The sequence below is a fragment of the Paenarthrobacter sp. CC6 genome, from assembly GCF_040560085.1.
GTDB classification, from domain to species: Bacteria; Actinomycetota; Actinomycetes; order Actinomycetales; family Micrococcaceae; genus Arthrobacter; species Arthrobacter nicotinovorans.
Window position 1 is genome coordinate 1 of record NZ_JARDAN010000002.1, and the last position, 57,077, is coordinate 57,077.

General features: G+C 63.9%; 50 protein-coding genes and 3 pseudogenes. 20 read left to right on the forward strand and 33 right to left on the reverse strand.

Annotation, left to right across the window (positions count from 1 at the left end; genetic code table 11):
* Positions 1-311: hypothetical protein (locus tag PV760_RS01410; RefSeq protein WP_354626971.1), on the forward strand; the 311-nt coding region annotated here is incomplete at its 5' end.
* 162 nt (positions 312-473) lie between these two features.
* Here PV760_RS01410 and gabT read toward each other — a convergent pair.
* Both gabT and PV760_RS01420 read right to left on the reverse strand, forming a co-directional pair.
* On the reverse strand, positions 474-1,829 hold the full coding sequence (gene gabT, locus PV760_RS01415; RefSeq protein WP_018776808.1) for a 4-aminobutyrate--2-oxoglutarate transaminase: 1,356 nt from the start codon (positions 1,827-1,829) through the stop codon (positions 474-476).
* 85 nt (positions 1,830-1,914) lie between these two features.
* Positions 1,915-3,345 (reverse strand): gamma-aminobutyraldehyde dehydrogenase, encoded by a 1,431-nt coding sequence (locus tag PV760_RS01420; RefSeq protein ID WP_018776809.1) that lies wholly within the window; start codon positions 3,343-3,345, stop codon positions 1,915-1,917.
* 143 nt (positions 3,346-3,488) lie between these two features.
* On the opposite strand from PV760_RS01420, the gene PV760_RS01425 reads away from it, so the two are divergent.
* The 3 genes from PV760_RS01425 to PV760_RS01435 all read left to right on the forward strand — a co-directional run bounded on the left by PV760_RS01425 (position 3,489) and on the right by PV760_RS01435 (position 6,953).
* Positions 3,489-4,931: a PucR family transcriptional regulator gene (locus PV760_RS01425; protein WP_354626972.1), complete on the forward strand. Its 1,443-nt coding sequence runs from the start codon at positions 3,489-3,491 to the stop codon at positions 4,929-4,931.
* A 64-nt stretch (positions 4,932-4,995) separates the two neighbouring features.
* Complete coding sequence (locus PV760_RS01430) at positions 4,996-6,276, forward strand: MFS transporter (RefSeq protein WP_193589879.1); 1,281 nt, start codon at positions 4,996-4,998, stop codon at positions 6,274-6,276.
* Positions 6,273-6,953 carry a FadR/GntR family transcriptional regulator gene (locus tag PV760_RS01435; protein ID WP_079580847.1) on the forward strand — a complete coding sequence of 227 codons (681 nt, stop codon included), beginning with the start codon at positions 6,273-6,275 and terminating at the stop codon, positions 6,951-6,953. The genes PV760_RS01430 and PV760_RS01435 overlap by 4 nt, the downstream gene beginning before the upstream one ends.
* Before the next feature lie 8 nt (positions 6,954-6,961).
* Here PV760_RS01435 and PV760_RS01440 read toward each other — a convergent pair whose 3' ends face one another.
* From PV760_RS01440 to PV760_RS01460, 5 genes and pseudogenes are all read right to left on the reverse strand, one after another.
* Positions 6,962-8,341: an MBL fold metallo-hydrolase gene (locus PV760_RS01440; protein WP_354626973.1), complete on the reverse strand. Its 1,380-nt coding sequence runs from the start codon at positions 8,339-8,341 to the stop codon at positions 6,962-6,964.
* Between the two features lie 81 nt (positions 8,342-8,422).
* Complete coding sequence (locus tag PV760_RS01445) at positions 8,423-9,889, reverse strand: FAD-dependent oxidoreductase (protein WP_018776814.1); 1,467 nt, start codon at positions 9,887-9,889, stop codon at positions 8,423-8,425.
* Positions 9,890-9,909: 20 nt separating this feature from the next.
* A complete protein-coding gene (cobA, locus tag PV760_RS01450; protein ID WP_039242585.1) occupies positions 9,910-11,172 on the reverse strand; it encodes a uroporphyrinogen-III C-methyltransferase in 1,263 nt (420 codons plus the stop codon).
* Positions 11,173-11,284: 112 nt separating this feature from the next.
* Entirely contained in the window at positions 11,285-12,196 is a 912-nt protein-coding gene (locus PV760_RS01455) for a glutaminase (RefSeq protein WP_354626974.1), read from the reverse strand.
* A 119-nt stretch (positions 12,197-12,315) separates the two neighbouring features.
* A pseudogene (locus tag PV760_RS01460) lies at positions 12,316-13,104 on the reverse strand (LLM class flavin-dependent oxidoreductase); the annotation flags it as partial.
* A gap of 68 nt (positions 13,105-13,172) precedes the next feature.
* On the opposite strand from PV760_RS01460, the gene PV760_RS01465 reads away from it, so the two are divergent.
* Entirely contained in the window at positions 13,173-14,276 is a 1,104-nt protein-coding gene (locus PV760_RS01465; protein WP_354626975.1) for a GmrSD restriction endonuclease domain-containing protein, read from the forward strand.
* 153 nt (positions 14,277-14,429) lie between these two features.
* On the forward strand, positions 14,430-15,104 hold the full coding sequence (locus PV760_RS01470) for a hypothetical protein (RefSeq protein ID WP_354626976.1): 675 nt from the start codon (positions 14,430-14,432) through the stop codon (positions 15,102-15,104).
* Positions 15,105-15,139: 35 nt separating this feature from the next.
* Here the strand turns inward: PV760_RS01470 and PV760_RS01475 are convergent.
* Together PV760_RS01475 and PV760_RS01480 are read right to left on the reverse strand one after the other, a co-directional pair.
* Positions 15,140-15,409: pseudogene (locus PV760_RS01475) on the reverse strand (LLM class flavin-dependent oxidoreductase); the annotation flags it as partial.
* A 35-nt stretch (positions 15,410-15,444) separates the two neighbouring features.
* The gene (locus PV760_RS01480) at positions 15,445-16,002 is read right to left on the reverse strand and encodes a dihydrofolate reductase family protein (protein ID WP_354626977.1); all 558 of its coding nucleotides are present in this window, start codon (positions 16,000-16,002) and stop codon (positions 15,445-15,447) included.
* 187 nt (positions 16,003-16,189) lie between these two features.
* On the opposite strand from PV760_RS01480, the gene PV760_RS01485 reads away from it, so the two are divergent.
* Complete coding sequence (locus tag PV760_RS01485) at positions 16,190-16,624, forward strand: hypothetical protein (RefSeq protein WP_354626978.1); 435 nt, start codon at positions 16,190-16,192, stop codon at positions 16,622-16,624.
* 126 nt (positions 16,625-16,750) lie between these two features.
* Positions 16,751-17,383 carry a DUF305 domain-containing protein gene (locus PV760_RS01490; protein ID WP_110503785.1) on the forward strand — a complete coding sequence of 211 codons (633 nt, stop codon included), beginning with the start codon at positions 16,751-16,753 and terminating at the stop codon, positions 17,381-17,383.
* A gap of 70 nt (positions 17,384-17,453) precedes the next feature.
* On the opposite strand, the gene PV760_RS01495 is transcribed toward PV760_RS01490, so the two are convergent.
* The 9 genes from PV760_RS01495 to PV760_RS01535 all read right to left on the reverse strand — a co-directional run bounded on the left by PV760_RS01495 (position 17,454) and on the right by PV760_RS01535 (position 27,399).
* Complete coding sequence (locus PV760_RS01495; protein ID WP_018776824.1) at positions 17,454-18,398, reverse strand: ABC transporter permease; 945 nt, start codon at positions 18,396-18,398, stop codon at positions 17,454-17,456.
* Entirely contained in the window at positions 18,388-19,119 is a 732-nt protein-coding gene (locus tag PV760_RS01500) for an ABC transporter ATP-binding protein (RefSeq protein ID WP_018776825.1), read from the reverse strand. The genes PV760_RS01495 and PV760_RS01500 overlap by 11 nt, the downstream gene beginning before the upstream one ends.
* Before the next feature lie 99 nt (positions 19,120-19,218).
* The gene (locus PV760_RS01505) at positions 19,219-20,370 is read right to left on the reverse strand and encodes an ABC transporter substrate-binding protein (protein WP_018776826.1); all 1,152 of its coding nucleotides are present in this window, start codon (positions 20,368-20,370) and stop codon (positions 19,219-19,221) included.
* A gap of 152 nt (positions 20,371-20,522) precedes the next feature.
* The gene (mmuM, locus tag PV760_RS01510; protein WP_354626979.1) at positions 20,523-21,476 is read right to left on the reverse strand and encodes a homocysteine S-methyltransferase; all 954 of its coding nucleotides are present in this window, start codon (positions 21,474-21,476) and stop codon (positions 20,523-20,525) included.
* A gap of 99 nt (positions 21,477-21,575) precedes the next feature.
* Entirely contained in the window at positions 21,576-22,994 is a 1,419-nt protein-coding gene (locus PV760_RS01515) for a sulfate adenylyltransferase subunit 1 (protein ID WP_018776828.1), read from the reverse strand.
* A complete protein-coding gene (gene cysD / locus PV760_RS01520; RefSeq protein ID WP_018776829.1) occupies positions 22,995-24,002 on the reverse strand; it encodes a sulfate adenylyltransferase subunit CysD in 1,008 nt (335 codons plus the stop codon).
* Positions 23,999-24,733, reverse strand: a complete 735-nt coding sequence (locus PV760_RS01525; protein WP_052247260.1) for a phosphoadenylyl-sulfate reductase — start codon at positions 24,731-24,733, stop codon at positions 23,999-24,001. The genes cysD and PV760_RS01525 overlap by 4 nt, the downstream gene beginning before the upstream one ends.
* Positions 24,730-26,472 carry a nitrite/sulfite reductase gene (locus PV760_RS01530; RefSeq protein ID WP_039242596.1) on the reverse strand — a complete coding sequence of 581 codons (1,743 nt, stop codon included), beginning with the start codon at positions 26,470-26,472 and terminating at the stop codon, positions 24,730-24,732. Before PV760_RS01530 ends, PV760_RS01525 begins: the two co-directional genes overlap by 4 nt.
* 153 nt (positions 26,473-26,625) lie before the next feature.
* A complete protein-coding gene (locus PV760_RS01535; protein ID WP_018776832.1) occupies positions 26,626-27,399 on the reverse strand; it encodes a sirohydrochlorin chelatase in 774 nt (257 codons plus the stop codon).
* Between PV760_RS01535 and PV760_RS01540 the strand changes: the two genes are divergently transcribed.
* From PV760_RS01540 to PV760_RS01550, 3 genes are all read left to right on the forward strand, one after another.
* A complete protein-coding gene (locus PV760_RS01540) occupies positions 27,400-28,071 on the forward strand; it encodes a trimeric intracellular cation channel family protein (RefSeq protein WP_018776833.1) in 672 nt (223 codons plus the stop codon).
* A gap of 13 nt (positions 28,072-28,084) precedes the next feature.
* On the forward strand, positions 28,085-28,510 hold the full coding sequence (locus PV760_RS01545; RefSeq protein WP_018776834.1) for a hypothetical protein: 426 nt from the start codon (positions 28,085-28,087) through the stop codon (positions 28,508-28,510).
* A 391-nt stretch (positions 28,511-28,901) separates the two neighbouring features.
* Positions 28,902-29,771 carry a type IV toxin-antitoxin system AbiEi family antitoxin domain-containing protein gene (locus PV760_RS01550; protein WP_354626980.1) on the forward strand — a complete coding sequence of 290 codons (870 nt, stop codon included), beginning with the start codon at positions 28,902-28,904 and terminating at the stop codon, positions 29,769-29,771.
* A 124-nt stretch (positions 29,772-29,895) separates the two neighbouring features.
* Here PV760_RS01550 and PV760_RS01555 read toward each other — a convergent pair whose 3' ends face one another.
* From PV760_RS01555 to PV760_RS01565, 3 genes are read right to left on the reverse strand one after another with little or no spacing between them, the layout of a single operon-like run.
* Entirely contained in the window at positions 29,896-30,999 is a 1,104-nt protein-coding gene (locus PV760_RS01555) for a polyprenyl synthetase family protein (protein ID WP_018776836.1), read from the reverse strand.
* 9 nt (positions 31,000-31,008) lie between these two features.
* The gene (locus PV760_RS01560; protein ID WP_079580861.1) at positions 31,009-32,352 is read right to left on the reverse strand and encodes a geranylgeranyl reductase family protein; all 1,344 of its coding nucleotides are present in this window, start codon (positions 32,350-32,352) and stop codon (positions 31,009-31,011) included.
* Between the two features lie 29 nt (positions 32,353-32,381).
* Positions 32,382-33,143 carry a demethylmenaquinone methyltransferase gene (locus PV760_RS01565; RefSeq protein WP_026267031.1) on the reverse strand — a complete coding sequence of 254 codons (762 nt, stop codon included), beginning with the start codon at positions 33,141-33,143 and terminating at the stop codon, positions 32,382-32,384.
* Positions 33,144-33,234: 91 nt separating this feature from the next.
* Here PV760_RS01565 and PV760_RS01570 point away from each other — a divergent pair, with 91 nt between their 5' ends.
* From PV760_RS01570 to PV760_RS01585, 4 genes are all read left to right on the forward strand, one after another.
* Positions 33,235-34,584, forward strand: a complete 1,350-nt coding sequence (locus tag PV760_RS01570) for an isochorismate synthase (RefSeq protein WP_064721524.1) — start codon at positions 33,235-33,237, stop codon at positions 34,582-34,584.
* A gap of 158 nt (positions 34,585-34,742) precedes the next feature.
* Positions 34,743-35,540: an ABC transporter substrate-binding protein gene (locus tag PV760_RS01575; RefSeq protein ID WP_018776840.1), complete on the forward strand. Its 798-nt coding sequence runs from the start codon at positions 34,743-34,745 to the stop codon at positions 35,538-35,540.
* Between the two features lie 94 nt (positions 35,541-35,634).
* Complete coding sequence (locus tag PV760_RS01580) at positions 35,635-36,426, forward strand: amino acid ABC transporter permease (RefSeq protein ID WP_018776841.1); 792 nt, start codon at positions 35,635-35,637, stop codon at positions 36,424-36,426.
* An 11-nt stretch (positions 36,427-36,437) separates the two neighbouring features.
* Complete coding sequence (locus PV760_RS01585; RefSeq protein WP_018776842.1) at positions 36,438-37,232, forward strand: amino acid ABC transporter ATP-binding protein; 795 nt, start codon at positions 36,438-36,440, stop codon at positions 37,230-37,232.
* 109 nt (positions 37,233-37,341) lie between these two features.
* On the opposite strand, the gene PV760_RS01590 is transcribed toward PV760_RS01585, so the two are convergent.
* The 5 genes from PV760_RS01590 to PV760_RS01610 all read right to left on the reverse strand — a co-directional run bounded on the left by PV760_RS01590 (position 37,342) and on the right by PV760_RS01610 (position 44,635).
* Positions 37,342-38,295 (reverse strand): hypothetical protein, encoded by a 954-nt coding sequence (locus tag PV760_RS01590; protein ID WP_354626981.1) that lies wholly within the window; start codon positions 38,293-38,295, stop codon positions 37,342-37,344.
* Positions 38,296-38,447: 152 nt separating this feature from the next.
* Positions 38,448-40,148: a 2-succinyl-5-enolpyruvyl-6-hydroxy-3-cyclohexene-1-carboxylic-acid synthase gene (gene menD, locus PV760_RS01595; RefSeq protein WP_354626982.1), complete on the reverse strand. Its 1,701-nt coding sequence runs from the start codon at positions 40,146-40,148 to the stop codon at positions 38,448-38,450.
* 647 nt (positions 40,149-40,795) lie between these two features.
* Positions 40,796-42,886: a PhoX family protein gene (locus PV760_RS01600; protein WP_354626983.1), complete on the reverse strand. Its 2,091-nt coding sequence runs from the start codon at positions 42,884-42,886 to the stop codon at positions 40,796-40,798.
* Between the two features lie 75 nt (positions 42,887-42,961).
* On the reverse strand, positions 42,962-43,981 hold the full coding sequence (locus tag PV760_RS01605; protein WP_354626984.1) for an o-succinylbenzoate synthase: 1,020 nt from the start codon (positions 43,979-43,981) through the stop codon (positions 42,962-42,964).
* A gap of 60 nt (positions 43,982-44,041) precedes the next feature.
* Positions 44,042-44,635 carry a hypothetical protein gene (locus PV760_RS01610; protein WP_055971462.1) on the reverse strand — a complete coding sequence of 198 codons (594 nt, stop codon included), beginning with the start codon at positions 44,633-44,635 and terminating at the stop codon, positions 44,042-44,044.
* Between the two features lie 103 nt (positions 44,636-44,738).
* On the opposite strand from PV760_RS01610, the gene PV760_RS01615 reads away from it, so the two are divergent.
* The 3 genes from PV760_RS01615 (at position 44,739) to PV760_RS01625 (ending at position 46,798) form a co-directional block, all read left to right on the forward strand.
* On the forward strand, positions 44,739-45,368 hold the full coding sequence (locus PV760_RS01615) for a DUF2510 domain-containing protein (RefSeq protein ID WP_079580867.1): 630 nt from the start codon (positions 44,739-44,741) through the stop codon (positions 45,366-45,368).
* Positions 45,365-45,502 carry a DUF2510 domain-containing protein gene (locus PV760_RS01620; protein ID WP_354626985.1) on the forward strand — a complete coding sequence of 46 codons (138 nt, stop codon included), beginning with the start codon at positions 45,365-45,367 and terminating at the stop codon, positions 45,500-45,502. Before PV760_RS01615 ends, PV760_RS01620 begins: the two co-directional genes overlap by 4 nt.
* A gap of 246 nt (positions 45,503-45,748) precedes the next feature.
* Positions 45,749-46,798, forward strand: a complete 1,050-nt coding sequence (locus PV760_RS01625) for a LacI family DNA-binding transcriptional regulator (protein WP_354626986.1) — start codon at positions 45,749-45,751, stop codon at positions 46,796-46,798.
* 105 nt (positions 46,799-46,903) lie between these two features.
* Here the strand turns inward: PV760_RS01625 and PV760_RS01630 are convergent, their stop codons facing one another.
* From PV760_RS01630 to PV760_RS01645, 4 genes are read right to left on the reverse strand one after another with little or no spacing between them, the layout of a single operon-like run.
* Positions 46,904-48,322, reverse strand: a complete 1,419-nt coding sequence (locus PV760_RS01630; protein WP_193589889.1) for a glycoside hydrolase family 32 protein — start codon at positions 48,320-48,322, stop codon at positions 46,904-46,906.
* A 28-nt stretch (positions 48,323-48,350) separates the two neighbouring features.
* Complete coding sequence (locus PV760_RS01635) at positions 48,351-49,223, reverse strand: carbohydrate ABC transporter permease (RefSeq protein ID WP_018776851.1); 873 nt, start codon at positions 49,221-49,223, stop codon at positions 48,351-48,353.
* 8 nt (positions 49,224-49,231) lie between these two features.
* A complete protein-coding gene (locus PV760_RS01640) occupies positions 49,232-50,197 on the reverse strand; it encodes a carbohydrate ABC transporter permease (protein WP_082010223.1) in 966 nt (321 codons plus the stop codon).
* Positions 50,194-51,612 carry an ABC transporter substrate-binding protein gene (locus PV760_RS01645; protein WP_018776853.1) on the reverse strand — a complete coding sequence of 473 codons (1,419 nt, stop codon included), beginning with the start codon at positions 51,610-51,612 and terminating at the stop codon, positions 50,194-50,196. Before PV760_RS01645 ends, PV760_RS01640 begins: the two co-directional genes overlap by 4 nt.
* Positions 51,613-51,766: 154 nt before the next feature.
* On the opposite strand from PV760_RS01645, the gene PV760_RS01650 reads away from it, so the two are divergent.
* The gene (locus PV760_RS01650) at positions 51,767-52,678 is read left to right on the forward strand and encodes a phosphatase PAP2 family protein (RefSeq protein ID WP_354626987.1); all 912 of its coding nucleotides are present in this window, start codon (positions 51,767-51,769) and stop codon (positions 52,676-52,678) included.
* Between the two features lie 67 nt (positions 52,679-52,745).
* On the opposite strand, the gene PV760_RS01655 is transcribed toward PV760_RS01650, so the two are convergent.
* Positions 52,746-52,991, reverse strand: coding sequence for a hypothetical protein (locus PV760_RS01655; protein ID WP_018776855.1), 246 nt, complete (start codon positions 52,989-52,991; stop codon positions 52,746-52,748).
* A 208-nt stretch (positions 52,992-53,199) separates the two neighbouring features.
* On the opposite strand from PV760_RS01655, the gene PV760_RS01660 reads away from it, so the two are divergent.
* Positions 53,200-54,537: an acyltransferase family protein gene (locus PV760_RS01660; protein WP_354626988.1), complete on the forward strand. Its 1,338-nt coding sequence runs from the start codon at positions 53,200-53,202 to the stop codon at positions 54,535-54,537.
* 91 nt (positions 54,538-54,628) lie between these two features.
* Here PV760_RS01660 and PV760_RS01665 read toward each other — a convergent pair whose 3' ends face one another.
* Positions 54,629-55,846 (reverse strand): MFS transporter, encoded by a 1,218-nt coding sequence (locus PV760_RS01665; protein ID WP_354626989.1) that lies wholly within the window; start codon positions 55,844-55,846, stop codon positions 54,629-54,631.
* Between the two features lie 140 nt (positions 55,847-55,986).
* Positions 55,987-57,077: pseudogene (locus PV760_RS01670) on the reverse strand (cell wall anchor protein); the annotation flags it as partial.

Sequence of the window (57,077 nt, forward strand, 5' to 3'; positions counted from 1 at the left end):
GACGGACATGGCCACCAGAAGAACCTGAGGCTTGGCGCCTAGGGCGTTCCGGCGTCGAGATCGCGGGAGCCATGCAGGATCGCTGGATAGCAACGGCGATCTCGGCGCACTCCGGCGATCCCGGCACGCTCCGGCGATCTCGGCGCGCTCCGGCGACGGCGTGCTCCGGCGACGGCGTGCGCCTGGTCAGTGTCGGGCCCGTGGTCATCGAGGTCCAGCTGGACGGACATGGTCACCAGAAGAACCTGACGCTGGGCACCTCGTGCATTCCGGCGTCGAGATCGCGGGAGCCATGCAGGATCGCTGGATAGCAACGGCGATCTCGGCGAGGAACGGCGATCTCGGCGCAGTCCGGCGATCTCGGCCCACTCCAGCGATCCCGGCCCACTCCAGCGAACCCGGCGAACCCGGCGCACACACGGAGAAGGAGGGCCGGGAAACCCCGGCCCTCCTTCTGCGTACAGCGGTGAAAGTTACGCGTTGGCCTTGATGGCTGCGGCGAGGACCTCGAGGCCGTCGAGGAGCAGTTCGTCGCTGATAACCAGCGGCGGGAGCAAACGGATCACGTTGCCGTAGGTGCCACAGGTGAGGATGATGACACCTTCCTTGAGGCAAGCAGCGGCAACGGCCTTGGTGAGCTCGGCGTTGGGTTCCTTGGATCCGGGCTGGACGAGCTCGATGGCCAGCATGGCGCCACGGCCACGGATATCGCCGACCACGGAAACTTCTTCAGCCAGTTCGCGCAGCTTGCCCAGAGCGAGCTCTTCGATGTGGCGGGCGCGGCCGTTGAGGTCGTGCTGTTCCATGGTGTCGATCGCGGCGAGTGCTGCTGCGCAGGCAACCGGGTTGCCACCGTAGGTGCCGCCGAGGCCGCCCGGGTGAACGGCGTCGAGCAGGTCGGCGCGGCCGGTGATCGCGGACAGCGGGAGGCCGCCGGCGATGCCCTTGGCCATGGTGATGATGTCCGGGACAACACCTTCGTGGTCAACGGCGAACCATTCGCCCGTGCGGCAGAAGCCGGACTGGACTTCGTCGGCGATGAAGACGATGCCCTTTTCCTTGGCCCATGCGGACAGTGCCGGCAGGAAGCCTTCGGCCGGAACGATGAAGCCGCCCTCGCCCTGGATGGGCTCAATGATGATCGCGGCAACCTGGTCGCCACCGATCTGCTTCTCGATCATGGTGATGGCTCGCTTGGCTGCCTCGGCACCCGTGATCTCCGGGTTCTCTTCACGGAACGGGTAGCTCATGGGCATGCGGTAGACCTCGGGCGCGAACGGGCCGAAGTTGGTCTTGTACGGCATGGCCTTGGCGGTCAGTGCCATGGTCAGGTTGGTGCGGCCGTGGTAGGCGTGGTCGAAAGCAACCACGGCGTCGCGGCCGGTGGCCAGGCGTGCAACCTTGACGGCGTTCTCCACGGCTTCAGCGCCGGAGTTGAACAGCACGGTGCGCTTGGCGTGGTCGCCCGGGGTGAGGCGGTTGAGCTGCTCGGCAACTGCAACGTAGCCCTCGTAGGGGGTAACCATGAAGCAGGTGTGCGTGAAGTGCGCTGCAGCTTCCTGGACAGCGGCGACGACGGCGGGATCGGACGCGCCGACGCTGGTCACGGCGATGCCGGAGCCGAGGTCGATGAAGGAGTTGCCGTCGACGTCGCGGATGATGCCGCCGTCGGCGTCTTCAACGTAGACGGGGACGCCCGAGGCGACGCCGGCAGCAACGACGGCGGAGCGACGCTCGGCCAGTGCCTGCGACTTGGGTCCGGGGAAGGCGCCGTTGATGTTGCGCTTCTGCTCGATGCGGTACGACAGTTCGTTCGCGGTGGTGGTCATGGGGTGGTTGCCTTTCTGGGAAATTCGTACGGGTTACGCGGACGCGTTACGCAACTGCGTTATGCAACTGCGTTATGCAATTGCGTTATGCATCCAATGCACTCATCACGTGCTTGATCCGCGTGTAGTCCTCGACGCCGTACATGGAGAGGTCCTTGCCGTAGCCGGACTGCTTGAAACCGCCGTGGGGCATCTCTGCCGTCAGGAGGATGTGGGTGTTGATCCAGACCGCACCGAAGTCCAGGTCGCGGCTCATGCGCATGGCCGTCCCGTGGTCGGTGGTCCAGACGCTGGACGCCAGGGCGTATTCGACGTCGTTGGCCAGCTCGAGTGCTTCTTCTTCCGTGCTGAACTTCTGCACGGTGATGACCGGACCGAAGGTTTCCTTCTGCACGATGTCGTCGCTCTGCTTGGCGCCGGTGATGATGGTGGGCTCGAAGAAGAAGCCCTTCTCGCCTGCGCGGTGGCCACCGGTTTCGATCTTGCAGTTCGCCGGGAGGTGCTCCACCACGGAGGTCACGGCGTTGAAGTGGTTCACGTTGTTGAGCGGACCGAAGTAGTTGTCTTCGTCGTTCTGCGAACCGGTGTGCAGGGTCTTGGTGTGCTCCACCATGGCCGCCACGACGTCATCGTGGACGGAGTCCTCAATGAGCACGCGGGTGATGGCGGTGCAGTCCTGGCCGGCGTTGAAGAAGGCGAACTCGGCGATGGCCGCTGCGCTCTTCTTGATGTCGGCATCCTTGAAGACGATGGCCGGAGCTTTGCCGCCAAGTTCCAGGTGGGCACGCTTGAGGCCCTTGGCTGCGCCGCTGGCAACTGCGATGCCTGCGCGGACGGAGCCCGTGATGGACACCAGTCCGGGAACCTTGTGGTCAACCATCATGGCGCCGGTTTCGCCGGTGCCCAGGACAACGTTGAGGACGCCCGCCGGGAAGATCTCGCCGGCAAGGCGTGCCAGTACCAGGGTGGACTCCGGGGTGGTGTCCGAGGGCTTCAGGACCACGGTGTTGCCCGCGGCCAAGGCGGGGCCGATCTTCCAGATGGCCATGAGGAACGGGTAGTTCCACGGCGCAACCTGGGCTACGACGCCGATCGGTTCGCGGCGCACGTAGGAGGTGTGGCCCTCGAAGTACTCGCCTGCGGACTTGCCTTCCATGATGCGGGCGGCACCGGCGAAGAAGCGGAGCTGGTCGGCGCCGGCCGCAACTTCCTCGGAGGCGATCAGGGAGCGGACCTGGCCGGTGTTGCGGTGCTGGGCTTCTACCAGTTCGTCGCTGTTGGCTTCCACGGCATCGGCGAGCTTGAGCAGCATGAGCTGGCGCTGGCCGGGGGTTGCCTTCTTCCAGGTCTTGAAGGCCTCGTTGGCGGCGGTCATGGCTGCGTCCACGTCGGCTTGCACCGAAATGGGCGACTTGGCAACGATTTCCCCGGTGGCAGGGTTAACGATGTCCAGGAGACCCGTACCTGCCGGCGTGACGAATTCGCCATTGATGAAGTTCTGCAAGGTTTGAACCACGGCGTGCAACCCTCTTTCGGTGTCTGGGCATGGATTTAGCTGATCAGAGCCTATGCCAGGGAGGGGGTGCAAGGAATAGTCAGCTGCACACACAAGCACACCCCGCTTAGTGCGCTTGCCCAGCGCCGGGTTACGCTTTAAACATGGCTCTGTCCCTCGCTTCGCTCGTCGCTGTCCCCTCCCTGAAACTCCGTCAGTCCGGCCTCGCCGAGACCACGTGGAACCAGGACATCAGCTGGGTCGCGGTGACCGAATTGGAAGACCCGCAACGCTTCCTCAGTGGCGGCGAGCTGGTCCTCACCACGGGCCTTCGCCTCAAAAGCGCGGCTGATCAGCGGCGCTTCGTCCGCCAGGTCCAACGCGCGGGTGCTGTGGGGATCGGTTTCGGTATAGGCCTCACCCATGAATCGGTTCCCGGAGCCCTGATCGCAGAGGCCAACCGCTGGGGATTGCCCTTGGTGGAGGTGCCCTACGAAATCCCGTTCATCGCCATCGGCAAACTCGTGGCAGAGTCCCACTCCGCCGACCATTATTCCAATCTCGAACGCCTCTTGGCCGGGCACCAGATCCTGGCCCGCTCGCTCCTGACCGGCGGCGGCCTCAATGAACTCCTCAAGCAACTTGGCAGCATGCTGCGAACTGACGTCGTGCTCACCCAGTTCAGCGCGCAGCTCTACAACAGCGTGGTGGGGAAACCGGCCCCGACGGCGGACGGTTGGGCTTCGTATCCGATTCCCACCGGCCGCAGGGACGCCTGCACGCTCTGGTTGCGGCAGCCTTTCATCGATTCGGGAATCGTCAGCTACGCGCAGAACCTGATCAGCGTGGAGCTCAACAACATGGTCAAGCAGCGGCAGTCCCAGCGTGCCATGGCCGGGCAGGTGCTGGACGACGTCATCCACGGCACCCTGGAAACCATCGAGGCAGCCCGCCGTTTGGCAGGTGTGGGCATCAACAGCACAAGGAAAAACGTCGTGCTGGTTGCCGAGTCCACGGCACACCACAAACAGCTGGTCAGTATTTCCCTGCCCCAGGCGCTGGAAGGCGGCGTCAGCGCCGTCGTCGGCAAGGATTTGGTGACGGTAGTCAGCGACGACGGCAGTTCCGCCACCGCCCTGGCCAAGAGCCTTAGCGATCACCTGCAAGAGGCCGGCATCCACGCCGTGATCGGCATCGGCGGGGCCTACACCAAGCCGAACGGCCTGCGGTGGAGCTACTTCGAAGCGCGCGACGCCGCGGCGCACGGCTTGCCGGTGAACGAGCCCGAACGCCTGAGCCTGACCTCCCTGCTGCTGGCCAGCGAGGACGTTCCGTTGGCGGACATGGCCAGCGAGTCCCTCACCCCGCTGCGCAAGTTTGATGCCGCCCATGGCGCAGAGTTGGTGGCCACCCTGGAGAGCTACCTGAACCACAACGGCTCCGTGGCCGCGGTTGCCGAGGCGCTTACCCTCCACAGGAACACCGTGCGATACCGTCTGGCCCAGATCACGGAACTGACCGGCTACGACCCCTCGCAAACCCAGGACCGGGTTCAGCTGTGGCTCGCCTTGGCGGTTCAGCGGCTCGGCTCCCGCAACCCCAGGTAGCCGCTCCCGGAGAGCTTCGCCACAAAACTGTAGACATTAGACGTCAAACGTCTAACCTTTAAATATGGCGACGACCCCTCTGACACCCACGACAGGAAACATCCCGACGATTGCTGCTACCCAGGCTTCTTCCGCTTCGGCCAGCCAGGCAGCCCCCAGGACGCGCGTCGTCGCCGTCGTCGGCATAATTGCCGTAGTGCTCATCGGCCTGAACCTGCGTGCCGGGATTACCAGTGCCGCGGCCCTGTTCCACGAGCTGCAGCAGGTCCTGGGCTACGGGGCCCTGGTGGCATCGGTCCTGCCATCCATCCCTCTGCTGTGCTTCGCAGTGGCGGGCATGGGAACCTCGTGGTTGACCCGCCGCGTAGGTGTCGAAAAAGCCATTGCCATCGCCTTGGCCCTCCTGGCTGCGGGCTTGCTGGTCCGTGGCGTGCCGGTGACTGGCGCCCTGCTGGGCGGCACGGTCCTGGCCATGTCAGGACTGGCAGTGTGCAACGTGGCCATGCCGTCGTTCATCCGCGAGCACTATGCGGACCGCACGTCCATGATGACCGGCCTCTACACGTTCACCATGTCCGGCGGCGCAACCTTCGCCGCAGCGGTCAGCGTTCCCTTGGCACAGCAGCTCGGCTCGCCGTCCATGGGGCTGGCGGCATGGGGCCTGCTGGGTGTCGCGGCGCTCCTCGGTTTCCTGCCCGTAGTCCTGCACACGCACCGGAACACCACCAAGACCGACCGCCCGCGCGTCTCCATGTGGCCACTGCTCCGCACGCGCCTCGGCATCCTGATCACCGCCATCTTCACCTTCCAGGCCTTCCTCGCATATGCCGTGATGAGCTGGTTCGCCTATATCCTCACCTCCCAAGGGCTGAGTGCCTCCGAAAGCGGCCTCCAGTTCGGCGTCATGCAGTTGGTTTCGGTGGCGGCCGGAATGATCCTCCTCGCTTTCGGCTCACGGCCCGGCATGCTCCGCCCCGCGCTCTACCTCGCAAGCAGCTCCACGCTGGTGGCCATCGCCGCCATGCTGTGGCTGCCGACGTCGATGGCCGTGGTGCCGGCTGTGCTGTTCGGCTTCGGCTTGGGCATCTTCCCGCTGGTTTTGGTGATCATCAGCCGAAGCGGAGGTTCGACGGCGGAAACCACCGCACTCTCGACCATCGCCCAATCGCTGGGATACTTGATTGCGGCAATCGGCCCCTTCGGGATGGGGCTGCTCCACAGCGCCACCGGCGGCTGGGTGTTGCCCATGAGCCTGCTGTCCATCGTGGCTGTGGCGCTCATGGTCACTTGCCACCTGCTCACCAGCAAGCGCACTGCCACCAAGACCGCACCGAGGACCGTATGACCCTGACGCCTTCCCACCGCCCGGCCCTGGCCGAGGAAATTACCGCGAAGCTGCGGGACATGATCAAGTCCGGCGAGTGGCCATTGCAGGAACGCATCCCGGCTGAGCCCGAGCTCATGTCCACGTTGGGGGTTTCCCGAGGCACCCTCCGCGAGGCGATCAAAGCACTGGCGCACTCAGGCATGTTGGAAGTCCGCCGCGGTGACGGCACGTATGTGCGTGCAAACAGCGAGATGTCCGGGGCAGCCCAGCGCATGTACCTCGAGCACACGCAGGAACACATCGTGGAAGTCCGGCTTGGCCTGGACACCCAGGCTGCCCGCCTGGCCACCAAGCACGCCACCACGGAGGATCTGGCAGAGATGCGCCGGCTCCTTGCCGCCCGCCACGATGCATGGCTTGCGGAAGATTACCCTGCATGGGCCAGCGCCGATTGGGAATTCCACGAACGCGTCGCCCTGGCATCAGGCAATCCGCTGTTGCACCAGCTCTATGTTTCCTTTGGCGGCGTCTTCCACAACGATCTCTTGCGGCAGCAACGCAAGGGCGGCTTCAACGGCATTCCCCGTGAGGGCCACGACGAACTGGTGGACGCCCTGGAAGCGCGGGATCCCGACGCCGCTGTCCGCAGCGTCTACCGGAATCTCGACTATTGCTCGGACCAAAACCCGCGCTAGCCCATCAATTACGGCGTGGTCTCGATCCCTGCCCCGGCCGCGTCCCTGAACCTTGCGTTGATCAGCACCACGTCACGGCCGGCCCGGTCCAGCAGGCTGGCAGCAACACTGGCGCGGTATCCCGTGGCACAGTGCACCCAGATCCTGGCGTCCGGCAGCTCGGTGATCCTGCCGAGGAGCTCGTAGACAGGAACGTTCAGGGCACCTTGGATGTGGGACGCCACGAATTCCTCCGGTCGGCGCACATCCAACACCATGTCCTCCGGTTCCCTGCTCTTGAGGAGTGCAGCCCAGTCACCGTGCGGGTAGCTCGCCTGTGGAGACTCCGGCGCCAAGGCACCTATGTCCACGGCTCCGCTGTCAGGCCCGACGGCGGCATCCGGCCTTTCGATGCCGATCCTCGCCAGGTCCCGGATCGCTTTCTCCACCTCGTCCCGCGGTCCCAACAACGTGAGCGGTTGGTTCCACGGGATCACCCAGCCGAGGTAGCTGGTGAAGTTGTCCCCCTTCCCGTACTCGAAGCTCACGCTGCCGTGCAGATGGCTGTCCGCGAAAGCCACGCGGTTGCGCAGATCCACTACCCACTCCCCCGCTCTGAGACGCCTGTCCAGTTCCGTGGCATCCACGGAGTCCGGCACCCCCAGCTCCGCCGGACCAACACCGGCCGCGTTGAGGGGACTCATGTGGGCGTAGTACGCAGGGTAGGCCGTAATGTTCGCCAGTAACTCTGAGACGAAGTGGTCTTCATGGGGATCCGTCAAGGCGTGGTTGGACCGGACTTGCTCGCCGATCGTCGATGAATCCTGGTAGCTCGCGGGTCCGCTGGAACAAAACGAGCCGAATCCGTGGGTTGGGTAGAGTGCCGCGTCCGGGGGTGCCGCGTCCACCAGCCGACGGACCGAAGAATACTGTTTGTGGGCCAGCTTGGCGGTGTCGTGGGGTGACACCAGGTCCGTCCGCCCAACGGAACCGTAGAGCAAGCTGCCGCCTGAAAACACAGCCTCCGGACCGCCGTCGGGCGCGTCATCGCGGACCACGTATGTGAGGTGCGTGTGGGTGTGCCCGGGAGTGGCAACCACTTTCACCAACAGCCGGCCGACGCGGAGAACCTGGCCGTCGGAGACGGGGACGCGCGCAAATGACACCTCGTCCGCAGCGTTCACCCAGTACTCGGCTCCGTGCGCTTCAGCCAGGACGAGGCCGCCAGTGACGTAGTCGTTGTGAAGGTGGGTCTCGGCCACATGGGTGATCCGGACGCCGGCGTCGGCGGCTGCCGCTTCCACCCGGTCGATGTCCCGTTGCGGGTCGATCACCAGGGCGACGGCACCGTCGTGGACAAGGTAGCTCCGGTCCCCCAGCTGGGGCGTTTCAATGACGACGACGTCCATACCCCCACCTTAAAACAACGCGGGGTCACTTAGGGCCCATCCGGAAGCTCCGAATGGGCCCTAAGTGACCCCGCGTTGGTCTTAGACCTGTGCCGAGACTCCATCGCGGGAGATGTCGACCATGTCCTCACGCGGCACAACCTTGATGCGCTCACGCTTGACTTCGACGCCGTGGGAGCCGCCGGCTTCGGTGGCTGCTGCGCCGAGGGCGAGCTCGTGGGCATCCAGTGCCAGCCAGCCTTCCCAGCTGGTGAACTTCACGCCGCGGGCATCCAGCAGATCCACGACGGCGTCTGCCGCGGGAACCTCAGCCAGCGGCAGGTTTTCGCGGTCCTCCAGCAGGTATGTGACGGTTTCCAGGGCATCGCCCTTGGTGTGGCCGATGAGGCCGACGGGACCACGCTTGATCCAGCCGGTCGCGTAGAGGCCCGGAACGTGCTGGCCGTCGGCGTCCAGGACGCGGCCGCCGTCGTTGGTCACGACGCCCTTCTTGTGGTCGAACTCGACGTCCGGCAGCGCCGAACCGAAGTAGCCGATGGCGCGGTACACGGCCTGGACCGGGTAGTCGATGAACTCGCCGGTGCCGCGGGCGTTCCCCGTGCCGTCCAGCTCGGTGCGCTCGAACTTGATGCCGGCAACCTTGCCCGGAGTCTCCGCGGAGTCAACGATCTCCACCGGGCTGTGCAGGAAGTGCAGGTGCAGGCGGCGGGAAGCCTTCAGCTCGGACAGGTCCTCGGGCTGCTCGGCGATCCAGTTGGTGAGAGTGCCGACCATGGTCTTGGTCTGGTTGTTCGTCTGGATCTGGCGGTCGGACTCTTCGTCGAACTCGAAGTCCTCGGCGTAGAGGATGATGTCGACGTCCTTGGAGTGCGAAAGCTCGCGGAGTTCCAGCGGGGTGAACTTGACCTGGGCCGGGCCACGGCGGCCGAAGACGTGGACGTCCGTGACCGGGGAATTCTTCAGGCCGGCGTAGACGTTGTCCGGGATCTCGGTGACCAGGAGGTCATCAGCGTGCTTGGACAGGACACGTGCCACGTCCAGGGCCACGTTGCCGTTGCCCAGGACGGCGATTTCCTTGGCGTCCAGGGGCCATTCGCGGGAAACGTCCGGGTGGCCGTCGTACCAGGACACGAAGTCCGCGCCGCCGAAGGAACCCTCAAGCTCGATGCCCGGGATGTTCAGGTCGGCATCCTTGATGGCACCGGTGGCGAAGATGATGGCGTCGTAGTGCTTGCGGAGGTCCTCGATGGAGATGTCCGTGCCGTAATCGACGTTGCCGAAGAAGCGGATGTCGCCGCGGTCCAGCACTTTGTGCAGGGCGTTGACGATGCCCTTGATGCGGGGGTGGTCCGGAGCAACGCCGTAACGGATCAGGCCGTAGGGGGCCGGGTAGCGGTCGAAGAGGTCGATGCTGACGTTGAGTTCGCCGCTCTTGACGGCCTCGCTCTTGGTCAGGATGTCAGCTGCGTACACGCCGGCGGGGCCGGAGCCGATGACGGCGACGCGGAGCGGACGGTCCGCAGAACCTACGGGGGTGCTAATTGACACGGCTGTGTTCCTTCTTCTTCTCAGTTACTGCGGACGCGGGGACGGTTGGGGGTGATGGTGCTGTAGTCGGCGGTCTTGAAATGCTGGGGCGCAAAGGGGCTGACCCGGACGACGTCGCCGATCACGATGACCGCTGGATTGGCCACACCCACGGCTTCCGCCTGGTCCGCAATGCTTCCCAAAGTGCCGATGGTGACGCGCTGGTCCGGCAAATACCCGTTCTCTACGATACCCACTGGAGTGTCCAAAGGCAGACCCGAGCCTGCCAGGGCAGCCGCGGAATCGCGCAATTGCGCCACTCCCATGAGCAACACCACAGTGTGATCGGGCCGTGCGGGAACTTCGGACAGCTCCTCGTGGCCGGTGACCACGCTGAAGCCCTTCGCCAGGCCGCGGTGGGTCACCGGGATGCCGGCGGCTGCCGGAACCGAAATCGCGGACGTCACGCCGGACACCACTTCAACCTCGACGCCGTTCTGCCGGCAAAATTCTGCTTCCTCGCCACCGCGCCCCAGGACGTAGGGGTCGCCGCCTTTCAGGCGGACCACACGATTGCCCTTCAGGGCTTCGTCCACGAGGATGCGGTTGATCTCGAGCTGCGGCACGGGATGGTGGCCTGGCGTCTTGCCGACCTCGATCACGCGGACGTCCGGCGCGAGCTCTTTGAGCAGCTCGCGGGGACCAAGACGGTCGGCAACAACGACGTCGGCCTGGCCCAGCAGGCGCCTGCCGCGGACGGTGATGAGTCCCGAGTCGCCCGGACCGCCACCGACCAGAGCCACAGAGCCGCCTGCTCCCGGCTTGCGGTGCCTGCGAAGCGGGAGGTCACCTGTTTCAAGCGCTGTGGCCACGGCGTTGCGCAGTGCCATGGCGCGGCGTGGGTCTCCTCCGGCGTTGATGGCAATCTTGACGTCGTCCACCACGGCCACGGCAGGCGTCCACGCGGCTGAAGCTTCGTGGTCGGAGGCGTTGACGCACCAGATGCGCTGCGCCTCGGCGTCGGCTGCCACCTGGGTGTCCACGGCGGAAGTGCCGGTCGCCGTCTGGACGAACCAGACGCCGTCGAGGTCTGACGTGCGGTATTCGCGCGCTTCCCAGGAGAGGAGTCCCGAAGCGTCGAGGCCTTGAAGTGTTTCAGTGGCAATGGGAGCGACCACGGTGACTTTCGCACCGGCGTCGAGCAGCCCCTTGGCGCGGCGTTCCGCGACGGGGCCGCCGCCCACGACCAGCACCGGGCGGCCGAGCAGCCTCAGCGCGGTGGGGTAAATGTCCTGTATTGCCATGAAAAAACTGTAGGGCGGCGCCGTAATATGCTTCAAAGGCTCGGAAACAACCGGTAACGCTGGGTAATCCAACGTCACAAAAAGTCTGCAAAGGGCCCCGGGATCCGGCGGGCTAGAAGACGGACCACCCGGTGCGCGTGGTGAACTCGTCCAACGCGGCCACACCTGCCACGGAATTGCCGGAACGCCCCAGCCCAGGGCTCCACACGCTGATGGCGCACTTGTTCGGAACCACGGCCACGATTCCGCCACCAACCCCGCTCTTCCCCGGCAGGCCCACCCGGTACGCGAACTCCCCGGCGGCGTCGTACGTTCCGCAGGTGAGCATCACGGCGTTGATTCTCTTGGTCTGCGCCGGTGACAGCACCAGGGTTCCGTCCGCTCCCAAACCGTTGGAAGCGAGGAACCGGGTTGCCAGGGCAAGGTCTTCGCAGGTCATGGCCAGGGCGCACTGCTTGGCGTAGGAGTCCAGGACATCATCCACCGGGTTCTCCAAGTTGCCGCAGCTGGCCAGGAAGTGGGCCAATGAGGCATTGCGGTGCCCTTTGCCCAGTTCGGACGACGCCACGACCTGATCCGTATCGAGGCCCGTATTTCCGGTTTCCTGGCGCATCAATTCCCGGACAGCGTGCGCAGCGTCGCCTGTCAGGCTCAGGAGCCGGTCCGTCACGACGATCGCACCGGCATTGATGAACGGATTCCGGGGAATGCCTTCCTCGCTTTCCAACTGGACCAGCGAGTTGAAGGGGTTGCCCGAGGGTTCGCGGAAGACGCGCTTCCAGATACGGTCGCCGTCGGAAGCCAGAACCAAGGCGAGGGCGAAGACTTTGGAGATGCTTTGAATGGAGAACTCCACATGGGCATCCCCGGCCGAGAACACCTCGCCGTCCCGGGTGACCACCGAGATCCCGAACTGGTCCGGGTCTACGGATCCCAGCTGTGGAATGTAATCGGCCACCTTCCCTTGGCCAACGTGCGGTTGGACTGCGCCGACGATGTCTTCGAGGAGATTCTGAATGTCCATTGGAAACCTCTAATGTCTGGGTGCGTCCCGTCGTCGTTGACGTGACGCACAAGTGCTCCTGGGGTGCACGGCAACCGCGCACAGCGAGCAACACTACCGGCCTTTAGGGGCCGTCCGGATCACACTACGTGGTTGGCCTGCCATCCGAACGCCGGCGCTATGTGTTTGGCCACATTCCCCAGCAGCTTGGCGTTGTATTCCACTCCCAGCTGGTTGGGTACCGTCAGCAGGACGGTGTCCGCAGCCTGGACAGCTGCGTCATTGGCCAGTTCGTCCGCAAGCGCGTCCGGCTCCCCGATGTAGCTCTTGCCGAACCTGGACAAGGCTCCGTCGAGGATCCCGACCTGGTCCTGGCTGTCCGCCTGGGCGCGGAGGCCGAAGTAGCGGTTGTCCTCAGCATCGACGATCGGGATAACACTGCGGCTCACCGAGACCCTGGGCTCAAAATCATGACCTGCAGCGGCCCAGGCTTCGCGGAACATCCGGATCTGTTCTGCCTGCAATTCATCGAAGGGCACGCCGGTGTCTTCAGTAAGGAGTGTCGAGCTCATCAGGTTCATGCCCTGCTCGGCAGCCCACACGGCTGTTTTTCGGGTGCCGGCTCCCCACCAGATCCGCTGCGGAAGGCCCGGCGACTGGGGCTGGATGGGAAGCAAACCTGTCGCACCTCCGGAGTAGTGCGGATCGGCTTCGGCCACGCCGTGACCGGCGATTGCTTTGCGGAACAATGCTGTGTGACGCCGGGCCATGTCGCCGCCGTCTTCACCATCGGCGGGGACATAGCCGAAGTTCGCGGCACCGTTCCGGGCAGGCTCGGGTGAACCACGGCTCACGCCGAGTTGCAGCCTGCCGTCGCTGATGAGGTCCGTGGCGGCAGCTTCTTCGGCCATGTAGAGCGGGTTCTCGTAGCTTCCTATTGAGCTAGCTGGCCTCCAAGGAGTGTGGCTCCACCCTCGGGGCCCAGTATGATGCCTTTATGGCCCAGCCTCTACAGATTCAAAAGACCTCATACTCAGTGCTGGACTTTCTAGAATGGCAACGGCAAGGAACTTTGGACTTGCAACCGTTTTACCAGCGGCGCCCGGTCTGGAATCCGCGGATAAAAAGCCTGCTAATAGACTCCATCATTCGCGGCTTTCCCATTCCCTTGATATTCCTCCACAGCAGACTAAACGTCTCCACGTCTCGGAGCATTAGACAGGTTGTGGATGGACAACAGCGATTGCGTACCATTCTTTCCTTCATCGATCCTGACTGTATTGACAATCCGGACGAGAGGGACAACTTCAGAATCCTTCGATCCCATAACAAGGAGTATGCAGGACGGACCTTCGCGGAACTACCTGACGAAGTTCAGACAGACATCCTGCAAACGGCAATCTCGGTTAACGTTTTGCCTCCGGACGTTGCGGATGTCACTATTCTGGAGATCTTCCAGCGAATGAACACTACTGGGCTCAAACTCACCGAGCAGGAAATCCGAAACGGATCATATTTCGGCGAGTTCAAGGATCTTGCATACGCGCTTTCTTACGAACAGAACCAGCGTTGGATGGATTGGAACTTGTTCACGCCCCAAGAGGTGGCCCAGATGCAAGAGGTTGAGTTCGCAAGCGACCTCATGGGGGCACTCCTCCGTGGGGTGAGCGGTCGGTCACACGCTCAGATAACCGCGTTGTATCGCGACTACGACGAAGCTTTCCCGCAACAAGATCGCGTTGCTGCTGACTTCCGGGAAAGTTTCGAGCGCTTAGCACCTCTCTATGATGGACGTGTCGACCCGATGCTTCCTAAGCGCTTCCGCTCGACCTCCTGGTTTTACCCACTGTTCGCCATAGTGTCTGGTCTCTCTGACGCCGGTTCGGACCCCAAGAACGATCTAAGCAACGGGTTGCCAACGAGCGCTCAATTCGATTTCAAATTCCCGATCGCCCGACTTGCAGAAGCCCTCGTTGAGGTGGACCGGCGCATCGCTACCAAGGGGGAACTGCCCGACGAACTAGCCGAGAGTCTGCGTAGGCAGACCACGCACAAGGCCAGCAGGCTACAACGAATCCGACTCGTTCGCTCGGTGCTATAGCCAATGAGCGACGGCCCTCAACTTGCGGCTGATCTGGCATCAGAACTTTCTGGTTTGCGCAAATCCGTCGAGGACGCGGAACAGGCGTACAAGTCATCTAATCTTCAGCGAGGCACTCGTGACGACGTTGCGGAGCTTGCCTTGGTGCGAGCGATGGGTTTGTTCGAGGAATTCCTAGGAGACCTCTTTTTCCTCGGCATGCTCGGGAAACTTGGGGCGGAAGTCGTTCCCATCGTTTCAGCTCAAAATGAAGACGAAGCCACGCTTCTCATCGCTGGCTCTGATTCCGGAGACGCGAAATACATCTCATGGATGCCCCTGAAGGAAAAGACTTTGAAACGTGGGGACCGGCTCTTTACAAATGGGCAGCCGTTCTCGCGGTTGTCCAATCGATCAAGTGAGAAGTCCGCGATCAGCGACTTAACCGTCGTCCGGAATCGCATCGCGCATGACAGTCCCGTCGCAAGATCTAAATTTGTCGACCTCTCAAAGAGCAAGGGGTATCCACACACTCGCGCTGCTGATTACTTGATGAGCAAGCGAGGGAACGACAGCGAAATACTTCTTGGCCTTGTCCGACTCCAGTCAATAGGCGAAGGCCTTGCAGAGCCAACCGAAATTGGGGCGCGCGCCTACTTGGCTGCAGAGGACGCATACGAACCGTCCGTTTTGGCTCCCCCCGGCAACTACCAGTGTGGTAGGGGCGGGCATCCCCAATCTACAACGGTCTATACGACTCTCGGTAACTGTCCAGAATGCCCGCGACCGGTGAGGTGTACCGAGTGCGGCCGCGCCGATAAATTGAAAACTCTCTGGGTCCGCCTCTGAAGTCTTAGTCACAGGCTTGCAAGTTAGATATTGCGCAGCGGGTTTTCGTAGCGCATGTCGATCACGCCGGTGCCCATCTCGATACGGCTGGTCCGAGCTGCGATGGCTGCAAGAAGGGGGAACGGCGAGGCCTGCTGGCGCGCAAAGTGGTGCACTCGGAAGAACGCGCCGTCGATACCCGTTTCCTCCGCGGCGACGGCCAGTTCAATCGCTTGCTTCAGGGCCTCGCCGGCAGTGGGAACCAAGGAGCCGGGGACGCGGGCCCAATGGCCAAAGGACAGGAAACCGATCCGTTTGTTGTGCATGTCCGGAACAACGCTGGCCGGCGCCTGCTCATTCCTCAATCAGCACGGCGGTAATGCATGGCGACCGTGCCGTTGCTCAAAGGCTCCGCCGAGACCAGCTCCAGGCGCCGGGTGGCGGGCAGTCCCTCGTGATACAAGGTGGGGCCATGGCCGGCGATGAAGGGATGGAGCAGGAATTTGTACTCGTCGATCAGGTTCAGCCGGTCCAACTCGGTGGCGAGCTTTCCGCTGCCGATCAGCACCCCCGCAGGAGTCCTGTCCTTGAGCTCCTGGACCGCCGCTCGGAGGTCGCCCGTGACGTGGTGGCTGTTGGTCCACGGGAAATCACTTCGGGTAGCCGACACGACATACTTCGGCTTGGTTTCCAATGTCAGGGCCCACTCGCGCAGCGCCGGCGGGGCATCGATTTCCCCGCTGGCTACCAGCGGCCAGTAGCTTTCCATCATCTCGTACGTGGTGCGGCCCCAGAGCATCGCGCCGCTCCGGTCCAGGAGCCGGGTGAAAAGGGCGTGCGTTTCGTCATCGGCGATGCCCTCCCGATGGTCGACGCAACCGTCCAAGGTGACGTTGATGCTGAACGTTAGAAGGCCCATTCGCCGATTCTAGGGCTACCGGCGGATCGACGCAGCAGGGTCGAGGTGTTCCTTTTCGGGATTGCCTGATTCGCCGGGTCAGGCAGTGTTCCGGTTGAGGCGCTGCACACTGTGAATGACTCGACGCATATACCCTCCAGGGGTATACTGGCCGTGTCCGGAGCAAGGGGAAGGAGCACAGGTAAACGTGTCCAATCGCCTGTCCTACCGGACTTTTGCGGCTTTTCCACGGCGGGCCTCACTCCTGCTGCTGGTGGCCGCGGTCATCGCCGGCATCTTCGGGATGCACGTGGTCAACGGATCCCATAGCACGCACGCATCCACCGCAGCCGCAACGCTGCCGACGGCCGCTGCGGCCCACCACACTCATGGCTCTGCGCAGCACCTTTCGCAGACTCCGCTTGCCGAAGCAGACAAATGCACGTCGGGAAGCTGCGCCTGCTCCCAGGCCGCCGGCGCCACTTGCACCCCTTCCCTGAAGACGGGTTCCCTCGCTGCATCGGCTCCCGGCGACGCCGTCGCCGCCGATTCCCCTGACCGGGGACATGACGAGCCCCAGCCATCCTGGTCCTATCAACCTGCAGGCCCCACCCCGGGGCAACTCAGCATCAGCAGGACGTAAGCACTGGACAGGGTCGCCGACTGGCAACCCTGCCGTACCCCCGACGCCCTAAAGCCTCGGGGCACTCATCTGCTTACCCTTGGCGGCATTAATGAGCCGCCTGAATTGGCAAAGGACCATTCACTGATGAATAAAACACGCTTTACTGTCACGGGGACTGCCCTTGCGGCCCTGATCGCGCTGGCCGGCTGCGCATCGACCCCTGGCTCCGATTCGATGCCCGGCATGGATCACGGGATGTCGGGACCCTCGGCCAGCCCTTCACCAGGCAACGGCTCCGCGGGCAGCTCTGATACAGCCCACAACGCGGCGGATGTCATGTTCGCCCAGATGATGATTCCGCACCACGCACAGGCCGTGGAAATGTCGGACGCGATCCTGGCCAAGAAGGATATTCCTGCGTCGGTGACGCAGTTGGCCGTTCAGATCAAGGCGGCCCAGGCACCCGAAATCCAGAAGATGACGGCCTGGCTGGAGGGCTGGAACATGCCCGTCATGGCGTCCTCCGGGCACGCAGGACACGGTATGGACGGCATGCTGAGCGAGGCCGAACTCCAGAAGCTCAAGGACGCCCAAGGTACGGAAGCGGCCAAGCTCTACCTGACCCAGATGATCACTCATCATGAAGGTGCGGTGGCCATGGCCAAGACCGAGATCGCTCAGGGCAAATATCCGGAGGCAATCCAGCTGGGACGCGACATCGTGACGTCGCAGGAGCGGGAGATCCAGGACATGAAGGGGCTGCTGGCCGGTCTCTAACGCGCGGTAACGTCAACGCCCGACGGCGGGAGGCCGCCGTCGGGCGTTCCGAACAACAACGCTCTCGGAGTTAGCGCGAGCTGCCTGCCAGCAGACCCCTGCGCTGCAGGAGGCGCTTCTCGATCGGCCCGAACACCAGGAGCTCGATCAGGATGCCCACGAACAGGATCAACAGGATCGCGGCCATGACGATAGCCATATCGGACAACGCGCGGCCCTGGTCAAGGAGCGAGCCCAGGCCGAAGCCGATGGTGCCACCCACAGCAATGATTTCGGCGGCCATCAGTGAGCGCCAGGAGAAGGCCCACCCTTGCTTCAAGCCACCGATGTACCCGGGAAGGGCCGCGGGAAGGACGATCTGCAGCGCCATCTGGAGCCGGTTCGCACCAAGGACGGTTCCAACGCTGCGGTACTGCGGCGGGATCTGGTCGACGCCGGAGATGAGCCCGTTGATGATGGACGGGATGGCGCCCATGAGGACCACAAAGTACACGGTTGCGTCCGTCAAACCGAACCAGATGATGGCGGCGGGAACCCAGGCCACTGACGGCAACACCTGAAGACCGGAAATCAGCGGACCGAAGGCACGCCGCAAAGGCGCAACCTGGGCAAGCAGCAAGCCCACGGGCGTGGCGACGACGACCGAGATCAGGAAGCCAACCAAGCCGCGCTGCAACGAAGTCCACACGGATTCCTGGACCTTGCCCTCACTCCACAGGACCACAAGCTGGTTGAGCACATCAAGAGGACCGGGAACCTGGTCACGGCGCTTGAGGCCCAGCGACACGTAGAACTGCCAGGCGAGGATGAGGACCACCAGCGCCACGACGGGAAGGAGGACACGCTTCCAGTCGATGCCTCGCTTGCCCCCGACGTCTGACTGGAGGTTGTCCAAACCTGCTTCGAGGTCGCGGAGATCCGAGGCATTGCCCTTCAGCGACGGCGACGTGATGTGTTCTTTGGATTCAGTCACGGGAAGGGTCCGCTCTTCGGTGGTGATGGGGTTACTTGGCATGGCGGCGGATCTCCTCGCGAAGGCGTCGGGTAATGACACCGGTCAACTCCCCGGCACGGCCGGCGTCGGTCCGGTGTTCCTCGGTGACTTCCCATTCGGCCACTACACGACCCGGACGCGACGAAAGCAACAGCACGCGCTGGCCCAGGCGAACGGCTTCACGGACGTTGTGGGTCACGAACACGATGGTCCGGCCGGTTTCCTTCCAGATGCGCTCAAGCTCATCGTGGAGGAGGTCCCGGGTGATGGCGTCCAAGGCGGCAAAAGGCTCGTCCATCAGCAGCAGCTGCCGGTCCTGTGCCAGTGAACGCGCCAAGGCCACGCGTTGCCGCATGCCGCCGGAGAGCTCGTGGGGACGCTTGTCCCCGGCGCCGCCCAAGTGCACGAGTTCCAGCAGTTCGTTGGCACGTTCCCGACGTCCCGCCTTGGTGCTGGACTTGTCGGCCAACTGCAGCGCAAGCTCAATGTTTCCCCGCGCGGTCAACCACGGGAACAAGGACGCGTCCTGGAACATGAAGGCGGCACCATCGCTGGGTACTTCAAGAGCGCCCGACGTCGGCTTCTCCAGTCCCGCCATGATGTTCAGCAGGGTGGACTTGCCGCAGCCGGACGCGCCGAGGAGGGCAACAAACTCGCCCTGCGCGATGGTGGCGTTGACGTCGTCCAGCACCGGGGCGCCGTCGCCGAAGCGTTTGCCCAGGTTCTCGAGTACGACTGGCATGGTCCCGTCCTTCGTGTTGATTGGTAGAGCTGATGTGCCTAAGGGCCGGTCCGCTCCCCCATGAGAATCGCAAGGGGAAGCGGACCAGCCCGTTACTGCTTAGTCCTGGCCAAGACCCGCGGCGGAGGTCTTCTTGCCTTCAACCTCGTTCAAGGTGCGGAGGTCGAAGATGCCGTTGATGTCGGCGGTCTTGGTGGTACCCGCGTCCACGCCGTCCTGGAGCAGCTTCTTGTACGTCCCGGCGAGCGGGTCAGTGGTGAACTTGATGTTCTGCAAAGCACGCTCAATGACATTCGCCGGAAGTGGCTTGCCTGCCGTGTCCTTGAGGACTGCGTTGATGGTGGTGGCCTTCTCTTCAGCCGAGGCCGAGTTGAGCCAGTTCACGGATTCCACGTGGCCCTTGAGGAGTGCCTTGACGGTTTCCGGGTGTTCGGCGGCGAACTTCTTGTTCACGATCAGGATGGTGGTGGTGAAGTCACCGTTCTCCCAGAGGTCCTTCTCGTCAACCAGGACCTTCGCTCCGGCTTCGAGGACCAAACGGGAGGCCCACGGCTCAGGCAACCACGCGCCGTCGAGCTTTCCGTCCTGGAAGAGCTTCAGCGACTGGGCGTTTTCGGTCGGGTTGATGTTGACGTCGCCGCTGCCGTCCGTGTTGGTCTTGAATCCCTGGTGACCCAACCAGGCGCGCAGTGCAACGTCCTGGGTACCGCCGAGCTGGGGCGTGCTGAGGACCTTGCCCTTGAGGTCGGCTGCGGAGTTGATCTCCGGCTTGACCACGAGCTGGGCACCGCCGGATGCTGCGCCGGCGATGATGCTGATGGACTCGCCGTTGCTCTTGACGAAGGAGTTGATGGCCGGGTTCGGGCCGATGTAGGTGGCGTCGATGGCTCCGGCGTTCAGGGCTTCGATGGCGGCGGGACCGGCGTTGAAGATCTGGGTGGTGAGCTTGGTGTCGCCGAGGTTCTTGGCGAAGATGCCCTTGCTGGTACCGACCAGGGCCGGACCGTGCGTGACGTTGCTGAAGTAGCCGAGCTTGAGCTCCGCCGCCGGTGTGGTGGCGGGGGCCGGCGCAGCCTGGTTGCTGTTGGAAACTGCGGAGGCCACTGCCGCGCCTGCACCGATCAGCAGCACGAGGCCGACGGCCAGGGCGATCTCGATGGTGCGGCGGCGCTTGGGCTTGGGTGCGGTCTCACCGGCGACGATGCGGGTGGTACCGGAATCGGGTTTCTGTGACTCGGGTGTGTTTGCCATGGGGGGTCCTTATGAGAAGTGGGATGCGAATGGGGCGAAGATCAGGCCCCGTGACATCGCCCGTGTTGGGCAAGGAAGGACCATTCCGGAGAGGTCATGCCTTCACAGTAGGGACTGTCATATTTCCGCTTCAATCCCGCAGAAACCAAGGTTCACGAAGGTTCACGTGGCGTCATATTCGCGGCAAGCTCTTCAATGTCGCGCGGAGTTGTGCGGCAGCAGCCACCTATGAGATGGGCTCCACGATCCCGCCAGTCCGCAGCGTTGCCCGCCAGCGTGCCGCCGCCCTGGACACCCTGGGACGGTCCCCACGTTTTCGTCACGGCATCGTAGGTCTCACCCGAATTCGGGTACGCCACGAGTGGTTTGCCGGAGGCCTGCTGAAGGTTGCCGAGCGCCTCCGACACCAGTTCCAGCGGCACGCAGTTAATGCCGACGGCGGCCACGCGCGGTTCCGCGCTGAGCAGCGCAGCCACCTGCTCCAGCGGCGTTCCGTCACTGATGTGGCCGCTGTCCCGCAGCGTAAACGTAAACCAGGCTTCGACGTCGAACTCCGCCACGAGCGCCAACAGCGCCTCTGCTTCGGCGTACGACGGCAGCGTCTCACACGCCAGGAAATCCGCGCCGGCCTCTACCAGCGCCGCGATCCGTGGCCGGTGGAAATCCTGGAATTCCGCGGCGGAAAGCGTGTAATCGCCCCGGTACTCGGAGCCGTCGGCAAGGTAGGCGCCGTACGGTCCAACGGATCCGGCTACCAGCAATGGCCCATTCGCAGAACCCTCCGCCAAGGCTTCCTGTCGCGCCTCATCGGCCAAGCGGACGCTCAATGCTACCAGTTCCAAGGACTCCGGAACGGAAAGCCCGCGCCGCGCGAAGCCCTGTGGGGTCGCCTGGTAGCTGGCTGTGATCGCCACGGAAGCGCCGGCGTCGAAGTAGTCGCGGTGGACCTGTTTGATCAGGTGCGGCTGTTCCAGCAGGACCTTGGCAGACCACAGGGCATCTTCCAGATCGCAGCCGTGGGCTTCCAGTTCGGTGGCCAGCGCTCCGTCCAGGACCAGGTCTGTGCCGGCCTTAAGGAGGGTGCTGAGTGTGGTGTTCTGTGGCATGGGTCCTTCCCCGGTAAAAGAAAACCGCAGCTTGTTCGTCGGTCACGCCTTACAACGTGGGGGTCGCGAACAAGCTGCGGTTTGTGACTACGTATGACCCTAAATGACGTAACGTTCGTCCTCGTGGTCGCCCGGGTGGTCCTTGACCAGACCGGCGGCCAGCGTGTTGCCGTCAATGGGGTCGATCACCAGGAATGCGCCGGTGCGGCGGTGGTGCAGGTAATTTTCCAACGGCAAAGCAGCGGCGAGCCGAAGCTGGGCATGCCCGATGTCGTTCAGTTCCAAGGTGCTGGTGGGCTCTACGGTGAAGGTAGCCAGGTCCAGCTTGCCGGTGACGTTGCGGACCAGGGCCTGGACCGTGCGCGTACCGTGCTTCACCAGGACCTTCTGGCCTTCGCGCAGCGGCTTCGGTGACAGCCAGGCCAACGATGCGTAGAGGTCGGCGGAGCTTTCGCGGACAGTCCCGGCAGCGGCGATGGTGTCACCACGGGCGATGTCGATCTCGTCAGCCAAGCGGACGGCCACGGACTGTGGTGCCGCAGCTTCCTCCAGCGACTGGCCGGCGAAGTCGATGCCGACCACCGTGGTGATGCGCGGTTCGTGGCCGGGGCTGATGACGGACACTTCATCGCCTACCTTCACGGAGCCTTCCGTGATCTGGCCTGCGTAGGCCCGGTAATCGCGGTAGGCCTCTACGTCGAGCCCGCCGGCCACAGCATCAGGAGCCAAGGCCCCCTGCGGACGGATGACCAGTTGTACCGGGAAGCGGAAGCTCTCCAGTTCGGCTTCGAGCTCGTCGGCGGCGGGAAGAGTTTCGAGGACCTCCAGCAGCGCAGGGCCGGTGTACCAGGGGGTACGGTCCGAGCGGTCCACTACGTTGTCGCCATCCAGGGCGGACACCGGAACCACGAAAAGATCGGTCACCCCGCCCGCATTCGAATCGTCACGACCAAGGCCAAGCTCACGGCCGACCTTCTGCACATCAGCCTCGATGTCGCGGAACACCTGCTCGCTGAAGTCCACCAGGTCGATCTTGTTGACCGCCACAATGACGTGGGCCACGCGCAGCAACTGCAGCACGGAGAGGTGCCGGCGGGTCTGCTCCAGCACACCCTTGCGGGCGTCAATGAGTACGACGACGGCATCCGCGGTGGACGCGCCGGTCACCGTGTTCTTGGTGTACTGAACGTGGCCGGGGCAGTCGGCAAGGATAAAGCTGCGGCGGTCCGTTGCGAAGTACCGGTAGGCCACATCGATGGTGATGCCCTGCTCACGCTCGGCGCGCAGGCCGTCTGTCAGGAGGGCGAGGTCGATTCCGCCCTTCTCACCACCGAAGCCGCGGTCGGCAGAGGTGCGGGCGACGGCGTCGAGCGTGTCGGCAAGGATCGCCTTGGAATCGTGAAGGAGGCGGCCCACCAGAGTGGACTTGCCGTCGTCGACCGATCCGGCAGTGGCGAAACGGAACAGGGTTGTGGGCAGGGCTGTTTCCAGCCCGGCAGCCAATGTTTCGGTGCTCATTTAGAAGTAGCCGTCCTTCTTGCGGTCTTCCATGGCGGCCTCGGAGATGCGGTCATCTGCCCGGGTGGCGCCACGTTCTGTCAGGGTGGAGGCAGCGACTTCAACTACGACGTCGGCCACGGTGCGTGCGTCGGACTCGACCGCACCTGTGCAGGACATGTCGCCCACGGTCCGGTAGCGGACCAGTTTGGTGATGACGTCCTCGTGGGGCAGCGGCTGGGAAACTTCGCCCACTGCACGCCACATGCCGTCGCGGGCGAAGACTTCACGCTCGTGTGCGTAGTACAGGCTGGGAAGTTCGATGTTCTCGCGCTCGATGTAGCGCCAGATGTCCAGCTCGGTCCAGTTGCTGATGGGGAACGCACGGACGTGCTGGCCCACCGTGTGGCGGCCGTTGTACAGGTTCCAGAGTTCGGGACGCTGGTTGCGCGGATCCCACTGGCCGAATTCGTCACGGAGGCTCAGGATGCGCTCCTTGGCGCGGGCCTTGTCCTCGTCGCGACGGCCACCACCGAAAACGGCGTCGAACTTGTTGCGCTGGATCGCGTCCAGCAGCGGGACGGTCTGCAGCGGGTTGCGGGTGCCGTCGGCACGCTCAGCCAGTTCGCCGCGGTCGATGAACTCCTGCACCGAACCGACAACCAGCTTCAAACCGAGGCGCTCAACGGTGCGGTCGCGGAAGTCGATGACCTCCGGAAAGTTGTGGCCGGTATCGACGTGCAGCACCGGGAAAGGGACCTTGCCGGGCCAGAACGCCTTGGTGGCCAGGTGCAGCATAACCACGGAGTCCTTGCCGCCGGAGAACAGCAGCGCAGGCTTCTCGAATTCGGCAACTACCTCACGGATGATGTGAATTGCTTCGGACTCAAGGGTGTCCAGTGAGCTCAGGCGCTCAGCTGAAGGGCCGCCGTGCCCGCTTCGCGATGCCCGCCACGCCGCGGCGGCCCCTTCAGCTTCGCTCTGCAACTGGTTCAACTCGAGGTCCTCGCTGGTTGTTTGAGTGCTCATGTGTGTAGTCCGCATTCTGTCTTGTCGGAACCTGCCCAGCGGCCGGCTCGGGGGTCTTCGCCCGGGGCCACTTTGCGGGTGCAGGGCTGGCAGCCGATGGACGGGTAGCCCTGGCTCAGGAGGGGGTTGACGGGGAGGATGTTGTCCTCGGAGTACTCCAGCAACTGATCGAAGGACCAGTCCACCATCGGGTTCACCTTGACCAGGCCGAAACCTTCGTCCCAGGTGACCACCGGTGTGTTGGTGCGGGTGGGGGCTTCATCGCGACGGACGCCGGTGAACCACACCTCATAGCCGGACAGCGAGCGGCGCAGCGGCTGGACCTTGCGCAGCGCGCAGCACTGTGCGGCGTCCCGGGCGAACAGATCCTTGCCCAGCAGGCGGTCCTGCTGTTCCACGGTGTTCTCCGGCAGGACGTCCACGACGTTGACGCGCAGGTTGGCAGCTACTTCGTCGCGGGTCTCGTAGGTTTCCTTGAAGTGGTAGCCGGTTTCGAGGAACAAAACGTCGACGCCGGGAAGCTGGTCCGCGACCATGGCCGGCAGGACGGCGTCGGCCATGGAGCACGCCACGGTGATGGCGGGCAGTTCGAAGTTCCGTGCCACCCAGGCGATTGCCTCCTGGGCCGTGGCGTTCCAGCCAAGCTCCGCGGCACCGGCTTCGGCCAGTGCCTTCAGCTCTTCCGGAGACCGCAGGGTACGCACGGCCGGAAGCGTTTGTGGATCTGTCATTGGAGGTCTCCTTCATCTGCGGAGTGTGCCCACTCGGCGAAGGTCTGGCCCTCGGCGCCGACGGCGACGAACTTGCGGACCACGCGCTCCACGTAATCGGGCAGGTCTTCCACCGTGACCTTGAGGCCGCGGACGGTGCGTCCCAAACCGGCTTCCTCGCGCTCGTTGTTCGCCAGCCCGCCACCGAGGTGGACCTGGAAACCCGGGGTGGGGTCGCCGTCGGGCGTTGGCAGCATCATGCCCTTCAGGCCGATGTCGGCCGTCTGGATACGTGCGCAGGAGTTCGGGCAGCCGTTGATGTGGAGGGACAGTGCCGAGGGCAGCTGCTTGGTCTCCACGAGGTCGGCCAAGCGGCGTTCCAGCTCGGCGATAGCGGTAGCTGCCGTGACCTTGGTTTCGACGATGGCCAGCTTGCAGAACTCAATGCCCGTGCAGGCAATGGTGCCGCGGCGGAACACGGACGGGCGGGCGGACAGGCCCAAGGTGTCCAGTTCAGCGATGAGCGGCTCCACCTGCTCCTTGGCCACGTCCAGGATGACGAGCTTCTGGTGGGGAGTTGTGCGCAGGCGGTAGGAACCGTGCTTTTCCAGGGTGTCGGCCAGCGTCACCAGTGCCTCGCCGGACGTGCGTCCCACGGTGGGGGTTACGCCGATGAAGAACTTGCCGTCCTTCTGCTCGTGCACGCCGATGTGGTCACCCGGGGCGTTGGGCTTGGGCGCGGCAGGGCCGTCCGGAAGCTTGAAGCCAAGGTATTCGTCTTCGAGGATCTGGCGGAACTTGGCCGGGCCCCAGTCGTTCATGAGGAACTTCAGGCGGGCCTTGGTGCGCATCCGGCGGTAGCCGTAGTCACGGAAGATGCTGGTGACGCCCAGCCACACTTCAGCGGCGACGTCGGCGGAAACGAACACACCCAGGCGTTCGGCCAGGCGGGGGTTGGTGGACAGGCCGCCGCCAACCCAGAGGTCGTAGCCGGCGCCAAGCTCAGGGTGGACAACGCCCACCAGGGCGAAGTCGTTGATCTCGTGCACGACGTCCTGGGACGGGTGGCCCGTGATGGCGGTCTTGTATTTACGCGGCAGGTTGGCGAGCTCGGGGTCGCCGATGAAGCGCTCCGCGAGTTCGTGGATGAGCGGCGTGGGATCGATGATCTCGTCCTTGGCGATACCCGCAACCGGGGAGCCGAGGATGACGCGCGGGACATCGCCGCAGGCTTCCGTAGTGGACAGGCCGATGCCCTCCAGGCGGCGCCAGATTTCCGGCACATCCTCCACGCGGATCCAGTGCAGCTGGATGTTCTGGCGGTCCGTGAGGTCGGCGGAGCCTCGGGCGAAGTCCACGGAGATCTGGCCGATAACGCGCAACTGCTCGGTGGTGAGCGCACCGCCATCGATGCGGACGCGCAGCATGAAGTACTTGTCTTCGAGCTCGTGCGGCTCCAGGGTGGCGGTCTTGCCGCCGTCGATCCCGGGCTTGCGCTGTGTGTAGAGGCCCCACCAGCGGAAACGGCCATGCAGGTCGGTTCCGTCGATCGAATCGAAGCCTTCCTTGGAGTAGACAGACTCAATCCGCTCGCGGACGTTCAGGCCGTTGTCTTCCTGCTTCCAGGTCTCGTTGGCGTTGAGCGGCGCGGTGCCGTCAACCTTCCACTGGCCATGGGGCTTGGCCGCCGGGCGGGTGCGTGCTGGGCGCGAAGGGACTGCGGCGTCAGCGGACGCACCGGCTACAGCTGTATCTGTCATACATCGACTGTAGGTCTGGCCAGATTTCGCCAGCAAAGGTCCGGAAATGTTGAGTCACCTAGGGAAACATTTCGTCACGAACACGCCAGCGGCCTTGTTCCGGACAGCCTGATATGCAGGTCCCCGAAGGGCGGTTTTCCTTGCAAACAAAGGTTAGGAGAGGCTTTCCAACACAGCGTCGTAGCGTTCCAGGGCAATCTCGGCCAGAACCTTCGACGGCAGCAGCGGAGCCGCAACAACGTCGGCACCGGCCTTCGCCAATTGGTCATGGAAGTAGCCGGTGGCCAGCAGGTAGGAGGCAATGAAGACCCTGCCGTGGGAGCCGCTCGGATCGTTGGCGAGTTCGGCACGCAAGGAGGCGACGCCGTCGGGCACGTTGGGCTGGGCGCTGGCACCATAGGCGACCCGCACCTTGTTCGGCAGCAGCTCCCCCAGCAGGCGAGCCTGCTCCTCCGAGTCCACCGATCCGTCCGGCAGCGACGAGCCCGCGGCAGCCAGCAGGACGCCGTCGTTCTCTTCCAGTCCCGAGGCGCGCAGATGAGTGGCCAGCAGTTCGGCAAGCCGGGGATCCGGGCCCAGCGGCCTGGCGGCCACGACTTCGGGCCGGCTCTTGATCGCCTTGGGCACGTCGACCTTGATGTGGAAGCCGGTGGACAGCAGGAGTGGCACGACGACGGCGGCAGTCCCCTCGGGCAGGCCCTCCACCACGCCGGACAACTCGGGTTCCTGGACGTCGACATAGGCCTCCAGGACCTGGAGTCCGGGACGGAGTTCCTCGATCTCGGCCATAACCCGGCGAATGGCCGCCTGGCCCTCAGCGTTGCGGGTTCCGTGGGCGCAAGCGATCAAAACGGGGCTGTTCATGGGAGCTAGCGTAACGTTGAGCCAGCACCTGTTGTGAAGCACGTTAAGAAAGAACCAGTCCACTTGATTTCCATTGACATTGTTCTTCTCTGGCTTGACCTCATCGGCGTGTTCTTTTTCGCGGTTTCCGGGTCGCTGTTGGCCGCCCGGAAGCAGTTCGACTTTGTTGGCTCCATACTGCTTGCCTCCATCGCTGCCTTGGGCGGCGGCGTGATCCGCGACATCGTCATCAATGCCGGGCCTCCCATCGCCTTCACGAATCCCGCCTATCTGGCGCCGCCGCTGCTCGCAGCCATGCTGGTCTACTACCTGTTTTCCTCCGTCCAGCGCTTCACCTCGCTTTTGACGTTGTTCGACGCCGGCGGACTCGCCTTGTTCTGCATTACCGGCACGCTCAAAGCCATCAGTGCCGGCATGAACCCCGTGGCTGCGATCTTGCTGGGTGTGACCACGGGCGTTGGCGGCGGTTTGCTTCGCGACATCACCGCCAATGAGATCCCCACCCTGTTCAACAACCGCGACATCTATGCGCTGCCTGCCTTCGTGGGCGCTGGCTTGACCACGTTGATGTGGCATCTGGGGCTCTTCAGCGGGCTCACTGCTTGTGTCATTGCCGGTGTCGTTTTCGCGTTCCGGGTGACGGCCTGGCGACGCAGCTGGTACGTGCCGTTGGCTGTCCGGGGATGGCACCGTGCCGGTACTGGTGGGGGCGCAATTTCGGGTCCCCGGGATTAGCTAGGATAAGAGCATGACTGACATGTTCCTCGAGAAGTTCCGCGCGCTGGTCCCAAAGTATCTCGAGGATGAATGGCAGGAAGAAGACGGCCTCACGCCCGACGAACTGGACGACGCCCTCGCTGAACACTCCTTCACCATCCCGCTGGTCCTTCGCGAGTTCTACCTCGCTATCGGCGGTTGCGAGGACCTCATGGAGGCCTACCACTACTTCTGGGACCCCGAGGAACTGGAAGTCGATGACGAAGGCTTCCTCATGTTCCTTGAGGACGAGGACGAACAGTTCACCTGGGGCTTCCGCACCGCGGACCTCAGCATCCCGGATCCCATCGTCTGGCGCCGCAACAATGCCCGCGGCCAGTGGAAGAGCGAGGAAGGCACGTTCTCCGAGTTCGTCTTCGACATGTTCGAGTGGGCCTTCAACGACGACGAGGACTAGGTCCTTTTTCAGGGCGCCCCCGTGGCTTCCTGACCTTGTTTGAACGACGCGCAGCCCCTATGCAACCTTGATTGATTGCATAGGGGCTGTTTTGCGTTGAAAGAAGGTCACAAAGCCACGGGTTTCCGGGCTTAAACGGAATGGCCCCGGCTCGCTGCAACGTTACGAGTCATACGCTGCACCGAACCGGGACCACAATCTCCGTTCGCATCAGACCCACCGGAGGCATTTAGTGGATCCGTGAATAGCTTATGACAATCCTGTCACAAGCGCAACTCTTAGCGTCAACGTAAATTCAAAGATGCCGTTGCGTTTTTACGGCCCGGTGTAGTTATCCACATAGGCCGAAAAGCAGGCTCGGGGGAGTCTCCAACGCCGCAACCATAGCCTGATGGACCTCACCCAATTCCTCCGATCCAGACTCGGCGCGGCCAGAACCGCAGACTTGAAGCGGGCCGGGTTCTCTGAACGAACACTGGCGTCGGCGTTGAGCAACGGGGTGATCACCAGATTGCAGCGAGGCGTCTACGTCACCAAAGGAGCAGACCCCGACGTCGTAGCCGCCTTTCGCGCGAATGGCCGCCTGACCTGTATCTCGGCAGCGAGGTTCTACGGCCTTTGGGTACTTCGCGAACCAGAAACTTTGCACTTAAGCTGCGGCAACGGACTGCCCAACCCGCGGGTTGTTGACCACGCGGGCGTGACCCATCCCCCGCATCCCTATCTACCTGTTGCAGGCGTGGCTGACGTTCTCATTCACGCCCTTCGTTGCCGGCCGGAGCTGGAGTCCCTGGTCATGGTCCAGAGTGCTGTGAGCCAGGCGCTGCTCAGCCCGGATTATCTAAGGTCCAAACTGGCGGGTCCCCGCAATGGCCGGGCGCGGGCTGTTGTGGGGTTGGTCCTTCCCAGGGCGGATTCTTTGCTGGAAGTCCTGGCTCATGTCCACTTCACCAGGGCAGGACTCAGGGTGAAGATGCACGTGCAGCTACCCGGAGTTGGTGAAGTCGACTGCCTGATCAACGATTGCCTGGTGATCGAGCTGGACGGCGGTACCCACTTGGAAGGCAGGCAGGTTAAGAAGGACCAGTACCGGAACAACGCCAGCATGCGTGGCGGGCTGCTGGTTCTCCGCTATTACTACTCCGACGTCGTCCACCATCCGGGGAAGATGGTGGCTGAAGTGCTCATCGTGCTGGGTAACAGGGAAGCCGGGCACTTCGGACCGTCGCGGTGGACACCAAAGTGGGTGCCGGCGTCGTGATTCGACCGTCCGCCGTGGCGACCCGAGCTACTTTGGAACGAAAACGGCCGCTTTGCAACCCGAAAAGGGTGCAAAGCGGCCGTCAAGCGCCTAAAGCGGGTCAGGAAGCCACGCCCAGGAAGACTTAGCTGCTGCGGTCCACCACTGCGTGGGCGAAGTTGGTCAGTGAATCCTTCACCACACCCTCCGGCAGCGGAGCCAGGGCAGCAACGGCCTCGGCGGACCACTGGCGGGCGATCTTCCAGGACTCGTTGGTCACGGGGTGCTCGCGCAGGCCGGCCACGGCCTCAGCCAGTGCCGAATCGGAGGAGAGGTCGCCGTCGATCAGTTCAAGGAGTTCGGCAGCGGAGGTATCCCCTGCGGCAGCATCGCGTCGCAGCAACAGGACGGGCAGAGTGGGTACGCCTTCGCGGAGGTCGGTGCCCGGGGACTTTCCGGACTTGACCTTCACCCCGGTGACATCGATGACGTCGTCAGCCAGCTGGAAGGCGACGCCCACCTTTTCGCCGTACTCCACCAACAAATCTTCAAATGCCTCATCAGCGCCGGCGAAGATCGCACCCAGCTGGCCGGACGCCGCTACGAGTGAACCGGTCTTGTCGGCGATGACGGACAAGTAGTGCTCTACGGGATCTTCGTCCTCGCGGGGCCCCACGGTTTCGTGCAGCTGGCCAAGGCAGAGGCGTTCGAAGGTGCGCGCCTGGATGCCGAGTGCACGGGAGCCGAGCTCGGAGACCAGGATGGAGGCGCGGGCGAAGATGAGGTCACCGGTGAGGATGGCCACTGAGTTGCCCCAGACCTCGTGGGCGGTGGGAGCTCCACGGCGGAACGGGGCGGAGTCCATCACGTCATCGTGGTAGAGCGTCGCGAGGTGCGTGAGCTCAACAACCACGGCTGCCTGGACAACCTCGGGCCGGGAAGCATCGCCCAGGTGTGCGCACAGCAGGGTGAGCAGCGGACGGATCCGCTTGCCACCGGCTTCCACCAGGTGACGTGACGTCGCGTCAGCCAGGGGATCCGAGTTGGAGATGGCTTCGCGAAGCTTCTTCTCCACCCGGGCAAGGTTGTTGGTGATGGCAGGGCCAAGCTCGGCGTCGCCTGCAATGGCAGCAAAACCTGCGGGCAGCTGGAGGCCCGTCGCAATTGCCGTGGTGTTCAAGGAAGGCTCGGTGGAGTCCGGCAAGCCGTGCCCGGCATGCGTCCAGCTGTGTTCGGCAGAGTTCGTCACGGGTTAACCCTAACTAGTTGTTGCGGAAACCGCGGTGTCGGAGCCTGCCGGCGTCACAGCGCGGGCAGAGGAACTGTTGGACGTTGCCGGAACCAGCATCTCAAGGACCCGGATCACGCGGTCTTCGAAGCCCTTGGCGGACGGGTCGGTCAGGTTCGCGAGCATGCGCACTACAAAACGCATCAGCACGGGAATCGGCATACCGGTGCGCAGTGCGAGCTTCATCACCGCGGGCTTGCCAATCAAGGAAGCAAAGAGCCTTCCCAGCGTGAAGTGCGATCCCCACTGGTCCCGCACATAGTCCGCGTACCGGGCAAGGTGCGCGTCGGCGTCGTCGGCGGTCCACCCGGCTGAAGCCGAACGGGAGGAGGCGTCGATGATGAACTCAGCGGCAAACCGGGCCGACTCCATTGCGTAGGAAATGCCTTCGCCGTTGAACGGGGACACCATGCCGCCGGCGTCGCCCAGCAGAAGCAGCCCGGGCGAGTAGTGCGGCGTGCGGTTGAAGCCCATCGGCAGCGCCGCGCCGCGGATTTCCCCCACCTGGTTTTCAGGGGTGAAACCCCACTCCGAGGGCATACCGGCGGTCCATTCGCGCAGGACCTGCTTGTAGTCGAGCTTGCCGAATTCCTTGGACGAATTCAGGATGCCCAGGCCGACGTTGGACGTGCCGTCGCCGACGCCGAACACCCAGCCGTAGCCGGGCAGTGGCTTGCCGGACTTGCCGGGGAGTTCCAGCCAGCCTTCCATCCAGTCGTCTTCATGGCGGGGGGACGTGAAGTAAGTGCGCACGGCGACGCCCAGCGGGCGGTCGTCACGCTTGTGCATACCCAGCGACACGGCGGTTCGCGTCGAGTTTCCGTCGGCGGCGAGTACGACGTCGGCGTGGAAGTCGCGCGTTTCGCCCGTCTTGCGTCCGGACTCGTCCAGGATTGAAGCGCGGACTCCGATGACACGTCCGTCATCGGCGGTCAGTGCGGACGTGACGCTGTGGCGTTCCAGCACCACCGCACCGGCCGACTCTGCGTGGCGGGCAAGGTCCTCGTCGAAGCCAAGGCGGGTGCGGATCAGTCCGTAGGTGGGGAAATCCGCAACTTCGGGCCAGGGCAACTCGATGGTGCGACCGCCGGCAATGAGGCGAAGGCCCTTGTTGCGGCGCCACCCTTCCTCAACAGCGTGGGGCAGGCCGAGCTTCTGGATCTCGCGAACAGCCCGCGGGGTGAGGCCATCTCCGCAGACCTTCTCGCGGGGGAACGACGTCTTTTCCAGCACCGTGACGTCGATGCCCGCTTGGGCGAGGTAATACGCGGCTGTGGACCCGGCCGGGCCCGCGCCAACAATCAGTACTTTCACGTCGTCCTAAGTCAGCAGGCAGTACGGAGCTAGCCGGCCTGGTGGCGCGGCTTGATTTGGCGTCGCAGCTTGGCAACGGGAACACTCTCGCGGTGCTCTGCGGGCTTCTGCGCACGGTGCACGGCAACAATGCCACCGCTGAGGTTGCGGTAGGTGATGTCGGTCCAGCCGGCATCGGCGAGCCACTGGGCCAGGTGGTCCTGGTCCGGCCAGGCGCGGATGGACTCAGCGAGGTACACGTAGGCATCCGGGTTTGACGACACCTTGGTGGCGATGGCCGGCAGGGCGCGCATCAGGTATTCGGTGTAGAGGTTGCGCCACAGGGGAACCACGGGGTGCGAGAACTCGGCAATGACCAGGCGGCCGCCGGGCTTGGTGACGCGCAGCATTTCCTCCAGGGCCTTGCGGGGTTCTACGACATTGCGCAGGCCAAAGGAAATGGTGGAGGCGTCAAAGCTGTTGTCCGCGAAGGGCAGGTTGGTGGCGTCACCGGCGATGAAGTCGATGTCCGGGCGGCGGCGCTTGCCCACTTTGAGCATGCCCAGGGAGAAGTCGCAGGCCACCACGTCCACGCCGGCGTCGGCGTAGGGTTCGCTGGAAGTGCCCGTTCCGGCGGCGAGGTCAAGGACCTTCTGACCCGCTTTCACATCCATGGCGTCCACCACGATCCGGCGCCAGCGCCGGGTCTGTCCCATGGACAGGACGTCATTGACGACGTCGTATTTTGGGGCGACATCATCAAACATCGTCGCAACTTCGTCCGGACGCTTTTCCAAGGATGCTCGGTTCACCCAGTAATTGTCTCAGACATTCAGCAGACTTTGCTTCGCTGTAGAAGTCGGCTCAGGTTCTGGTTGCGCGCGGGAGTACTGTTGTTCCATCATGACGAGCACGCTCCGCACCTTGACAGTCCCCCTCGATGTTGAATCATCCCCAGGGGGGCTGCCGTCGTTTCTGGTGCGGGACGACGTCCTTTGCTGGTCCCGGCGCGAGGCCGGCCTGGTGGGCTACGGCGAGCTGACCCGTTTCAACGCCACCGGCCCGGAGCGCTTCCTTGAGGCTGATATCTGGTGGCGGCACCTGATTCTTGAGGCAGAGATCACGGACCACGTTGAGCTCCCGGGCACGGGTCCCGTGGCTTTCGGCTCGTTTGCCTTCTCCAAAACATCCCCGCACGTGTCCCGCCTGATCCTCCCGGAATTGGTGGTCGGTATCCGCGACGGCCGCGGCTGGGCCACCCAATTGACGTTCGACGACGGCCCCCTCACCGAGGCCGGCGTGCTCGCCGCCGTGGAACGCTGGCTGACCGAACCCGACGGCAACGGCTCAGCGGCAGGAGGGTCCGACGTCGAACTCCCACCTGAGGCTGTTGCCGCCAACGGTTCGGCTGGCTACCTCAGCCATGGTTCCCTCAGCGAGGCGAACTGGATGAAGGCGGTTGCCGACGGCGTCGAGGAGATCCGCGCCGGCAAGCTGGAGAAGCTGGTTTTGGCGCGCGACGTCGTTGCCACCCTTCCCGCGGGCGTCAACGCTGCTGAGGTACTTCGCCAACTTGCCGCAAGGTACCGCGAATGCTGGACGTACGGTGTTGATGGCCTGGTGGGCGCGACCCCCGAGATGCTCATCCAGGTGGAGGGCCGCACTGCGCAAGCGCGGGTCCTGGCCGGGACGCTGGATCGCCGGGATGCGGACGGCATGGACGGCTCCCCCATGGAATATGCGGAGCGGGTCCTGGCCGGCTCGGAAAAGCAGCGCCACGAACACGAGATCGCCATTGATTCGCTGACCCGACAGCTGGCACCGTTCTCCGAGGCGATGAACTCCCATAGCGAGCCTTTCATCCTTGAGCTGCCCAACGTGTGGCACCTGGCGTCGGATGTGAAGGCGGAACTGGCCGATATCGAAGGTCACGTGCCGACGTGCCTGGCCTTGATCAACGCGTTGCACCCAACCGCTGCGGTGTGCGGAACCCCCACCCTGGTGGCCGGTGCGTTGATCCGGAAACTCGAACATCTGGACCGCGGCCCCTATGCCGGACCGGTCGGATGGCTGGACGCTGCAGGGAACGGCGAGTGGGGAATTGCGTTGCGCGGAGCCGTGATCGAGGACGCCAACACCGTGCGGCTTTATGCCGGGTGCGGCATCGTGGAGGGTTCGCAGCCGGAGGCTGAACTGGCCGAGACGTGGGCAAAGTTCCGGCCGATGCTTGAGGCTTTGGGAATCAAGCGCTGAATCTGGGATTCCAGACAGGACCTCGGCTCCGGTGGTTGATAAGTGCGTAAACTAGTTATCTAATAGTGAAACTTCGTTTCCTGTGATGCACATCTCATGTTCGGCGCTACACTAAAACCGACTCAGTTCAGCATCCACCGCAACAAAAGGTAAACAACATGCAGATCTCCCGTTCGGTTCTGTCCGGCACCAAGATTGCCGCCGTGCTCGCAGCCGGCGCACTGGCCCTCACCGCCTGCGGTGGTTCCTCCACTCCCGCAGCCTCGGATGGCTCGGGCTTGAAACTCATCAATGCCGGCAAGCTGACTGTCTGCTCGGATGTGCCCTACGAGCCCTTCGAATTCCAGAAGGACGGCAAGATTGTCGGCTTCGACATGGACATCGCTGCCGAGATCGCCAAGGACATCAAGGCAGAACTCAACGTGGTGGACAGCTCCTTCGAAGCCATCGAGACCGGCACTGCACTGACTGGGTGCGACGTCTCCATCTCCTCGATCTCCATCACTGACGTCCGCAAGAACGTCATGGACTTCTCCAACCCCTACCTCGATGACGACCTGACCCTGGTGGCCACCTCGTCCTCGGGCATTAACAACATTGACGGCGCCAAGGGCAAGAAGGTGGGTGTCCAGCAGGCAACCACCGGTGCCCAGTACGCCAAGGACAAGGGCATCGACGCGCAGCAGTTCGAGGACTCCGGCCTCCTGGTCCAGGCCCTCAAAGCCGGCACCATCGACGCAGCCATCGGCAACCAGTCCGTGCTGGGCTACGCCATCAAGGACGATTCCAACCTCAAGCGCGTCGAGGACTACGCGACGGGCGAGAAGCTGGGCATCGCCATCAAGAAGGGCAACACCGCCATGGCTGACGCCGTGAACGGCACCCTGAAGCGCATCACTGATGACGGCTCCCTGAAGAAGTTCCAGACCACCTGGTTCGGCGAAGCCACCAAGTAGTCCGAGCCCCGGCTCTCCCGAGATCCACGCAGGCGGGCCCCGAAACGATACGTTGTTTCGGGGCCCGGCTGCGCAACATGAATGTGAGAACACCATGGCAATGACTGCACGTCAACGAGCCAAAGTCAGTTTGTACGTCCAGGCCGGGATATTCGTTGTGGTCCTGGCCGCAGTAATCCTTGCTGTGGACTGGAAGACGATCGGCACCAGCGTCTTCAACTTCGCCAAAATCGGGCCGATGTTCCCGGATATCTTCCTGGTTGGCCTCAAGAACACCCTTATCTACACGGCGCTGGCCTTCGTGGTGGGCTTGTCGGGCGGCCTCCTGCTGGCCCTCATGAAGCTCTCTTCCTTCCCCCTGTACCGCTGGATCGCCACCGGGTACATCGAGTTCTTCCGCGGCGTCCCTGCCCTGCTGGTCTTCATCGCTTTCGGCTACGGTGTTCCCCTGGCTTTCGGTGTGCAGTGGGACGTCAACATCGTGGTCATGGTTTCCCTGGGCATGGTGGCGTCTGCGTACATCGCTGAAACCCTTCGCGCCGGTCTGCAAGCCGTGCCCAAGGGCCAGATGGAAGCAGCGCGTTCACTGGGTATGCCGCACTGGCGTGCGATGGTCTCGATCGTCATTCCCCAGGCCTTCAAGATCGTCCTCCCCCCGCTGACCAACGAGATCATCCTGCTCACCAAGGACTCCTCGCTGATCTACGTCCTGGGCCTCACGGCGTCCCAGTACGAGCTCACCAAGTTCGGCCGCGACGGCATCTCCAGCCTCGGCGCGGGCCTCACCCCCCTGCTCGTGGCAGGTGCTTTCTACTTGGTCATCACCATCCCCTTGAGCCTCCTTGCCAGGAAGTTCGAAAGCCGCTCCGCGCGGACCAAGCGATAGGCAGGACAGTCATGAATAACTCCACTGGGAGCACGGCCACCGTTCGCGCCGCCGGCGTCAACATCAAAGACCTGCGCAAGTCCTACGGCAGCAACGAGGTCCTCAAGGGCATCTCACTGACCGTGGAACCCGGCCAGGTTGTGTGCCTGATCGGACCATCAGGTTCGGGCAAGTCCACCCTTCTTCGCTGCGTCAACCTGCTGGAACACCCCAACGCCGGCACCATCAACGTGGGCGAGTTCGAAGCGACCGACCCCGACGTGGACCTCAACAAGATGCGCCAAAGCGTAGGCATGGTCTTCCAGCACTTCAACCTGTTCCCGCACCTCAGCGTGCTGGAGAACTGCACAATCTCGCAGATGAAAGTGCTCAAGCGCTCCAAGTCCGAAGCGGCCGACGTTGCGCGCCACAACCTTGAGCGCGTTGGCCTGGGACACTTGGCCGACCGTTTCCCGGACCAGCTTTCCGGTGGCCAGCAGCAGCGCGTAGCCATCGCCCGCGCTTTGTCCATGGATCCGAAGCTCATGCTCTTTGATGAGCCGACCTCTGCACTGGACCCTGAAACCGTGGGCGACGTCCTTGCGGTCATGCGGAAGCTGGCCCAGGAAGGCATGACCATGCTGGTGGTCACCCACGAGATGGGCTTTGCCCGCGAAGTGGCCGACCGCGTGGTCTTCATGGACGCCGGCGTTGTCGTGGAGGAAGGGCCGGCGGAGCACGTCATCAGCGCCCCCACCCAGCCGCGTACCAAGGAATTCCTGCGCCGCGTCCTTGACCCGACGCACATCGGCGTCGAGGAAGCGTAGCTTTTCGCTGGCGCCGCTGGCGCCGCCGGCGCCGCGCATATTGATTGGCGCCACAGAAACGGGAGGGCGACACCCACATTTGGGTGTCGCCCTCCCGTTTCCGGTTCGCCTACGAATTTGGGTGGCCTGCAGAAGCACGACGACGGCGGGGAACCCCGGTTGACTCAAGCACGCGTTCCAGCTTGCTCACCGTCAGGTCGCTCCACACGAGCCGGAACACTCTTCGGCCGGTGGCGCGTATGGCGTCTTCGCGGGCCTTTTCTTCGATCACGACCTGGGAAGGCGTACGTCCCTGCAAGTACTCCGGCTTCATGTACTTTTCGCGGCCGTCGAATTCTCCAACCAACCCAAGCCCCTCCCAGTAGTAGTCCGTGTACACCGTTCCCCTTGAGGTGTTCACCGCATACTGCAGCAAAGGAGTCTCGAATCCTAGGACGTGCATCAAGCCTCGGGCATAGGATTCGCCGGGTGAACCGGAGTTCCCGGCACCAAACTTTACTGCCGCTGTGATTCGCCTGACCGCTGCTTTGGAGTAAGTCCCGCTGATGCCGTCCAAGAGTTGCTCCTTGGTTACAGGCTGGGAGTTTCGCTTTCTGTTCAGCAGGAAATCCACCGGGACAACGGCCTCGGCAAACGGAACCGACGCACCGATGTCCAGTACGGTCCGAATCCTGTCTGTGACCAGGAAGCCGTTGACTTCCTGGGCCCGCTCGCTTCCTGCGGCTACAAAGTGGCGTCTCACCCCCGCACGCGAACGGCCTCCTCCGGTGTAAGTCGTCAGGGCATGAACAGGCTGGTGGCGCAGGATAGTGGGGATTCCGTGAATCGACGCCGCCGAGTGGTGCGAGAAGATGGTCGGAGCCGCTAAGCACTCGGCTGCCGCTTCTACGTTCAGGGCGTACCGTTCCCAGCTCTCCAGCTTTTGCCATTGAGGGGCATCGACGTAGACACCGTGCCTGATGCGAACGAGCTTTCCGGCCTTCGCATCCATGGACAATGGCCTGGAATTGCCTCCGAGGATGGACAGGTCCTTGGCGAGAATGAGTTTGGGTAGCCTTCGCATTCCAACAGTCTTCGTGGGCCGCTTCTGCGGCACGAGGGCAGAGTTGGCCTATGTGGACAACCCACCGCTCGCCACGCAAACTGCCGAGTGCCCGGAAAACGGACTGACGACACCCAAATTTGGGTGGCCCCCGTCAGTGTCTGTGGCCTGCCTCAGTTTCCGCGGCCCACGGCGGCGTTGATGGCTTCCTTGATCCGGGCATGGAGTCCACGCAGACCCGCCCGGTCCACGCGTACCTCCACGATGGTGCGACCCTTCAAGGGCGACTTGAGTGCGTCGGCGAGTTCCGCCGTCGTACTTACTGCTTGGTGCCCGACGCCGTACGCCGCCGCGAGTGCCGCGATGTCCACTGAGTGCGGGGTACCGAAGAGGCGTTCGACGGCGGTGCCGTAGGCGCCTGAGTCTTCCACGGCGCCGTGTTCGAGGAGTGCGAAGATGGCGCCACCGGAGTCGTTGAGCACCACGATGCGGAGGTCGGGCACCGGCTCACCGTGGCCCAGGAGCAGGCCCCCGGCGTCGTGCAGGAAGGTGACATCGCCCAGGAGGACGGTGGTTTCGCGCCCACTGCCAAGTGCGATTCCGGTAGCTGTGGCGATGGTGCCGTCGATGCCGGCGAGGCCACGGTTGGCGTACACGGTGGCGATCGGGCCCTGATGCGGTTGTCCGGCGAGGTCCACGTCGCGGATGCCGTTGGATGAGCCGAGGACGAGTTGGCCGCGGGAGTGTTCCCAAACGGCGGCTCCTACGGACGGGCCGTTGGCAAGGCTCTCCGCCGCGAGCACGCCGTCCAGTGCATGTTGGGCCGCGGCGCCGGCGAGAAGCCAGGTATCGAGCCATTCAGCCGGGCCGCGGCCGGCGAAAGCGGCCAGTTCCGGGAGGGTTTCGATGGGCGTTTCGCGGCGTCGGCCAGCGTCGTACCAAGCGACCGGGACAGGCTGGTAGATCGCAGATGACACCGATTCGCGGGCCAGGAGTGCTGCAACGGGGCGGGACAGGGTGGCCCGGCCGAAAAGGACAACGCGCTCGATGGGAGCGGGTGAACCGGGACCAAAGTGCTCCAGCAGCACGCGATACGGACCAACGGCATTGGGGCCGAAGCGGGCGTTCGAGGACGGCTCTGCCAGCAAGGGAAGGCCGTGAGCCCGGGCGAAGGCCTCCGCCACCGGTCCGGCATCATGGCCAGCGAGGACCACGGTCCGTCGCTCGGCAAGTTCGCTGGATGCTGCCGGAAGCTCCAAAGCCCGCGGTCCGGCGTCGTAATGGAACACGCCGTGTCCCTGCGTATCCGGCAGGGCATCCCCGGTCTCGGGCGTCAGCGGATCGCGGAAGGCGATGTTCACCTGGACCGGACCTGGCGGCGTGTCCTCCAACGCACCGGTGGCTGCATACAGCGCAGTGGCGACTGCCTTCTGCGGGTTGTCCCCCGCGGCGACGTCGACGGCGAAGCGCACGTGGTCGCCGAAAAGGTCCAGTTGGATGGTGGTTTGGTTCGCCCCGGTACCGTGCAGTTCCTCGGGACGGTCGGCGGAAATGACCACCACGGGAACGGCCGAGTGGTTGGCCTCCATCACAGCGGGAAGGAGGTTCCCCACGGCTGTGCCCGAGGTAGTCAGGACCGCGACCGGGGCTTCCGTGGAGAGCGCCAGGCCCAGGGCGGTGAAGCCGGCGTCCCGCTCGTCGATCCGGACATGAAGTCGGACCCGCCCCGCGGCTTCTGCCTCGGCGAGGGCGTAGGCCATGGGCGCCGACCGCGAACCGGGGGCCACCACCGCGTGCCGCACGCCGCCGTCGAGCAATGCAGTAACGGCGATCCGGGCGGCGGCGATGGAAGTCAGAGAGTCCTGTGAAGTCACCGCTCCAGTCTATTGGGGGCTGCAGTCCCCCATCGCTCGCTCACATCCCGGCCCCTTCACACACACCCCCACTCACAACCCGGCCCCTTCACCCACACCCCCACTCACAACCCGGCCCCTTCACACACACCCCCACTCACAACCCGGCCCCTTCACCCACACCCTCACTCACATTCCAGGTGCTTCCCACCAAACGCTTGCTCACTCCCCGCGCCCTTCCTACCAAACGCTTGCTCACGCCCCGCGCCCTTCCCACCAACCCTCACTCACAACCCGTGCGCTTCCCCCACACCCTCACTCACAACCCGTGCGCTTCCCCCAAACGCTTGCTCACGCCCCGGGTGTTTGGCGGGACCATCGTTGACGTCCCAATGGGACTGTCGGAATAGCGATGGATCCGTGGTTGTCGGGAACCATGAGCAAGCGTCCGAACCAACCCGAGGAACATGACCGAGCGTCGGGATCAAACCCAAGGGATGTGAGCAAGCGTCCGAACCAAACCCGAGGGATGTGAGCAAGCGTCCGAACCAAACCCAAGGGATGTGAGCAAGCGTCGGGATCAAACCCGCGGGACGTGAGCAAGCGTTTGGGGGGTGCAGAAACGCTCCCCCACCTCCAGGAGGTAAGGGAGCGTTTCGGGGTTTCAGTTACTTGCGGAACACCTGCACGATCGAAGGGCGGGGTGCCCGAACCGCGCCGGCAGCCGGGGTGGCCCCGGCCGGAACATAGTCCGGGAAGTATGAGTGGGGCGCGTCGAACGTGCCTTCCTCACCCGGGTGCTGGACCGCGACAAACACGGTGCGCTCTTCGTCGTGGACGATCGGGCCACACGTTTCGGCGTCGCGGGGAACGGCCAGGAACTGCTCTACCTTGCCGCGCTCCGGGCCTTCCAAAGTGACCTTGAACAAACCATCGTTGTAGCCGATGGTGGACGGGGCGCCGTCGGTGGAAATCCAAAGGTTGCCGACGGAGTCGAACGCTACGTTATCCGGGCAGGAAATCGGCGACACCTTGTTGGCCGGGAATCCGGAGAAGTACGTGGAGTTGTTCTTGGCGGGATCACCGGCCACGAGCAGCAGGGTCCAGTTGAACTTGGTGCCGGTCTGCTCCTTGCCTTCGGTGATCTCGACGATGTGGCCATCCCGGTTGAGGGTGCGCGGGTTGACCTCGGTCGCCCCTTCCTTGCCTGCCTTGCCGCGGTCCGAGTTGTTGGTGCAGGCCACGTAGACCTTGCCGGTGCGCAGGTTGGGCTGAACGTCTTCGCAACGGTCCATTTTGGTGGGGCCGACTTTGTCAGCTGCCAGTCGCGTGTACACCAAAACTTCCGCCACGGACATGCCGGGAACTGCTGAGGTGCCGCCGACAACCAAGGGCAACCATTCGCCCGAACCATCGAAGGCTCCGTCGGCGGGGACCTTGCCGGTGCCATCAATCTCGGCCGCAGGCGAGTCGCCCGTGAAGCGGGCGACATACAGGTCTCCTTCGGAGAGCAGGCTCATGTTGTTCTTGCGTGCTGCCTTGGAGTCACCAGCTTGGTACTTGCCCTTGGAGACAAACTTGTAGAGGTAGTCGAAGCGCTCGTCGTCGCCCATGTAGGCAACAACGCGGCCGTCCGGAGCAAGAATGACGTTGGCGCCCTCGTGCTTGAAGCGGCCCATGGCGGAGTGCTTCCTCGGCGTGGAGGTTGGGTCGAACGGATCAACTTCCACGATCCAGCCGAAGCGGTTGCTTTCGTTCGCGTAGCCGGAGCTGCGGGTGTCGAAGCGCGGCTCGTCGAGCTCCCACTGGCGGGTGGTTGGCTTCGAGGACAGGCCGTAGCGCTTGTCTGCGTCGCTGGTTCCAGGTGTCGCAAAGTAGCCGTTGAAGTTTTCCTCGCCGGAGAGGATGGTGCCCCACGGCGTGGTGCCACCGGAGCAGTTGCCCAGGGTGCCCTTGATCCAGCGGCCCGCGGGATCATCGATGGTCTTGACGAGGTTGGTACCGGCGGCGGGACCGGTCAGTTCGTACACAGTGTCGGTGAGGAAGCGCCGGTTCAGGGCAGCACCCTGGACGTAGTTCCACGGCTTGTTCTTGTTCTTGCGCTCGAGCTCCACGACGGCCAGGCCGTGGGCGGCCCGGCCGATGGCACGGGCTTCTGCTGCGTCGAAGCCGACCGGCAGCATGATGTTCTCGTTCGTGTACTCGTGGTTGGTGAAGAGAACGGCACGGCGGTCCTTGGAGCCCGGGATCGGCAGGATGTCCGTGTAGTCGTTGTTGTAACCAAACTGACGGGCCTGGGCGGCAGCTGTCTGTTTGGTGATATCGAAAGCCGGTGAGTCGGCGAACAGCGGGTCTCCCCATCGGATGATGGGGTTCCAGCCGAAGCCCTCGGGAACGGTGAAAGCGTCGACGGCGGCGTCGACCGGCTTGATGGCCGTGAACTGAAGCTTGGACTTCTCGAAGCCCTTCTTGGCCGCGTTGGACAGTCCGTTGCCCGAATCGGCGACTGCAGAGTCAGCACCGGTTACGGCACCACCAAGAACGACGGCGAGCGCACCTGCCGCGCCGAGGCCCAGGGCTGCGCGGCGGGACATGGCCGTGGAGGCGATGTCGCGGAAGTAGCCGTTGGCGCTGGTGTTGCAGACATCGCCGGCACAGGCGTTGTCACACTTGAGTGCGCAGGTTACGGCGCTGCGCTTGCCTTTGGTGTGGCCGAGCATGGGGAGCAGCGGAAACGTGCGTCCGGTGGTTTCAGACATGGGGGACCTTCCAGAGTGTGTACGAGGTTCCCGCTGAGCCTTTCAGCGGAATCCAAAGCTGAGAGGTCCCTCCGGTTAAGACCCGGTGAACAAACGGTACTGGTTCCCGGCAACGACGGAGTGGACGCGTCGCAGGCGGTCCAGCCACCAGTCCCGGCGCTCCGCCGAAGCTGCGTACTGCTCAAGCAGCCGGGTATCCGCGGCCGTGTCCCGCAAGCGGATGGCGCCGTCGTCGGCCACCAGGGGATCCACGGTGATGTCCGACGCGAACAGCGAAACGGTGCCCAAACCGCAGGCGTACGGCAGCGACGGGAGGGCAGCCGCGAGGGCAAGGCCCGCCCGGATACCTACGGAGGTGTCGAGTGCGGAACTGACGACGGCGGGCAGCCCGGCTTGCTGGACAATGTCCAAGGCGCGGCGTACTCCTCCGAGTGGGGCAACCTTGACCACGATGAGGTCGGCGGCGCCGGCCCGTGCCACGCGCAGGGGATCATCTTCCTTGCGAACACTCTCGTCCGCGGCGATGAGGACCGGTGTTCCCGCCGAAGAAAGCCTGCGGCGGACTTCCGCCAGGCCGTCAATGGTCGGCACGGGTTGTTCTGCATACTCCAAGCCGACAGCTGATAGCTTCCCCAGCGCGTCCACTGCCTGGTCCACGTCCCAGCCCCCGTTGGCGTCCACCCGGATGGCGGCATCGGGAAGGGCCTCGCGCACGGCAACTACCCGCGCCAGGTCATCGGCGAGTTGCTGTCCTTTTTCAGCGACTTTGATCTTGACTGCATCTACGCGACCGAACCGGGCGAGTACCTCCGGGACGCGGTCAGCCGAAACCGCCGGGACCGTGGCGTTCACCGGTATTGCGTCCCGCAACGCTTCCGGGAACCCAAGCCAGCCCGCTTCCAAGGCGGCCGCCAACCAGCGGGAGGATTCGTCGTCGTCGTATTCCGGGAAAGGGCAGAACTCTCCCCAGCCGAGGGGTCCGCGCAACAGCAGGGTCTCGCGCTCCATGATGCCGCGGAACTTCACGCGCATGGGCAACGAGACGACGTAGGCGGAATCGAGAAGTTCTTGGAGATCAGGAAGGCGAACAGGCATAGTGCCACTGTACCGGCGGCCTTTTCTGCCCAGGACAAACGGAACGGGCTATGTGGACAACTACTCCGACCAGTACCCGCGCACTTCTTCCCGTGCCGTTGCCAAACGTTCACCGGGCACTGTCAAGGTGCTTTCGGCCAGCCCTTGGTTATCCCACTTTGCAACGATTTTCAGCTCCCCCTCTGCAGGCAACGGCCACAGCCAATACCGTGCAGAGCCTTCTGCCTGCTGATCCCCGGCACTGCCGCCGGCACCTCCCCATTCCACGAGAACCGGCCCCGTAACCTCTTCGGAACCTTCGAACATGGATGGCCTTGTTGCCCCGGCAAACGCCTTGCGCCCGTCCGGGAGCCCTGCCCCGATCATGATTCCCGGCAGCCCGGGTCGCTGGAAGCTCCGTTCCATGACGTCCCGCCACTCCTGGTCGGATTCGTTTGAGCGCCGAACACACCATACGAGGTCCAAGAGGCATCCCGTAGAGAAGACTTCCACCATTTTCAGCGCCACCACCGCGTTGGCACCGCGGAGTACAAAGCCGCCGGGGGACACTACACCGGGCAGTTCGCCCGACGGCGGCCCCGACCATTCCGGCTGAGCCGGCTGTGTCAGGGGTTGCCGGACAGGGGGCTCGGGGAGGTCGTCAAAGAAGCTCATTATTCATGCTTACACCGCCACATAACCTCTGGGGAAGGTCGCCTGATAACCGAGAGACGGCAACCGCGATATTCTCGAAGTCACAACACAACGTGGGGGAAACATGACTCAATCAATGCCCGGTTCCACAACTCCTGCCGGCTGGTACCCCGACCCTTCGGACCCGAGGTTCGTGCGCTGGTGGGACGGCACTGCGTGGACTGCCCAGCAGGCTCCGCGCACCATGCAGTACCAGGCGCCGGTTCCTCAGCCACGTCCGCAGATAAGTGCGCAAACTCCTGTGTACAACCCTTTTATTTGGGTCATCACGTTCCTGCCGCTTGTCTCGGTCATTTTCATGCTGACCTGGCAGCCGGAATTCAGGATGATCACCACCCGGCAGGGCGTCACTACCGTTGATCCCTTCTCCATTTACACCCCGGCGTATTTCCTGCTCATGGGGTCGGGCTTCGTCTCCTACGGACTGTCGGTGTTCTTCGCGTACCTGGACCGTCAGCGCCTGCTGAAGTCCGGCGTCGAGCGTCCTTTCCACTGGGCTTGGGCGTTCCTCAATTCCGTTGTTTACGTGATTGGCCGTTCGGTCATCGTCAATAAGGTCGCCCCCAAGAGAGGCTTGTGGCCGATCTGGGCAACCATTGCCGTGTTTGTGATCAGCTTGGTGGTGTCGGGCATCTGGATGTCCAACTTCATGCAGTCGATGTACAACCAGTTCGGATACTCGGTCACCACGTGACGGCGCCGGGATGCTATCCCGACCCGGCTGATCCCCGCTGTTTGCGCTGGTGGAACGGCACCGGTTGGACGGACCGCGTGCGACCGCCCGCATTCCAACCGACGCCCATTGCTTGGCAAGGACCAGGGCGTTGAGAACCCTTTCATCCGGCTCATCGCCTGCCTGCCTTTCGGCGTGGGCGCCATGATGCTGACGTGGAGTGTGGAGGTCCGTCCGTACATTAACAGCAGCGGCTATACCTCCATCGATCCCGGCTACGTCTTCTCAAATCGCTCTCTTTCATGCAGGCTGTGTTCTCAGAACTGGGCTACCCGACCTGACAGACCGCACCCTCACACGCGTTAGGTAGACTGCTGAGTAACCGGCAGGAGAGGAAGCCCATGAACCGCAAGGCCACCGCACTGGACGTCGCCAAGAGGGCGGGGGTTTCCAGGAGCGCGGTCTCGCTGGTGCTCAACGGGCGCGGTGACGGGAACGTGGCCAAGGAGAGCCAGGACCGCATCCGACAGGCCGCCAAGGAGCTGAACTACTCCCCCAACGCCATCGCGCTGAGCCTCCGGAACCAGCGGTCCAGGGTTATCGGCATCCTGTCCGACGAAGTAGTGGTGAGCCCGTTCGACGGCAACATCATCGGCGGGGCGGACGACATCGCCCGCAGCCGTGGATTCGTAACTCTCGTCATGGACACCGAGCGCGACACTGCCCGGGATGCGAGCGCAATCGAGACGCTTCTGGACCGGCAGGTGGACGGCCTCATGTACGTCACTGTCGGCCTGAAACCGATCGAGATCCCGCAGGGGATGCTCCGCATTCCGTCCGTGCTGGCCAACTGCTACGACGAACATCCGCAACCGCAGCTCCACCACGTCATTCCCGACGAGATCACCGGCGGCAGGGAGGCCACGGAGCATCTGCTGCAATGGGGGCACCGGGACATCGCGCTGCTCGCCGGCTCCGAGGATTCTCCCGCAGCACCGCTCCGCGTCCAGGGATACCGGGATGCCCACGCCTTGGCCGGAGTTCCGTTCCGCGACGAGCGGGTCTTCATGGCGGGATGGGACATCGATGCCGGTTACCACGGCGCCATGAAACTGCTCGACGGCGTGTCCCCGGCCGATCGCCCGACGGCCATCATGTGCGCAAATGACCGCTTGGCTGTCGGCGTCGCCCTCGCCGCGGCCCGTTTGGGCCTGAGTGTCCCCCGGGACTTGTCCATCATGGGCTACGACGACGAAGCCCGCATCGCGGACACCATGGTCCCTGCCCTCACCACCATGGCCCTGCCGTTGCGTGAAATCGGCCGCGCGGCCATGACCACCCTGCTGGACACCATCGAGAGCGGTGAAGGCACGACGGCGGCACGCACCATGGAGACGATGGTCCCCTGCCGCTTGGTGGTGCGTGAGTCGACCGGCCCGGCACCTCACTGAGCTGAACAATGAGGCCCGTGCATTGCTGGGCCCAACAATGCGGGGCCCGATCTGCGCCCCAAAAGACAGGGATAGACCGCAGACCGGGCCCCGCAATGTGAAGGATTACTCGGCGGGCAGCGCCAACTCCCAGACGTCGGCAGTCGCGCCGTCGGGGAGGTTGAGGGACCAGCCCTCCCCCGGAGCCGGGTAGGCCCGGAGGGTGGTGGCCACGGTCCCGGACTGGTACACCTCCACCAGGGATGCATCAATGAAGATCCGCAACTCCCCGGCCAAGGGACCTGCGTAGACCACCTGTGCGTTATCCCCTGAACCAAGGACCAACTGCACGGCCCCCAAAGACCCGGCCCCGGCCCCCGAAGACCCAGACCCGGCCACGGCACCCCGGACCAGCACCTCGGCGAACCCCGGAAGCGCCACGGATCCGGCAGCACCGGAAGCCACGGCAGTGCCCCGGTAAGCCTCAACCTCGGGCGCAGGAGTGATTGCCAGCGCGCCGTCAACCACCGACACAACGCGGGGATGCGTCAGGACACCCGACCACCCGGCGTCGTCGATTTCTTCCTGGGTGCGGCCGCGCCGGCCGTCGCGTCCGGGGCCTTCGTTGGCCCATCCCCACAAGAGAGCCGCAGGCGCAGAATCTGCGGAACCGTACTGGAGCTGCATGATCTGCGGAGCGTAGAAGTCCCGGCCGAGATCGGACTTGCCGCCGGACACGGGCGCGAAAACGGGCAAACCGGTGTCGGGGTCCGAGGTCATGGAACCGATCAGGTGGCCCACGCCGTTCGCATGCTCGTGGTCGTCCCCGGAGAGCCACAGCGAGAACATCATGACCCATGCGGAACCACCCGAAGATGCGGGTACCTGCACCAGTTGCGGGCATTCCCAGATCTCAGCCGGTGTGTGGACAGCCGCTACGGGGTCAGCCGTGGTCAGCCAAATCCCCTGGTACTTCCAGTCGTCCAGGGACTCCACCGTGTAGAGCAGCAAGGCGGCGCGACCGTCGGCCAGTCCGGCTCCCTGCATGGCGTAGCGTGCACCGTTGAAGTGGAAGATAAACGGGTCGCGGACGGCGGTAACCAGCGGGTCGGAAGGCATGGACACGGCAACGTGCCCGTCCTGCTCCCACGTGACCAGATCCGAGGAGCCGCGCGCGATCACAACCTGCGAATGCCCTCCGTGGTCCTGAACGCCCGAGTAGGCTGCGGTGGGCACTCCGTCGTCGGAAGTCACCACGCCGGTCCAGCACCCGGCGGAGTCCGGTCCATCGGCCTGGGGAACGAGTGCAACCGGGTGCTCTTCCCAGCGGACCAAGTCCGGAGAGCTGACGTGCCCCCACTGGATCTGCTGGTGCCGGGCGGAGTCCGGGTTGTACTGGAAGAACACGTGGTAGCGGCCGTTGATGTAGCTGACGCCGTTGGGGTCGTTGATCCAGCCCTGCGCCGGCCGCGGGTGGAAGCGAGGGAACGCCGCATCCGGATGTGTCGTAGCTGAGGAGAGAGAGTCAAGGGCAAGGTCCGTCAACGGAACACCTTTCAGAGTGAGTGGGAAACTACTTGCCCGTGCCTGCGGTGAGCCCGTCCTGCAGCGCGCGCTGGCCGAACATGAACACCACCAGCGCGGGAATCATGGAGAGGACAACACCGGCAAGGACCACTGAAATGCTTCCGGTGCCGAGGTTGCCTTGGAGCGACACCAGTCCCAGCGGCAGGGTGAAGTTCTGCTCGGAGATGGTCATGATGAGGGGCCTGAAGAACTCGTTCCAGTGGAAGTTGAACGCCAGGATGCCCACGATCGCCAGGCCGGGCATGGCCAGCGGCGCGTAGACGGAGCGGAAGGTCCGCCATGGCGAGGCTCCGTCGATGGCTGCCGCTTCAGCGAGCTCACCCGGCAACCCCATGAAGTATTGGCGCATCAGGAAGGTGCCGAACGCCGTCGGGATGGCCGGAATAATCAGCGCCAGCAAGGTGTCGGAGAGACCTACTCCACGGATCAGCATGAAGACCGGCACGATCGTCACCTGCGCGGGCACCATCATGGTGGCCAGCACGATGGAGAAGAGGGCGCCGCGTCCCCGGAATTTCAGGTGTGCGAACGCGTAGCCTGCCAGGGCGGCTGTGATCATCTGCCCGACGGCGATCAGCCCGGTCACCAGGGCACTGTTCACTACCAGGGCCACGATGTTGAGCTGTTTGAACACTTGCTCGTAGGAGGTCAGGTCCGGGTTCAGCGGCAGGAATGCGGGCGGCAGTTTGAAGGATTCCGACGGCGGCCGCAGCGAGGTGGACAGCGTCCACAGCACGGGGCCCAGGACGAAGACGGACGCGATCAGCAAGACGACGACGCGGACGGCCACTGACCAATCGCGCTTCTTCCGCGTGACGACAGGCTCCGTGGTGGTGACACGTTCTTGAATGGTTGTCATGGCGGGCCTTACTGGTAGAAGACGAATCGTTTGCTGAGCCGGAACTGCGCGGCGGTGATGGCCATGATGATGAGCGTGAGGATCACGCCGATCGCCGAAGCCTGGCCGAACTCGAGGCGTTGGAACGCGGACTCGAAGATCACCATCACTGCTGTGCGCGTTGAGTCGCCGGGCCCGCCGCGGGTGAGGACGTAGGGCTGGTCGAACACTTGGAGTGCGTTGATGATGGCCATGACCGAGGCCACCAGGGTGGTGGGGCTCAGCAGGGGCAGGGTGACGAACCAGTGCTTGCGCCAGCCCGTCGCGCCGTCAATGGAGGCGGCCTCGTACGTCTCCACGGGAATGGAAGCCAGCCCGCCGATGAACAGCAGGAACGAGAACCCGAAGTTCTGCCACACGTACACAAGGATCACGACGGCGGCCGACCCGCCTGGCGTCGTCAGCCAAGGCACCGCGGGGATGCCGACGATGGACAGCAACCAGTTCACGACGCCGAACTGCTCGTTGAAGAGGTAGCGCATGAAGATCGACACCGAGGCCGCGGACAGGATCAGCGGGAAGAAGAATGCAGAGCGGAAGAACACCCGCAGCCAGGCCGGGAGCTTCTCCTGCACCATGATCGCCAGGCCGAGCGCCAGTCCCAGCTGGAGCGCCACCGCCACCACCACGAACACGATGGTGTTCAGGAACGAGACCCGGACGGTGGGGTCCTGGACTACCTCGGCAAAGTTGTCGAAGCCAACGAACGTCGGCGCGGAGATGATGTCCCAGCGGAAGAAGGCTAGCGCGATCGAAGCGACGATCGGGAGCAGGGTGAAGATGCCCATGCCCGCGATGGTCGGGGCCAGGAAGGCCCACGGCAGCCAGCGCTGCTGCACACGGCCGCGCTTGGTCCCCTGTGCGTTCTTACGGGCCGCTTGCCGGCGGCCCGGCTCACTTCCCGTCCCCGTGGAGGTACTGGTTGCGGTACTCATGGCTGCCTCCTCAGGGCCAGTTCAAGGTCGCGCTGCATGGAGTTGAGAGCGTCCTTGAGTTGGCGCTCGTCGCCGCTGACAGCCAGGCTTACGTTTTTCATCAGGGCGGTCTCGACGGCGGCCTGCTGGGGTGGCGCCGGAATGGGACCTGTGGTGGGGAACTTGTCCAAGGTGTCGTAGAAGACCTTCCAGTTCCGTGGACCGGTTCCTGCATAGAGCTGCTCATTGACCATGGATCGGCGGGCGGGGGTGGTGTTTGGTGTGGGGAACACGATCCGCATGGCCTCCAGGCTGGAGCTGAACTTCACCCATTCCCAGGCTGCGTCCTTGTCCTTGGCGGTCTTCATGATCGCGTAGCCTGCCGTGCCGAACTGGTGCCGCTGTGTCCGCCATTTCGGGAAGAACTGGACATCGAATTCGTCCTCTGTCATCCCCGCTTCATGGAGGCCTTGGACCCAATAGCCGCCTGCCGGCGTCGTACCTATCCTGTTGGAGGCGAAGAGGCCGATCAGCGCGCTGCCGCCGCCTTCCTCGGGCCGGACGCCAAGGCCGTCCTTGACCAGTCCACGGAGGTAGTCGAAGGATTCGAAGACCCGGGGATCGTCGGCGTTGGGTTCCAGCCACTGGTAGCCGCCAGAGCGGAGGCCGCGCGAGGGGTCGTTGGCGTAGAAGCCGTCCCACAGCCATTCGCCGCCCGCGGATTTGGTTTCCTTGAGGAAGCTGGTGTCGTTGGCGTAGAGCCATGGCACCACGCCGCCGAACAGGCGGTTGGTCCAGTAGTACGGTGTGAAGTCCTTGGGGTTGGCCTTCTTCATGGCCGCGAGGGTGGCCCGGAAGTCGGTGTGGGTCCAGTCGTCGGCCGGCCTGTCCAGCCCGGCCTGCCGGAGCGCGGTGGTGTTGTAGTACATGTTGGCCGCGTTCCAGTCGATGGGAAGCTGGAACAGGCTGCCTTTGTACATGAACGCTTCCACCAGGCTGGGGTGGACGTCCGCGAAGTACTCCTTCATGTGGTCGGCATCCCGGCGAAGGTACTCGTCAAGCGGGTGTGCCAACTTCTCGGCGAACAGCTGGGCGCCTTCGGTTGCGACGTAGACGACGTCCGGCGGAGTGCCTGCTGCCACCATGGTGAGGATCTTGGTGAAGAAGTCCTTCCAGTCCACTGCCTGGATGGCCTGGACCTTGACCTTGATTTCCGGGTGGACCTTCGCGAAGGCGTCGATGACCTTCTGGCGGGCTGCGGCGTCTGCGGCGGTGCCCATGATGGCGATGCTGAGGCTGTTGTCGCCCCGGCCTGGGATATCGGCCCCGGTCAGGCGCGGCCACGATGCCGCAGTGACTCCAACGATCCCGGCGCCGAGGGCTGTGAGGGCACTTCTACGTGTGAATTCGCGCAAAGCCCCATTGGTTCCCGACATGTAGATTTCCTTCCCTAACACGTGTTAGGAAGCGTATGACGAGTGCCTAACACGTGTCAAGTGTCACAGGAATGTTGCTTGTGTCTCACTAACCCCGCAACGCGCGGGAGGAGCTCACATGAGGCGTCCAGCGAATTGTGGCAGTCTAGTCAGAATGAGTTCCCAGCAATTCCGCACCAGCGGGAGGCCGAGCAAACGGCCGCTTCCAGCACGCGACGCAGGCGCAGGCACAGGCTTCCTCTTCTGCCTGGCCACGGCCGCAAGCATCGTGGGCCTCGTCGCGACGTACTACTTCTTTGTGCGCACCACGCCTGGACAGTTCATCGACGAGTCGGCACTGGTCGAAGCGACGGCCCTTAGCGGAACCGCCGGCCGCGCCTCCACGGAATTCCTGGACATGCTCCCCATGCTCTCGCTGGCAATAGCCACCATCATGGTGCTCTTCGTAACGGTGGCGCGCCGCCGCTGGAAGGCCGCGGGGATCGCCGTGGCTGCATGCGTCGCCGCCAACCTGGCCACCCAAATCCTCAAATTCTTCATCCCCGACCGGCCCGACCGCGGTGTGCAGACACTGGAACTGAACTCGCTCCCGTCAGGGCACACCACCTTGGCCGCCTCCGCCGCGGCAGCCGTCTTCCTCATGGTGTCCCCACGCTGGCGTCCACTGGCTGGTTTCCTCGGAAGCACCTTCGCGGTGGCTACCGGAGTCTCCACCCTCATCAACCAATGGCACCGCCCCGCCGACGTCATCGCCGCGTTCCTGGTGGTGGGCGCAGTAATGCTGCCGGCGGGATGGCTGGTCCTACGGACAGGCAGCACATGGAACGTATGGAAGGGCTACGGCGAGCATTGGGCCGCCTCCCGGATCTGGGTCTGGCTCACCGTCGCCGCATTGCTGGCCGCCTTGATGGTGGCCGCCTATTCATTGCTCCAGGTGATGCCCGGACTCAGCACCGACAGCACCATCGACTACTTCTGGGCGGGCACGGCCTTCATCGTGATCGCCGGATATCTTTCAGCGCTCGGCGGTACATGGCTGTTCGGCTTGGCGGCCCGCAAGGCCTGACCCCCGTAAGGCCTAAAGCCCCCCGTAAGGCTTAAAACCCGACGACGGCGCCCGCCCACCGAACGGCTCAGCCCTCGACAGCTTCGCTGCGGGTCCGGTGGGCCTGTTCCCGGATGAAGGCGCGGTCCTCATCCGTAAGCACCGTGCCCCCGTGCCCGTCTACGGCACCGTCCTCACCCGTCTGCCCCTTGATGATTGCCGTGACTGTCCGCGGCACGATGACACTGCCGGGATTGTTGATGAGCCATTGCTGCGTTTCGGAAGAAAGCTGATTCCAAAATTCCCTGATGTGCATAGTGATCAGCGCTGCCATTCTTGATTGGTGGGATGTGGCGGGACCCTCAATGCACTGCCTCAAAATCGGGAAATTGGCCGGGCCCTCCCATCAAGGCTACGCCCGGCAGCGGCAATACTAACCCGGTAAGACGCAACGTTTCCGCGAATGACGTCGACGGATGTGACCGCATGCGATAGAGTTAGTCCATTCGATGGACAAACAGCGGTTAACTCCAGGAGCTCCCATGTCTTCCACTCTTAAGCACGGCCCTCGCGGTCTCAATCCGGCCGCCCCTGCCTCACGCGACCTGGTGGTCGACTTCATCCGGGTTGCCTGCATGTTCGCCGTGGTGGCCGTGCACCTGCTCATGATGGGCATCAGCGTGGACGAATCCGGCATCGGCGTCGGCAATCCGCTGACTTCCCTGAGCTGGTTTGCTCAAGGCACATGGTTCGGCCAGGTCATGCCGCTCTTCTTCATCGTCGGCGGTTTCGCCTCCTTGACCTCGTGGCGGAGCCTGCGCCGCAAGGGAGGCGATGCCGGCGACTACCTAAGGAACCGTGTGCTGCGCCTGGTTCGTCCTACGGTTGCGTTGTACGCGTTCCTCGCCATTGCGCTCTGGATTGCGACGGCGGCCGGCGTCCCGGGCGATCTGCTCACCGTGATCGCCGCAGGAGCAGGAGTACAGCTGTGGTTCCTTGCCGCCTACCTGATCTGCCAGGCCATGGTCCCCACCATGGCCAAGCTCCACGAAGCCGCGCCCTACCGGACCATCGCCGCGTTGGCCGCGGGCGCCGTCGTCGTCGATGTCCTCCGCCTGGGCCTGGAGCACAATCCCTGGGGTTTCGACTCCAACCCGATCGGGCTGCTGAACATGGTGTTCGTTTGGGGACTGCTGCAGCAGCTTGGCTTCTTCTACGCCGACGGGTTCTTCGACCGCTTTGCGCGCTGGCAGCTGGTTCTGGCTGCCGTCGGTTGCTACGCGGCGATGGTTCTGCTCACCCACGCAGGCCCGTACCCGGTGGATATGCTGACCAACCAGAACCCGCCCATGTTTCCGCTGATCCTTGTGGGCCTGGCGCATGTGCTGCTGGTCAAGGCTGCGTACCCGGCCCTGCAGCGCTGCGTGCATCGTGGCTGGGTGCAGAAAGTGATGTTCGTTGTGGGCAGCCGGGCCATGACCATCTACCTGTGGCACCTGCCGTTGATCATTGCCATGTTCGGGATCGCATTGCAGCTGCGGCTTCCGTTCCCTGAGCCTGCGGGCTTGGATTGGTGGCTCAGCCGTCCCCTCTTCTATGTGGCAGCGTGGGCCCTGGTGCTGCTGGCCTCCATGCCGCTGGTCCGGCTGGAACTTGCAAGCACTGCCCTGGCCCCGGGTGCGTCGAGGCCGGCGATGTGGCGGATCATCACTGCCACTGTTCTGGCTGTCATTCCGCCCTTTGTGGTGATGCGGACGGCCCTCGACACAGCGAACGCGACGTGGGGGCTGGTGCTGCTGGTGATCGCTGTGGCATTGGTGACGGGCAAGGTGCCAGACCGGACGTGGAAGCGTCCGCTCGCGGGACGCGTGGCTTCCTGACCTACTTTGGGGCGGGATCGGCGCTGAAACAACCTAATGGGGTTGATTTGAGGCGAGGACACGATAAAAGTTGGTAGCGAAGGCTCGCGCTTCAGTAGTTGCGGCGGTGCTTCAGCCTCGGAATTGCGACGGCGAACACCGCTGCCGCTGCGAAGCCAAGTATTCCTGTGGCCCAGATGCCGGCCGAGAGCGAGACCGCAGCAGTCAGCCCCGATAGCAGCACAGGTCCCCCGGTGGCGCCGGAGTCCGCGATGAAACGCCAGATTCCCAGGAAATGGCTCCGCCCGTTGTCCGGCGAGAAGTCTGCGCCCAGCGTCATGATCAATCCGGAACTGATGCCATTGCCGAAGCCGATCAGCAGTGCAACCAGGAGCAACGGGACAAAACCAGCCGTGAACGGGATCAGGATCAGTGCCGACCCCATGATCACCGTGGACGGTATCGCCACCCATTGCCGGCCCTTCCTGTCCATGAGCTTTCCCGCCGGGTAGAAGACCAGCATGTCGATCGCTCCGGACAAGCCGAACAGCAGTGAAGCATGGGTGGCGTCGAGGCCCAGATGGTCGGCCCACAGTGGGATGACTACCTGGCGCGAAGCCCGCAGTGCGCTCAGCAGCAGGATGCCGAAACCGGCGCTCAGGAACACCCCCGCGTGCGACACCGCTACGCTCCGCAGCGTCGACGCCGGAGGGCGCGGACCGCCGTCGGATGTGTCGGGGGCGACCAAATCCGGGATGGTGAGCGACAAGGCAGCCGCCGCCATCATTCCCGCGAACCCCACCCAGTACGCACCGCTGATGCCCGCGAACTGCATCACGCCGGCACCAATGAACGGTCCAATGAAGATGCCGATCCTGGTGACACCGCCCAGAGTGGACAGCGCCCGGGCGCGGAAGATGACCGGCACGGCCTCGGTGAGGTACTTCTGCCGGGCAAGGTTGAAGACACTTGCGGACATGCCCACCAACGTCATGGACGCCGCCAGCAACCAGAGTCCGTGCTCCACCTGCGGGGCAAAAGCCGCAGCGCCCAAGGCCATGGCTCCCAAGGCACCGGCGCCAACTATGGACCATCGTTCACCAAACTTCTCGGTGATGATCGACGCCGGAATGTTGAAGATCCACGAGCCGAGCCCAATGAGCGTCACGATCAACGCCGACACAGCAACCGAAGCGCCCAGCTCCCGGGCCGAGAGCGCAATGACCGGCAGGACCGCCCCCTCGCCTATACAGAACAGCAGAGCGGGCCCGAAGGCCGGAAGCGCAATGCTGCGAAGGCTGAAGTTCTTGTCTGCTTGGGTGGTGGTCATCCCTTTCATCCTAGAACTCGTCAAGAGCCTCACTGACCGCGCACCCTGCCTTGGGTGCGCCAACGGGTGCGGCGCAGTTGTTGCGGCTCCGAAGACCGGAGCCGCAACAACTACATGCGAAGCGGAATTACCACTCGGCCCTAGCTGCGGATGGCTGCTGCCTTCCGACGGCCAAGGGCGGTCAGGACCAGGCCCATCACGAGCAACGCTCCTGCCCAGAGTGCGAAGCTGCCGTCCAGTCCCGTAGCGGCCAGGGTTTTGGCATTTCCGACGGCTGTGGAAGCTGCCGCAGTCACCGAACCTTTGGTGCCAACAGCCGAGTGGACGCTGCCTGCGGTCACGATACTTCCGCCAGCGAGGCTTCCGGTCACGGCGCCGGCAACGGGCTCGTCAACGCCAGGTTCTCCGCCCGTCGAGGGGCTTCCGGTGATCGGGGACTCGGCCGGCGGAGTATCAACCGGAGGAGTGACTACCGGAGGAGCAACAACCGGCGGGGTGACTACCGGCGGGGTAACAACCGGAGGGGTAACAACCGGAGGGGTAACAACGGGAGGTGTGACGTTACCGGCAGAACCGCCACCGATGCCTACTGAAGTCGAGCCAATGGTTACGGGAGCGGTGATCGGAACGATCACCTGGGTGCCTGCAAGGAGTCCGTCGGATCCTGACGTGCTGGCACCCGGCGTGGTGCCGGTCGTGCCGCCGGTGGAGCCGTTGGAACCGGACGTGGCTGACGAATCACCCAGCACGCCAGCAGAGGTTGAACCAACGCTCACCGGAGCAGTGATCGGAACAATCACCTGCGTCCCCGAACCAATACCCTCGGACCCGGACGTCGAAGCACCCGAACCAGCAGGAGCCGAACCACCCGTGGAACCACTGGTACCGCCGGTGGTGGCTGACGAGTCACCCAGCACGCCAGCAGAGGTTGAACCGAGGCTGATCGGAGCCGTAATCGGAGCAACAACCTGCGTCCCCGAACCAACGCCCTCGGACCCGGACGTCGAAGCACCCGAAGCGGCAGGAGCCGAACCACCCGTGGAGCCGCTGGTGCCGCCGGTGGTGGCTGACGAGTCACCCAGCACGCCAGCAGAGGTTGAACCAACGCTCACCGGAGCAGTAATCGGAGCAACAACCTGCGTCCCCGAACCAATGCCCTCGGACCCGGACGTCGAAGCACCCGAAGCGGCAGGAGCCGAACCACCCGTGGAGCCGCTGGTGCCGCCGGTGG

Bases quoted from the DNA above. Each gene is read 5' to 3' on its own strand.
- gabT (WP_018776808.1), bottom strand. From the start codon at position 1,829: ATGACCACCACCGCGAACGAACTGTCGTACCGCATCGAGCAGAAGCGC.
- PV760_RS01425 (WP_354626972.1), top strand. From the start codon at position 3,489: ATGGCTCTGTCCCTCGCTTCGCTCGTCGCTGTCCCCTCCCTGAAACTC.
- PV760_RS01430 (WP_193589879.1), top strand. From the start codon at position 4,996: ATGGCGACGACCCCTCTGACACCCACGACAGGAAACATCCCGACGATT.
- PV760_RS01435 (WP_079580847.1), top strand. From the start codon at position 6,273: ATGACCCTGACGCCTTCCCACCGCCCGGCCCTGGCCGAGGAAATTACC.
- PV760_RS01440 (WP_354626973.1), bottom strand. From the start codon at position 8,341: ATGGACGTCGTCGTCATTGAAACGCCCCAGCTGGGGGACCGGAGCTAC.
- cobA (WP_039242585.1), bottom strand. From the start codon at position 11,172: ATGGCAATACAGGACATTTACCCCACCGCGCTGAGGCTGCTCGGCCGC.
- PV760_RS01455 (WP_354626974.1), bottom strand. From the start codon at position 12,196: ATGGACATTCAGAATCTCCTCGAAGACATCGTCGGCGCAGTCCAACCG.
- PV760_RS01465 (WP_354626975.1), top strand. From the start codon at position 13,173: ATGGCCCAGCCTCTACAGATTCAAAAGACCTCATACTCAGTGCTGGAC.
- PV760_RS01470 (WP_354626976.1), top strand. From the start codon at position 14,430: ATGGGTTTGTTCGAGGAATTCCTAGGAGACCTCTTTTTCCTCGGCATG.
- PV760_RS01480 (WP_354626977.1), bottom strand. From the start codon at position 16,002: ATGGGCCTTCTAACGTTCAGCATCAACGTCACCTTGGACGGTTGCGTC.
- PV760_RS01490 (WP_110503785.1), top strand. From the start codon at position 16,751: ATGAATAAAACACGCTTTACTGTCACGGGGACTGCCCTTGCGGCCCTG.
- PV760_RS01495 (WP_018776824.1), bottom strand. From the start codon at position 18,398: ATGCCAAGTAACCCCATCACCACCGAAGAGCGGACCCTTCCCGTGACT.
- PV760_RS01500 (WP_018776825.1), bottom strand. From the start codon at position 19,119: ATGCCAGTCGTACTCGAGAACCTGGGCAAACGCTTCGGCGACGGCGCC.
- PV760_RS01505 (WP_018776826.1), bottom strand. From the start codon at position 20,370: ATGGCAAACACACCCGAGTCACAGAAACCCGATTCCGGTACCACCCGC.
- mmuM (WP_354626979.1), bottom strand. From the start codon at position 21,476: ATGCCACAGAACACCACACTCAGCACCCTCCTTAAGGCCGGCACAGAC.
- PV760_RS01515 (WP_018776828.1), bottom strand. From the start codon at position 22,994: ATGAGCACCGAAACATTGGCTGCCGGGCTGGAAACAGCCCTGCCCACA.
- cysD (WP_018776829.1), bottom strand. From the start codon at position 24,002: ATGAGCACTCAAACAACCAGCGAGGACCTCGAGTTGAACCAGTTGCAG.
- PV760_RS01525 (WP_052247260.1), bottom strand. From the start codon at position 24,733: ATGACAGATCCACAAACGCTTCCGGCCGTGCGTACCCTGCGGTCTCCG.
- PV760_RS01530 (WP_039242596.1), bottom strand. From the start codon at position 26,472: ATGACAGATACAGCTGTAGCCGGTGCGTCCGCTGACGCCGCAGTCCCT.
- PV760_RS01545 (WP_018776834.1), top strand. From the start codon at position 28,085: ATGACTGACATGTTCCTCGAGAAGTTCCGCGCGCTGGTCCCAAAGTAT.
- PV760_RS01550 (WP_354626980.1), top strand. From the start codon at position 28,902: ATGGACCTCACCCAATTCCTCCGATCCAGACTCGGCGCGGCCAGAACC.
- PV760_RS01570 (WP_064721524.1), top strand. From the start codon at position 33,235: ATGACGAGCACGCTCCGCACCTTGACAGTCCCCCTCGATGTTGAATCA.
- PV760_RS01575 (WP_018776840.1), top strand. From the start codon at position 34,743: ATGCAGATCTCCCGTTCGGTTCTGTCCGGCACCAAGATTGCCGCCGTG.
- PV760_RS01580 (WP_018776841.1), top strand. From the start codon at position 35,635: ATGGCAATGACTGCACGTCAACGAGCCAAAGTCAGTTTGTACGTCCAG.
- PV760_RS01585 (WP_018776842.1), top strand. From the start codon at position 36,438: ATGAATAACTCCACTGGGAGCACGGCCACCGTTCGCGCCGCCGGCGTC.
- PV760_RS01590 (WP_354626981.1), bottom strand. From the start codon at position 38,295: ATGCGAAGGCTACCCAAACTCATTCTCGCCAAGGACCTGTCCATCCTC.
- PV760_RS01600 (WP_354626983.1), bottom strand. From the start codon at position 42,886: ATGTCTGAAACCACCGGACGCACGTTTCCGCTGCTCCCCATGCTCGGC.
- PV760_RS01605 (WP_354626984.1), bottom strand. From the start codon at position 43,981: ATGCCTGTTCGCCTTCCTGATCTCCAAGAACTTCTCGATTCCGCCTAC.
- PV760_RS01610 (WP_055971462.1), bottom strand. From the start codon at position 44,635: ATGAGCTTCTTTGACGACCTCCCCGAGCCCCCTGTCCGGCAACCCCTG.
- PV760_RS01615 (WP_079580867.1), top strand. From the start codon at position 44,739: ATGACTCAATCAATGCCCGGTTCCACAACTCCTGCCGGCTGGTACCCC.
- PV760_RS01625 (WP_354626986.1), top strand. From the start codon at position 45,749: ATGAACCGCAAGGCCACCGCACTGGACGTCGCCAAGAGGGCGGGGGTT.
- PV760_RS01635 (WP_018776851.1), bottom strand. From the start codon at position 49,223: ATGACAACCATTCAAGAACGTGTCACCACCACGGAGCCTGTCGTCACG.
- PV760_RS01640 (WP_082010223.1), bottom strand. From the start codon at position 50,197: ATGAGTACCGCAACCAGTACCTCCACGGGGACGGGAAGTGAGCCGGGC.
- PV760_RS01645 (WP_018776853.1), bottom strand. From the start codon at position 51,612: ATGTCGGGAACCAATGGGGCTTTGCGCGAATTCACACGTAGAAGTGCC.
- PV760_RS01650 (WP_354626987.1), top strand. From the start codon at position 51,767: ATGAGTTCCCAGCAATTCCGCACCAGCGGGAGGCCGAGCAAACGGCCG.
- PV760_RS01655 (WP_018776855.1), bottom strand. From the start codon at position 52,991: ATGGCAGCGCTGATCACTATGCACATCAGGGAATTTTGGAATCAGCTT.
- PV760_RS01660 (WP_354626988.1), top strand. From the start codon at position 53,200: ATGTCTTCCACTCTTAAGCACGGCCCTCGCGGTCTCAATCCGGCCGCC.
- PV760_RS01665 (WP_354626989.1), bottom strand. From the start codon at position 55,846: ATGACCACCACCCAAGCAGACAAGAACTTCAGCCTTCGCAGCATTGCG.